General features: G+C 60.0%; 52 protein-coding genes and 7 tRNA genes (1 of these 59 running past the window's edge). 20 read left to right on the plus strand and 39 right to left on the minus strand.

The annotated features are described in order from the left end of the window. The first annotated feature begins 177 nt into the window (after positions 1-177). On the plus strand, positions 178-1,572 hold the full coding sequence (locus tag LVD12_RS14155; protein ID WP_237068380.1) for an adenylate/guanylate cyclase domain-containing protein: 1,395 nt from the start codon (positions 178-180) through the stop codon (positions 1,570-1,572). Between the two features lie 73 nt (positions 1,573-1,645). On the opposite strand, the gene queF is transcribed toward LVD12_RS14155, so the two are convergent. The 11 genes from queF to msrB all read right to left on the minus strand — a co-directional run bounded on the left by queF (position 1,646) and on the right by msrB (position 7,075). Continuing rightward, positions 1,646-2,476: an NADPH-dependent 7-cyano-7-deazaguanine reductase QueF gene (gene queF / locus LVD12_RS14160; RefSeq protein WP_237068381.1), complete on the minus strand. Its 831-nt coding sequence runs from the start codon at positions 2,474-2,476 to the stop codon at positions 1,646-1,648. Positions 2,477-2,488: 12 nt separating this feature from the next. Beyond that, a complete protein-coding gene (locus LVD12_RS14165) occupies positions 2,489-3,262 on the minus strand; it encodes an ABC transporter permease (RefSeq protein ID WP_237068382.1) in 774 nt (257 codons plus the stop codon). After that, positions 3,259-4,197 (minus strand): ABC transporter ATP-binding protein, encoded by a 939-nt coding sequence (locus tag LVD12_RS14170; protein WP_237068383.1) that lies wholly within the window; start codon positions 4,195-4,197, stop codon positions 3,259-3,261. Before LVD12_RS14170 ends, LVD12_RS14165 begins: the two co-directional genes overlap by 4 nt. Positions 4,198-4,590: 393 nt before the next feature. Beyond that, positions 4,591-4,666, minus strand: a tRNA-Gly gene (locus LVD12_RS14175). A gap of 208 nt (positions 4,667-4,874) precedes the next feature. Further along, positions 4,875-4,950, minus strand: a tRNA-Glu gene (locus tag LVD12_RS14180). Between the two features lie 137 nt (positions 4,951-5,087). Continuing rightward, positions 5,088-5,163, minus strand: a tRNA-Gly gene (locus tag LVD12_RS14185). A 208-nt stretch (positions 5,164-5,371) separates the two neighbouring features. Beyond that, positions 5,372-5,447, minus strand: a tRNA-Glu gene (locus LVD12_RS14190). 116 nt (positions 5,448-5,563) lie between these two features. Further along, positions 5,564-5,639: transfer RNA gene (locus LVD12_RS14195), tRNA-Gly, on the minus strand. A 2-nt stretch (positions 5,640-5,641) separates the two neighbouring features. Next, positions 5,642-5,717: transfer RNA gene (locus tag LVD12_RS14200), tRNA-Glu, on the minus strand. A gap of 198 nt (positions 5,718-5,915) precedes the next feature. Then, positions 5,916-6,668, minus strand: a complete 753-nt coding sequence (locus LVD12_RS14205) for a DUF1499 domain-containing protein (RefSeq protein WP_237068384.1) — start codon at positions 6,666-6,668, stop codon at positions 5,916-5,918. Beyond that, positions 6,665-7,075 carry a peptide-methionine (R)-S-oxide reductase MsrB gene (msrB, locus tag LVD12_RS14210; RefSeq protein WP_237068385.1) on the minus strand — a complete coding sequence of 137 codons (411 nt, stop codon included), beginning with the start codon at positions 7,073-7,075 and terminating at the stop codon, positions 6,665-6,667. The genes LVD12_RS14205 and msrB overlap by 4 nt, the downstream gene beginning before the upstream one ends. 83 nt (positions 7,076-7,158) lie before the next feature. On the opposite strand from msrB, the gene LVD12_RS14215 reads away from it, so the two are divergent. The 4 genes from LVD12_RS14215 (at position 7,159) to LVD12_RS14230 (ending at position 11,644) form a co-directional block, all read left to right on the plus strand. After that, positions 7,159-8,373, plus strand: a complete 1,215-nt coding sequence (locus LVD12_RS14215; protein ID WP_237068386.1) for a pyridoxal phosphate-dependent aminotransferase — start codon at positions 7,159-7,161, stop codon at positions 8,371-8,373. A 14-nt stretch (positions 8,374-8,387) separates the two neighbouring features. Further along, positions 8,388-8,798, plus strand: coding sequence for a hypothetical protein (locus LVD12_RS14220; RefSeq protein WP_237068387.1), 411 nt, complete (start codon positions 8,388-8,390; stop codon positions 8,796-8,798). A 523-nt stretch (positions 8,799-9,321) separates the two neighbouring features. Then, positions 9,322-10,074: a hypothetical protein gene (locus tag LVD12_RS14225; protein WP_237068388.1), complete on the plus strand. Its 753-nt coding sequence runs from the start codon at positions 9,322-9,324 to the stop codon at positions 10,072-10,074. A gap of 55 nt (positions 10,075-10,129) precedes the next feature. Beyond that, on the plus strand, positions 10,130-11,644 hold the full coding sequence (locus LVD12_RS14230; protein WP_237068389.1) for a dipeptidase: 1,515 nt from the start codon (positions 10,130-10,132) through the stop codon (positions 11,642-11,644). 160 nt (positions 11,645-11,804) lie between these two features. Here the strand turns inward: LVD12_RS14230 and LVD12_RS14235 are convergent, their stop codons facing one another. Genes LVD12_RS14235 through LVD12_RS14255 form a run of 5 tightly spaced genes read right to left on the minus strand, consistent with a single transcriptional unit; the run spans position 11,805 to position 16,539 of the window. Continuing rightward, complete coding sequence (locus LVD12_RS14235) at positions 11,805-12,740, minus strand: class I SAM-dependent methyltransferase (protein ID WP_237068390.1); 936 nt, start codon at positions 12,738-12,740, stop codon at positions 11,805-11,807. Positions 12,741-12,762: 22 nt separating this feature from the next. After that, the gene (locus LVD12_RS14240; protein WP_237068391.1) at positions 12,763-13,899 is read right to left on the minus strand and encodes an ATP-NAD kinase family protein; all 1,137 of its coding nucleotides are present in this window, start codon (positions 13,897-13,899) and stop codon (positions 12,763-12,765) included. After that, positions 13,890-15,029: a 4-phosphoerythronate dehydrogenase gene (locus tag LVD12_RS14245; RefSeq protein WP_237068392.1), complete on the minus strand. Its 1,140-nt coding sequence runs from the start codon at positions 15,027-15,029 to the stop codon at positions 13,890-13,892. The genes LVD12_RS14240 and LVD12_RS14245 overlap by 10 nt, the downstream gene beginning before the upstream one ends. Then, positions 15,026-15,958 carry a 5'-3' exonuclease gene (locus tag LVD12_RS14250; RefSeq protein ID WP_237068393.1) on the minus strand — a complete coding sequence of 311 codons (933 nt, stop codon included), beginning with the start codon at positions 15,956-15,958 and terminating at the stop codon, positions 15,026-15,028. Before LVD12_RS14250 ends, LVD12_RS14245 begins: the two co-directional genes overlap by 4 nt. After that, entirely contained in the window at positions 15,955-16,539 is a 585-nt protein-coding gene (locus LVD12_RS14255) for an elongation factor P hydroxylase (RefSeq protein WP_439651348.1), read from the minus strand. The genes LVD12_RS14250 and LVD12_RS14255 overlap by 4 nt, the downstream gene beginning before the upstream one ends. A 291-nt stretch (positions 16,540-16,830) precedes the next feature. Here LVD12_RS14255 and LVD12_RS14260 point away from each other — a divergent pair, with 291 nt between their 5' ends. Then, a complete protein-coding gene (locus tag LVD12_RS14260; RefSeq protein ID WP_237068395.1) occupies positions 16,831-17,517 on the plus strand; it encodes a hypothetical protein in 687 nt (228 codons plus the stop codon). Positions 17,518-17,587: 70 nt separating this feature from the next. Here the strand turns inward: LVD12_RS14260 and tusA are convergent, their stop codons facing one another. Then, complete coding sequence (gene tusA / locus LVD12_RS14265) at positions 17,588-17,821, minus strand: sulfurtransferase TusA (protein WP_237068396.1); 234 nt, start codon at positions 17,819-17,821, stop codon at positions 17,588-17,590. A 110-nt stretch (positions 17,822-17,931) separates the two neighbouring features. Between tusA and LVD12_RS14270 the strand changes: the two genes are divergently transcribed. Beyond that, positions 17,932-18,240 (plus strand): antibiotic biosynthesis monooxygenase family protein, encoded by a 309-nt coding sequence (locus LVD12_RS14270; protein ID WP_237068397.1) that lies wholly within the window; start codon positions 17,932-17,934, stop codon positions 18,238-18,240. Here the strand turns inward: LVD12_RS14270 and LVD12_RS14275 are convergent. From LVD12_RS14275 to LVD12_RS14290, 4 genes are all read right to left on the minus strand, one after another. After that, positions 18,212-18,865, minus strand: coding sequence for an alpha/beta family hydrolase (locus tag LVD12_RS14275; RefSeq protein WP_237068398.1), 654 nt, complete (start codon positions 18,863-18,865; stop codon positions 18,212-18,214). The two genes, LVD12_RS14270 and LVD12_RS14275, sit on opposite strands and share 29 nt — an antisense overlap. Further along, a complete protein-coding gene (locus LVD12_RS14280) occupies positions 18,858-19,082 on the minus strand; it encodes a YheU family protein (RefSeq protein ID WP_237068399.1) in 225 nt (74 codons plus the stop codon). Before LVD12_RS14280 ends, LVD12_RS14275 begins: the two co-directional genes overlap by 8 nt. 74 nt (positions 19,083-19,156) lie before the next feature. Continuing rightward, a complete protein-coding gene (locus LVD12_RS14285; RefSeq protein WP_237068400.1) occupies positions 19,157-20,101 on the minus strand; it encodes a class I SAM-dependent methyltransferase in 945 nt (314 codons plus the stop codon). Positions 20,102-20,128: 27 nt separating this feature from the next. Continuing rightward, on the minus strand, positions 20,129-20,431 hold the full coding sequence (locus LVD12_RS14290; RefSeq protein ID WP_237068401.1) for an MTH1187 family thiamine-binding protein: 303 nt from the start codon (positions 20,429-20,431) through the stop codon (positions 20,129-20,131). A gap of 228 nt (positions 20,432-20,659) precedes the next feature. Between LVD12_RS14290 and LVD12_RS14295 the strand changes: the two genes are divergently transcribed. From LVD12_RS14295 to mnmC, 4 genes are all read left to right on the plus strand, one after another. Continuing rightward, positions 20,660-21,190 (plus strand): glycine cleavage system transcriptional repressor, encoded by a 531-nt coding sequence (locus tag LVD12_RS14295; RefSeq protein WP_237068402.1) that lies wholly within the window; start codon positions 20,660-20,662, stop codon positions 21,188-21,190. Positions 21,191-21,272: 82 nt separating this feature from the next. Continuing rightward, complete coding sequence (trmL, locus tag LVD12_RS14300) at positions 21,273-21,743, plus strand: tRNA (uridine(34)/cytosine(34)/5-carboxymethylaminomethyluridine(34)-2'-O)-methyltransferase TrmL (RefSeq protein ID WP_237068403.1); 471 nt, start codon at positions 21,273-21,275, stop codon at positions 21,741-21,743. Positions 21,744-21,772: 29 nt separating this feature from the next. Further along, positions 21,773-22,297 carry a flavodoxin FldB gene (fldB, locus tag LVD12_RS14305; RefSeq protein WP_237068404.1) on the plus strand — a complete coding sequence of 175 codons (525 nt, stop codon included), beginning with the start codon at positions 21,773-21,775 and terminating at the stop codon, positions 22,295-22,297. A 12-nt stretch (positions 22,298-22,309) separates the two neighbouring features. Beyond that, positions 22,310-24,301: a bifunctional tRNA (5-methylaminomethyl-2-thiouridine)(34)-methyltransferase MnmC2/FAD-dependent 5-carboxymethylaminomethyl-2-thiouridine(34) oxidoreductase MnmC1 gene (gene mnmC, locus LVD12_RS14310; RefSeq protein WP_237068405.1), complete on the plus strand. Its 1,992-nt coding sequence runs from the start codon at positions 22,310-22,312 to the stop codon at positions 24,299-24,301. A gap of 10 nt (positions 24,302-24,311) precedes the next feature. On the opposite strand, the gene LVD12_RS14315 is transcribed toward mnmC, so the two are convergent. Next, positions 24,312-24,944, minus strand: coding sequence for a DUF502 domain-containing protein (locus LVD12_RS14315; RefSeq protein ID WP_237068406.1), 633 nt, complete (start codon positions 24,942-24,944; stop codon positions 24,312-24,314). Between the two features lie 19 nt (positions 24,945-24,963). On the opposite strand from LVD12_RS14315, the gene LVD12_RS14320 reads away from it, so the two are divergent. Next, positions 24,964-25,767 carry a glutaminyl-peptide cyclotransferase gene (locus LVD12_RS14320; protein WP_237068407.1) on the plus strand — a complete coding sequence of 268 codons (804 nt, stop codon included), beginning with the start codon at positions 24,964-24,966 and terminating at the stop codon, positions 25,765-25,767. On the opposite strand, the gene LVD12_RS14325 is transcribed toward LVD12_RS14320, so the two are convergent. After that, positions 25,755-26,183, minus strand: coding sequence for a hypothetical protein (locus tag LVD12_RS14325; RefSeq protein WP_237068408.1), 429 nt, complete (start codon positions 26,181-26,183; stop codon positions 25,755-25,757). The two genes, LVD12_RS14320 and LVD12_RS14325, sit on opposite strands and share 13 nt — an antisense overlap. 162 nt (positions 26,184-26,345) lie before the next feature. On the opposite strand from LVD12_RS14325, the gene recQ reads away from it, so the two are divergent. Next, positions 26,346-28,151, plus strand: a complete 1,806-nt coding sequence (recQ, locus tag LVD12_RS14330) for a DNA helicase RecQ (RefSeq protein ID WP_237068409.1) — start codon at positions 26,346-26,348, stop codon at positions 28,149-28,151. Between the two features lie 316 nt (positions 28,152-28,467). Further along, positions 28,468-29,964, plus strand: a complete 1,497-nt coding sequence (locus LVD12_RS14335; RefSeq protein ID WP_237068410.1) for a CoA-acylating methylmalonate-semialdehyde dehydrogenase — start codon at positions 28,468-28,470, stop codon at positions 29,962-29,964. Between the two features lie 106 nt (positions 29,965-30,070). Here the strand turns inward: LVD12_RS14335 and LVD12_RS14340 are convergent, their stop codons facing one another. The 6 genes from LVD12_RS14340 to LVD12_RS14365 form a co-directional block, all read right to left on the minus strand. Next, the gene (locus LVD12_RS14340) at positions 30,071-30,895 is read right to left on the minus strand and encodes an OmpW/AlkL family protein (RefSeq protein WP_237068411.1); all 825 of its coding nucleotides are present in this window, start codon (positions 30,893-30,895) and stop codon (positions 30,071-30,073) included. 500 nt (positions 30,896-31,395) lie between these two features. Next, a complete protein-coding gene (locus tag LVD12_RS14345; protein ID WP_237068412.1) occupies positions 31,396-31,704 on the minus strand; it encodes a BolA family protein in 309 nt (102 codons plus the stop codon). 76 nt (positions 31,705-31,780) lie between these two features. Continuing rightward, on the minus strand, positions 31,781-32,563 hold the full coding sequence (djlA, locus tag LVD12_RS14350) for a co-chaperone DjlA (RefSeq protein ID WP_237068413.1): 783 nt from the start codon (positions 32,561-32,563) through the stop codon (positions 31,781-31,783). Positions 32,564-32,742: 179 nt separating this feature from the next. Next, positions 32,743-34,056: a sodium ion-translocating decarboxylase subunit beta gene (locus LVD12_RS14355; RefSeq protein ID WP_237068414.1), complete on the minus strand. Its 1,314-nt coding sequence runs from the start codon at positions 34,054-34,056 to the stop codon at positions 32,743-32,745. Positions 34,057-34,077: 21 nt separating this feature from the next. Continuing rightward, positions 34,078-35,859, minus strand: a complete 1,782-nt coding sequence (gene oadA / locus LVD12_RS14360) for a sodium-extruding oxaloacetate decarboxylase subunit alpha (RefSeq protein ID WP_237068415.1) — start codon at positions 35,857-35,859, stop codon at positions 34,078-34,080. 53 nt (positions 35,860-35,912) lie between these two features. Next, positions 35,913-36,146 carry an OadG family protein gene (locus LVD12_RS14365; protein WP_237068416.1) on the minus strand — a complete coding sequence of 78 codons (234 nt, stop codon included), beginning with the start codon at positions 36,144-36,146 and terminating at the stop codon, positions 35,913-35,915. Between the two features lie 228 nt (positions 36,147-36,374). Between LVD12_RS14365 and LVD12_RS14370 the strand changes: the two genes are divergently transcribed. From LVD12_RS14370 to LVD12_RS14380, 3 genes are all read left to right on the plus strand, one after another. Continuing rightward, on the plus strand, positions 36,375-37,376 hold the full coding sequence (locus tag LVD12_RS14370) for a tRNA dihydrouridine synthase (protein WP_237068417.1): 1,002 nt from the start codon (positions 36,375-36,377) through the stop codon (positions 37,374-37,376). Positions 37,377-37,490: 114 nt separating this feature from the next. Further along, positions 37,491-39,209: a DNA polymerase/3'-5' exonuclease PolX gene (gene polX, locus LVD12_RS14375; RefSeq protein ID WP_237068418.1), complete on the plus strand. Its 1,719-nt coding sequence runs from the start codon at positions 37,491-37,493 to the stop codon at positions 39,207-39,209. Between the two features lie 285 nt (positions 39,210-39,494). Further along, positions 39,495-39,571: transfer RNA gene (locus LVD12_RS14380), tRNA-Arg, on the plus strand. Between the two features lie 297 nt (positions 39,572-39,868). Here LVD12_RS14380 and LVD12_RS14385 read toward each other — a convergent pair. The 5 genes from LVD12_RS14385 to LVD12_RS14410 are packed head-to-tail and all read right to left on the minus strand — an operon-like array spanning position 39,869 to position 44,990. Further along, complete coding sequence (locus LVD12_RS14385) at positions 39,869-40,288, minus strand: type IV pilin protein (RefSeq protein WP_255771933.1); 420 nt, start codon at positions 40,286-40,288, stop codon at positions 39,869-39,871. A 47-nt stretch (positions 40,289-40,335) separates the two neighbouring features. Continuing rightward, entirely contained in the window at positions 40,336-42,342 is a 2,007-nt protein-coding gene (locus tag LVD12_RS14395; protein ID WP_237068419.1) for a type IV pilus modification PilV family protein, read from the minus strand. 32 nt (positions 42,343-42,374) lie between these two features. Next, complete coding sequence (locus LVD12_RS14400; RefSeq protein ID WP_237068420.1) at positions 42,375-43,565, minus strand: hypothetical protein; 1,191 nt, start codon at positions 43,563-43,565, stop codon at positions 42,375-42,377. Then, positions 43,565-44,362: a prepilin-type N-terminal cleavage/methylation domain-containing protein gene (locus tag LVD12_RS14405; protein ID WP_237068421.1), complete on the minus strand. Its 798-nt coding sequence runs from the start codon at positions 44,360-44,362 to the stop codon at positions 43,565-43,567. The genes LVD12_RS14400 and LVD12_RS14405 overlap by 1 nt, the downstream gene beginning before the upstream one ends. Beyond that, entirely contained in the window at positions 44,346-44,990 is a 645-nt protein-coding gene (locus LVD12_RS14410; protein ID WP_237068422.1) for a GspH/FimT family pseudopilin, read from the minus strand. Before LVD12_RS14410 ends, LVD12_RS14405 begins: the two co-directional genes overlap by 17 nt. 569 nt (positions 44,991-45,559) lie before the next feature. Here LVD12_RS14410 and LVD12_RS14415 point away from each other — a divergent pair. Then, on the plus strand, positions 45,560-46,231 hold the full coding sequence (locus tag LVD12_RS14415) for an SOS response-associated peptidase family protein (RefSeq protein WP_237068423.1): 672 nt from the start codon (positions 45,560-45,562) through the stop codon (positions 46,229-46,231). A gap of 53 nt (positions 46,232-46,284) precedes the next feature. Then, positions 46,285-47,127 carry a M90 family metallopeptidase gene (locus LVD12_RS14420; RefSeq protein ID WP_237068440.1) on the plus strand — a complete coding sequence of 281 codons (843 nt, stop codon included), beginning with the start codon at positions 46,285-46,287 and terminating at the stop codon, positions 47,125-47,127. On the opposite strand, the gene LVD12_RS14425 is transcribed toward LVD12_RS14420, so the two are convergent. The 5 genes from LVD12_RS14425 to LVD12_RS14445 form a co-directional block, all read right to left on the minus strand. After that, the gene (locus LVD12_RS14425) at positions 47,018-47,686 is read right to left on the minus strand and encodes a nucleotidyltransferase family protein (protein ID WP_237068424.1); all 669 of its coding nucleotides are present in this window, start codon (positions 47,684-47,686) and stop codon (positions 47,018-47,020) included. The genes LVD12_RS14420 and LVD12_RS14425 overlap by 110 nt on opposite strands. 54 nt (positions 47,687-47,740) lie before the next feature. Further along, positions 47,741-51,715 carry a translocation/assembly module TamB domain-containing protein gene (locus LVD12_RS14430; RefSeq protein WP_237068425.1) on the minus strand — a complete coding sequence of 1,325 codons (3,975 nt, stop codon included), beginning with the start codon at positions 51,713-51,715 and terminating at the stop codon, positions 47,741-47,743. 1 nt (position 51,716) lies between these two features. After that, positions 51,717-53,501 (minus strand): autotransporter assembly complex protein TamA, encoded by a 1,785-nt coding sequence (locus tag LVD12_RS14435; RefSeq protein WP_237068426.1) that lies wholly within the window; start codon positions 53,499-53,501, stop codon positions 51,717-51,719. Positions 53,502-53,637: 136 nt separating this feature from the next. Beyond that, entirely contained in the window at positions 53,638-54,009 is a 372-nt protein-coding gene (locus tag LVD12_RS14440; protein ID WP_237068427.1) for a hypothetical protein, read from the minus strand. Between the two features lie 169 nt (positions 54,010-54,178). Then, a complete protein-coding gene (locus tag LVD12_RS14445) occupies positions 54,179-56,152 on the minus strand; it encodes an acetoacetate--CoA ligase (protein WP_255771934.1) in 1,974 nt (657 codons plus the stop codon). Positions 56,153-56,307: 155 nt separating this feature from the next. Between LVD12_RS14445 and LVD12_RS14450 the strand changes: the two genes are divergently transcribed. Next, positions 56,308-56,817, plus strand: the 5' portion of a protein-coding gene (locus LVD12_RS14450) for a LysR family transcriptional regulator (RefSeq protein ID WP_237068428.1). 384 nt of this gene lie beyond the right edge of the window; 510 of the gene's 894 nt are visible here — the first part of the coding sequence; the start codon lies at positions 56,308-56,310; its stop codon lies beyond the right edge, outside the window.

A 56,817-nucleotide genomic window follows, 5' to 3' on the forward strand; every position in this document is an offset into this window, starting at 1 on the left:
ACATATCTGTCCGCTTTTGACCAAAGACGACACGCCTGTCGCATTATGATCTTGCCCGGAGTAAACTTGGGCCACCGTCTGACAGAGGCGGAAACACAAGAATAAATCCGGGGCTTGTCCCCATCGGCGGTGCCAGCCGTCGACCACCTTCTGCACATATCGGATAAAGACAACCCAATGCAGGACCGGCCAGAGGCAGTAACCGGGCGGAACATCGATGCCCGCTACCCGTTCTATTTCCGCAGTCTGATCTGTTTTGCCGCGGCGGGCACACTCGTAAATGCGGTGAACTGGTCCGCGCCGTGGGGCCTGGACAAAGCGCTCACGCTGGGCATGGCAGCCATACTGCTTCTCTATATCCCCCTCGCCTACCGGATCGCCAGCCGCGCACCTGTGGAGCGGAGCACCAATGTACAGCGCTGGCTGTCGTTTACCGATGCTGCGCTGATTGGTATCGCAATTGCCCTGACCAACTTCAGCCTGCTGCCGACCCTGCTCTTTATCACCATGGTGCAGTTCAACGCGTTGACGGCCGGGGGCGGACGACGCTGGTTCGAGCACAATACCGGCCTGCTGCTGGGTGTAGGGACCGGCTACCTGATCCACAAGCCGGCCATGGTGGTGAATGCCGACCTGACCATCAGTGCCGCGAGCCTGATCGGGGTATTCACTTACTTCTGCGCTTATGCTTTCTACACCCATAAGCAGATCGCAGCCCTGAAAAGGGAAAACCAGGCCCTGGCTGCGGATCAGCATGTCAGCAAGATGCGCACTTACAAGCTGTCCAAGTACCTGCCACAGCGCCTGTGGCGCGCAGTGACCAACGGCAAGGAGAGTGAACTGGTCACCGAGCGCAAGCTACTGACCATCTTTTTCTCGGACATCAAGGACTTCAGCCAGCTGACCGAGGAACTGGAAGCGGAAACCTTTACCGAGCTGCTCAACGGCTACCTGTCAGAAATGGCCCGTATTGCCGGGCAGTACGGCGGCACTATCGACAAGTTCATCGGCGATGCGGTGATGGTGGTGTTCGGGGATAACGAGAGCAAGGGCCCGAAGTCGGACGCCCTGCGCTGTGTCGCCATGGCGCTGGCGATGCGCAAGCGCGTGCGGGAAATGAAGCAGGAGTGGTACAACAAGGGCATCTCCCGCCCCCTACAGGTGCGCATGGGCATCAATACCGGCTACTGCACCGTGGGCATATTCGGCACGGCCAACCACCAGTCCTATACGGTCATGGGCACCCACGTGAACCTTGCTGCCCGCCTGGAGGGTGCGGCCCAGCCGGGTGAGATACTGATCAGTCACGAGACCTGGGCACTGATCAAGCAGTCGGTCATGTGCCGCGACCGCGGGCTGGTGGAAGTGAAAGGCTTCAGCACGCCGGTGAAGGTGTATCAGGTCACGGACCTGCGCAAGAACCTGGGCGGCCAGCAGAGCTACCTCGAGGAGCATGCGCCTGGCTTTTCCATGCACATGGATCTGGACAAGATCCGTAATTATGACCGGGAGAAGGTGCTGCGTTCACTGGAGAAGGCGGCCGACTCCATCAAGAAGAAAGTCATTCTCTGACCCCGGCAGACTGGCCTCCCGCCGGGACTAGCACCACCCTGCCCCAAGATCCGTCACCTGAACCCGCCTGCGTTTACTGGCGGGCGAAACGGGGAGGAAGGGCTTTGCCCGGGAGCGTGCTGCGCAGCGGATTGATGTCCAGCCCACCGCGACGGGTGTAGCGCGCGCACACGGTCAACTCTTCGAATGCCGCCAGGTTCTGCAGGTCACAGAAGATCCGCTCCACACAGTGTTCGTGGAAATCCTGGTGCTCACGGAAGGAAATGATGTAGGCCAGCAGCGCCTCCCGGTCCAGCGCCGGGCCGCGGTAGTCGATGCAGACAGTGGCCCAGTCTGGCTGTCCCGTGACCGGGCAGTTGCTGCGCAACAGGTGGCTGTAGAGGGTTTCACTCACGGCTCCGCGTCCCGCATCCAGCCTGAGCAGTGACGCCTCCGGCTGGTAGCGACGCGTCTCGATGTCGAGCTGATCGAGGCAGAAACCCTCCGGCTTCTCCACCGCCAGCGTGGCGTCCTCGACCCCAAAAAGTTCGACCGTCACGTCAGCGCCCGAAGCCGCGCCAAGGTCCCTGCTCAACGTATCGCGCACTTCCTCCCAGCTCGCAAACTCGCTCTGGTTGAGTGAATTCAGGTACAGCTTGAACGACTTGGATTCGATCATCGCCGCCGAGTCGTGGGGGAAAGTGAACCTGCTCACGGCAACCTGTGGCACTCCCTTGGGGTTGAGCCAGGACAGTTCGAAACCCCACCATTCATCGACGCCGGAAAATGGCAGCGTGTCGCCCCTGAGCCCCAGGTGCGCACGGGAAATCCCCCGGTCGATGGGGTGCAGCAGGCCCGGGTTGTAGCGGGATTCATATTGGGTCTCACGCCCCAATGGCAGGCCTTTCCAGTCTTCGCGTTCCATAGACATTCCCGCTCAGTGTCGCAGTCGCTTGCCGTGGCTCATCAGGTGCAGGCCCCAGCCAAACAGCAGGGCGATAAAGACAACGACGCCCACGAAAGCCCAGGCTACATTGATGTCGGAAACACCGAGCACACCGTAACGGAAGGCGTTCACCATGTAGAGCACAGGATTGAGCTTTGACAGCCCCTGCCAGAAGGGTGACAGCAGCCCGATGGAGTAAAACACCCCACCCAGATAGGTCAGCGGCGTCAGCACAAAGGTGGGAATGATGGAGATATCGTCGAAGCTGTTGGCAAAAATGGCGTTGATGAACCCGGCCAGTGAAAACAGCACCGCCGTGAGGAATACGATTGCCACCGTAATTCCCACGTGCTGCACGCTGAGGTCGGTGAAGAACAGGGCGATCAGAGTAACCACAAAACCCACGATCAGGCCGCGGGCCACGCCGCCCAGTACATAGCCCGCCATCACCACCCAGTTGGGCGTGGGAGAAACCAGCAGTTCTTCTACACTGCGCTGGAATTTGGCGCTGTAGAAAGACGACACCACGTTCGAGTAAGAGTTGGTGATCACCGCCATCATGATGAGGCCGGGCACCACGAATTCCATATAGGTGAAGCCACCCATCTCGCCGATGCGGCTGCCGATCAACGCGCCGAAGATGACGAAGTAGAGCGACATGGTGATGACCGGCGGCACCAGGGTCTGCGGCCAGATACGGGTAAAACGCCTGACTTCCCGCCGGAAAATGGTGACGAAAGAGATCCAGATAGCATTGCTGGTCACGACTTTTCCCCCTCGGTTTTTTGCCCTTCCGCCAGCAGGGAGACGAAAAGCTCTTCCAGCCGGTTGGCCCGGTTGCGCATACTGACCACGGCGACACCCTGCTCCCCGAGGCGGCTGAACAGTGCATTCAGCGATTGGCCCTTCTCGATGGTGACCTCGAGACTGTGCTCGTCCCGCAGGCGGCCGTCGAAGTCACCCAGGTCCGGGCAGTCACTCAACGGATCGCGCACATCGAGGATAAAGACCTCCTTGTTGAGGGTTTTCAGCAGCGACTTGATGGAGGTGTTCTCGACAATCTCGCCCTTATCGATGATGGCGATATTGCGACAGAGGCTTTCTGCCTCCTCCAGGTAATGGGTAGTCAGGATAATGGTGGTGCCCTGGCGGTTGATCTCCTCCAGGAAGGTCCACATGGAGCGGCGAAGCTCGATATCCACCCCGGCGGTGGGCTCGTCGAGAATCAGCAGTTTCGGTTCATGAATCAGGGCGCGGGCGATCATCAGGCGCCGTTTCATGCCCCCTGACAACATCCGCGCCTGCGTGCTGCGCTTGTCCCACAGCCCCAGCTGCTTGAGGTACTTCTCGGTGCGCTCTTCCGCCAGCGCGCGGGGCATACCGTAGAAGCCACCCTGAGTACAGACGATGTCGTACACCTTCTCGAACTGGCTGAAATTGAATTCCTGCGGCACCACACCCAGCATCTGCTTGGCGGCAGGGAAGTCCTTGTCGATATCGATGCCGAAAATCGAGACACTGCCACCGGTCTTGCGCACCAGCGAGCAGATGATGCCAATCGTGGTCGACTTGCCGGCGCCGTTGGGGCCCAGCAGGGCGAAGAAGTCCCCCGGCTGGACATCAAAACTGATGCCCTTCAGGGCCTGGAAGCCGTTGTCGTAGGTTTTCTGCAGATTGCTTATGGAGAGCGCAGCGGTCATCTCTTCCTCCCGGAGTTGAGGGCGCATATTCAACGCGCTTGCCCCGCATATTGCAACCAGACAGGTCGTGGGGACATCTCCGCCTGAGGGAGGCCGCTCTGAAGCCTCCCTACCCAAGCCGCCCGGCGGACGGGTAACAACAAGCCCCCAAAACCTCACCACTTGTGCGCCGGTAACCGCGCCCGGGGCACTCGGAAAAGAATAGATTTGAGGCGATTAAGTATAGGTTGGCACCGGGTGCTGCCGGTGAAGCCTGCAAATTGGCCCACACCATGAATGAACTGAGCCTGCAGCCCCCCCCGCAGCAGTCACAGCGGCGGGCTGAAGGAAAGCTTGAGTAGTAGTGAGAGCAGTAGAAACAGAAAAGCCGCTCGATTGAGCGGCTTTCTGATTTGGAGCGGGAAACCAGGTTCGAACTGGCGACCTCAACCTTGGCAAGGTTGCGCTCTACCAACTGAGCTATTCCCGCGAATTCCTTCTATCGGCCATCAGGAAAATCACTGTTTCCGATGCCCTGCCCGAGCGCCTCTTTACCTTGCGCTCTTCCGGTCGCCAATCACAGATTGGCGCCGTTCGGCTGCGAGCTTCGCTCAGCCACGAAGCAAACTCTTGCCTCACCCAACTGAGCTATTCCCGCGATCCTTTGTCGCGAAGCTGCCTCAGCAACCCCACTACATTGGCATCCCCAAGGGGAGTCGAACCCCTGTTACCGCCGTGAAAGGGCGGTGTCCTAGGCCTCTAGACGATGGGGACAGAAAACTTGCACTGACCTCTCGATCAGGTGCTGCCACACTGCCGTGGCATATTACCGGGATTACTCTCCGGCACTTAGTGTCGAGCCAACAGAGGGCTCGCACTAAAAAAGCCGCTCGATCGAGCGGCTTTCGATTTGGAGCGGGAAACCGGGTTCGAACCGGCGACCTCAACCTTGGCAAGGTTGCGCTCTACCAACTGAGCTATTCCCGCGAATTCTTTCTATCGGGCATCTGGAGAACCATTGTTTCCGATGCCCTGCCCGAGCGCCTCTCTACCTTGCGCTCTTCCGGTCCCCAATCACAGATTGGCGCCGTTCGGCTGCGAGCTTCGCTCAGCCGCGAAGCAAACTCTTGCCTCACCCAACTGAGCTATTCCCGCGATTCTGTGTCGCGGGGCTGCCGGAGCAACCCCGCTGCATTGGCATCCCCAAGGGGAGTCGAACCCCTGTTACCGCCGTGAAAGGGCGGTGTCCTAGGCCTCTAGACGATGGGGACAGAAAACTTGCACTGATCTCTCGATCAGGTGCTGCCACACTGCCGTGGCATTGCCTCGGGCTAACCCTTGGCGCTCGTATCGAACCGGAAGGCTGCCGGATCGTCACGAAGAAAACTGGAGCGGGAAACCGGGTTCGAACCGGCGACCTCAACCTTGGCAAGGTTGCGCTCTACCAACTGAGCTATTCCCGCAGTGGCGTCCCCTAGGGGAGTCGAACCCCTGTTACCGCCGTGAAAGGGCGGTGTCCTAGGCCTCTAGACGAAGGGGACCCAGACTAACTTCTTCGACATCGCATGGCGTCTTAAAGATCCGCTCTGCGTCAGAAGTGGGGCGCATTCTATGTAGCACCCGGGGTACTGTCAACACCTGCAACTCAACTTTTTAGTTATTTTTTTCTTTTATAGTCAGGCACTTACCCGATTCCCCACTATCGTCGCAAGCACTGCAGCAGCGCCAGCACCAGCCCTTTACCCCGCCTGCTTCGCCAGCGCCTCAAGGTCGGAAAGAAACTCGCGAATACGCTCGGCATTCTTGCCCAGGTCACTCTTGCCGACCCGGGAGCTGGAACGAACATCGACCCGCGAGCCACCCTCAGCCGCCGTGACCCGCACGACCACATCGTCACTGAATCCGAGCAGCAGCGTGCGGTCCACCGCCTCCAGGTGACCGGCCTTGTCGTTGCGGTCCACGATCCGCCAACCCAGCTCTTCGGCGGCCTGTGCAGCCAGAGCCGTGACCTGCTCTACCGGCAGCGCCACTAGCAAAGGCTGGATATCGGCGTAGATGTCCGCCTCCCGCTGCTGTTTCGCCACCTCCTCACCATCGTACTCGGCACTGTTGTCGCCCGGTTCCCTCAAGGAGAGCACCGCGCGGTACTCTGGTGGGTTGTTGAGGTCGGTCGAGATATCGTGGATCGGCGGCACATTGAAATTGTCCGGCCCTACAGTGAGCAGTGGCACGGCCACCGGTAACAACCCCAACAACGTGCCCCACATGGCCGCACGACGGGCATCGGCATGGCGCTTTACCAGCCCCCAGATAAAGACCAGGATACTGACCAGGGCCACGCCGATGGCTGCCAGGCCGGCATACTGGAAGATCTGGAAAACGGTACGGAAATGCAGGAGCTCGAGTCGCAGGGCCACCGCGGCCAGAAAGATGACCGTAAGCAGCAGCCACTGCACCCGGTAGAGCCAACGGCTCCAGTGCCTGTTTCTCATCCCTCTTCTCCCTTGCTCTTATCCTGATCCAGTTTCACTGACAGCGAATTGACGCAGTAGCGCAATCCGGTCACCGTGGGCCCATCCGGGAATACATGCCCAAGGTGGCAGCCGCACTTGGCACAGAGTATCTCGGTACGATGCATACCGAGACTGTCGTCCGGCCGCTCGGCGACGACACCCGGACTCGCCTCGGCGTCAAAACTCGGCCAGCCACAACCCGCGTCAAATTTGGCGTCGGAACTGAACAGCGGTTCGCCGCAGCAACGACAGCGGTAGGTACCGTCCTCGAAGCAGTCCCAGTATTCACCAGAAAACGGGCGCTCTGTGCCGGCCTCGCGGCATACATGAAATTCTTCCGGGCTCAGCTTGTCGCGCCAGTAGTTATCGTCTTTTTCTTTTGACATACTCCATCCTCCAAATCGCTAAGCTGTAGGAGCCACCTTCGGCCAACCCCGCAGTTCCAGTCCCCGAGGGTTATCGCCATACCATGAAGGACATTCACAAGTCGGAAAAGCTTCACGGTGTCTGCTACGAGATACGCGGCCCTGTCATGGAGCAGGCCTGCCGTATGGAAGAAGAAGGCCACCGTATCTTGAAGCTCAATATCGGTAATCCCGCCCCGTTTGGCTTCAATGCGCCGGACGAGATCATCCAGGACGTTATTCACAATCTGGCTGAGGCGCAGGGCTATGTCGAGTCCAAGGGCCTGTTTGCCGCACGTAAGGCCATTATGCAGGAATGCCAGATGCTGGGCATCGAAGGGGTGGATATCGACGATATCTACCTGGGCAACGGCGTTTCCGAGCTGATCACCATGGCCACCCAGGCGCTGCTGAACACCGGGGACGAACTGCTATTGCCCATGCCCAACTATCCGCTTTGGATGGCGGCCACCAACCTGACCGGCGCCAGGCCGGTACTCTACCGCTGCGACGAGCAGGCGGACTGGCTGCCCGACATCGACGACATCAAGTCGAAAATCACGCCACGCACCCGTGGCATCGTGATAATCAACCCCAACAATCCCACCGGCGCCGTCTACCCCCGGGAGTTGCTGGAGCAGATTGTAGAACTGGCCCGGCAAAACGACCTGGTGATCTTTGCCGACGAGATTTATAGCAAGATCCTCTACGACGACGCGGAATTCATCCCCATGGGTCGGTTGGCCAAGGACGTGCTCTGCCTGAGTTTCAACGGCCTGTCCAAGTCCTATCGCCTGGCGGGATTCCGCTCCGGGTGGATGGTGATCAGCGGAGCCAAACAGCGCGCAAAAGGCTTTATCGAGGGGATGGAGATCCTCGCCTCCATGCGCCTGTGCGGCAACGTGCCCGCCATGTTTGCGGTGCAGACCGCGCTCGGCGGCTACCAGAGCATCCGCGACCTGGTGCTGCCCGGTGGCCGCCTGCGCCAGCAGCGTGACCTGGCGCACCGTATGCTGAACGAAATTCCGGGAGTCAGCTGCGTCAAGCCGGAGGGGGCCATCTACCTGTTCCCGCGCCTGCACCTGGACCGGCACAAGATCAGCGACGACGAACAGCTGGTACTGGACTTCCTGCGCGAGGAGAAGATCCTGCTGGTACAGGGTACCGCCTTCCACTGGGACGCACCGGACCACCTGCGCATCGTCTTTCTTCCGCGGGCCGACGAACTGTCCCACTCCATCGAACGACTGGGCGCTTTTCTCGAGCGCTACTCCGCCTGAACCGACGGAACACCATGCTGGACGATTTACATATTCACGATTTTTACCGCGACGCCGGACGAATCCTGCTGGCCCTGTTCGGCAGTTTCCCGGCGCCGACCGCCGTGTACGTGGAGGATATCGCCGGGCCGGACACGCCGGACGAATTCGGCCTGCACTCCCCGCGTCACCTGGCCTGCCTGGGTGCCATGACCTGGTTACGGCAGGCCGGTTATATTCAGTTTTCACAACTGGTGCGCCAGGAGGCCGTTGAAGAAGCTGCCCTCACCCACCACAGCTTTCTGCTACTGGTGAGCCGGGACAGTGACGGCATCAGCAATGCCCGCCGCCTCAATGAGGCCGTCAGGAACGGTTCATCCCCGCAACTGGAAGCATTGATGGTCGAACTGATGAAACAGGCCAGCGTCGACCGGCAGCCTGCATAGGCAACTGACCAAGCGGCCGGATCTGCCCCCCCCTGAGTCCGAACTCACCGCGAGACGGGCCTGAGACGCGCACGCATTCGAAAATGCGTATCTGTCACCCCCTTCATATCATCAATGTCCCCTCTCACCGGGGTCGTGCGTGCGCCCTCAAATACTGGGCAGGCGAGCCAGACAAGAAGTATTGATGGGATAAGCATGCCGATTATTGAATGATAAATGTGCGGCCAGAAATCCTGGATGACAGCCAAAATGATCCAGCCCCTCAATAACGTAACAATCCTCAGAGGCACGATTGTGAATAGGTGGCGCCTCCATCCTCACGATCTCCACCACGAACCTACCAACAAAGCAAAACAAAGCTTTCTACGCCAATCGGTCTAATAGAATCGACAGCATTGAGAAAGAAGTATTCAATAAACTGACCCTACAGTTCTGGATGTGCATTGCACAGCAGAGCCTTACGAGAAGTTTCAAAAGCCGCCGGGGATAGCCGTTGCCCCCGGCAGCGATCCAGACCTGAAAAATGAGAAAAGATATGAACTTCTCAAAAATCCGCTCCTTGGCCATAGCAGCATCATGGCTGACATTTCTTCACGGCTGCGCGCAACCGACTTCCTTCGTGAGTATTCCCGAGCCGGAAAGCTCTCAGGTGGTTCAGGAGCTGTATGGTGTACCGACCCTTTTTTCGGAATCAGACAACCTGGTTGCCCTGGCCTCCGAGGGAACCACTTTTGACGCAGAGCAAGAGATTCTCTTTCTGCGCCTCTGGGTCTACAACGGCACTGGGGAGGCGTTGCTGATTTCTTCGGACGGGATTACCGCGGAACTCGAGGCGTCTCGCGGTCGCCAAGCCATCCCGACTCTCCAGCAAGCCGAAGTGGAGGCATGGCGACAGGAAAACATGAAGAGAGAGGTCGTCAGCCGATCGAGCCACTCCCGCTCCGGCCCTGGTGGTTCACCCAGCTATGTAGAAGTTTACCCGGATAATCCACGTAGCGATCCGGGTGTCCGTGCCGGAAAGATATCAAAGCTTGTTCGCGTAGGCCCACTCATCGGCTCAACCTGGACCAGACAGTCCATCTTTTACAAAAAAGAGCTTCCTCAATATCGTTCAGTAGCCTCTGAGCATACGCTGCTCCCGGGTGCCACTTATGCAGGCAGCGTCGCATTGGATATGCGCGGCATTGTTTTGTCCGACAGCGACACAATCCAGATAACCGTTGATCTCGCGGGCGAACGCCACCAGCTCAAAATGCGGCAGGCATCCCTGCTTTGACGTCCTGTTGAAGTGGAGAGAGATTCAAACTGACTGCCTTCGCGGGAGAGAGTCAATGAAACAAATATTACGAAATTTAATGCAAGTAATGCTGCTTGGCACCCTGCCGTTGATGGCCATTGCGGAGGTTTCCCGTGAGGCGCAGGACACAGCTGACTATGCGGTACGGGCTTATGAACAGTCCATGACAGATACGCTGGCGGAGCTGGTGGCTTACCGAACCGTAGTCGATCAGGAGCAGCCACTGGCCCAGAACCCCGAGTTCATCGGCTTCAAGCTCGCCCTAGAGAAAAGGGCGAAAAAACTCGGCCTCCAGTTCGAGGACCACGGCTCTTTGGTTATCGTAGCCATCGGCAATGGTCCGGAGAAAGTGGGGATTCTTACCCATGGCGACGTGATGCCAGCCAACCCGCTTAAATGGGAGAAAAGCCCGTTTGTGCTCGATACCGAAAGCGAACCGGGCAAGTTGATAGCCCGCGGGAGTGAGGACAACAAGGGGCCAATTGCCACCGCACTCTATGCGATGAAAGCGATTCAGGACCGTGAGGTTCCCCTGAAGCGTCGCGTTGAACTGCTGGTATATCTGGCAGAGGAATCCGACTGGGGCCCGCTGAGGGCGTTTCTGAAAACATACCCGGTTCCCCAGTACAACATCACCATTGATGCCATGTACCCGGTAGTGACAGCTGAAAAAGCCTGGGGTGAAGTGCAGGTGACGACTGTAGACGCCGAACCCGCCCCCGAAGGTATCCCCTACCTTGCCGAGTTTTACGGGGGCTATATTCGAGCCCAGGTACCAGACGAAGCACATGCCACTGTAGTCAATGCCGACTCAAAACTTCAGGCGGCGATTCGTGCCCGCGCCGCCACACAGACACAGGTGCAGTACGAATTCCGCCAGAAGGGAGAGCAGTGGCTTGTCACGGCACGCGGCAAGGCGGCACACAGCTCCCAACCCCAATATGGTATCAACGCGATTGCCTATCTGGCAGACGCACTGAGCGTACATCGATGGCCAGATAACGCCGCCGGGGCCACCGTGCACTATCTCAATAGCCTGGTAGGGACCGGTTTCAAAGCGGAAAAGTTTGGCCACATCGCCTACAGCCACGACTTCATGGGCCCCCTGACAGCTGTCGTGGCGATGGTCGAGCCCAGCGACAAAGGGCTCACGACCTACCTCAATCTCCGGCGGCCAGCTGGCAAGGCTACCCAACAGTTAGAAAGCGAGATCTATGCGGCACTTGAAAGCTGGCAGGAGCGCAGCGGCATTCGTCTGCACGCTACTTTCGTCGACCTGGAAGAGGAGCCGCACATCGTTGACACTGCCGCTCACGTAGAGCCACTGTTAAACGTGTTTCGACATTTTACCGGCATGACAAATGCTGAGCCGGTGGCCATTGGTGGCTCCAGCAACGCAAAACTGCTCCCGAACGCGATTAGTTTTGGTCCCTCGATGCCGGGGCAAGTCTACACCGGGCATACGGAGCATGAGTTCATCACCGCTGAACAGCTTCGCCTGAATCTGAAAATGTATACCGCGATGATGATAGAGATCGGCAACCTTTGATTCTTACAGAATGCTCAATCCCAGTAGCATTGCCTCTTCCCCTCGTGGGCACGCAGAGGCAAGCGGCAGACATGGTAAGTGTGGCTCAGCTAAAGGCTGAAACTGAGACCTGAAACGCTGGGCTCCCCGTGTTTCAATGGGTTTAAAACCAGCTTTCGGCTTACGTATCTTCTCCGAAGCGCACATGCAGCATTTTCAAAGCCGCATCCGGATCGCGATCCGGGAAATCAGGGCTCTGCGGTAAACGCTCAATCACCCGGTAGCGGCTATCCGCCTTTTCGATCACCGCGCGGAAATGCTCCTCGCTGTGACGCGGGGAGTTCAGCACCATCAACAGGTCAGCGCCAGGGGCCAGGCAGGTCGGTAACAGCTGCAGCAATTTCTCGTAATTTTCGCCAACGTCGAAACGTCCCTTCTGGCGTGTGGGTGGATCCACCACCACCAGCTGGAACGGGCCGCGGCGATCGAAGCGGTTGAATTCCCTCAGGGCATCCAGTTGCAAAAACTTGATACCCTTCAACGGCAGGTTGTTGGACAGGTGGTTTTCACGGCCACGGTTCAGTACGCCGCGGTTCACATCGATGTTCACCACCTCCAATTCACCGGCCGCCCGGGCCACGACAGAAAAGGCACAGGTGAACGCGAACAAGTTGAGCATCTTCAGCGGTTCATCCGAGCCCAAGCGGGCCTGCACCTGCTCCTCCAGCCAGCGACGACCGGGCTCGATGTCGAGGAAGAAGCCCACGTTCTGGCGGGCAAAGGTCAGAGGGAATTTCAATTCGCCACGGCGGGCAATGGGGGCGGGCACCGGTTTACCGGCCTCCCACTCCACCGGCGCGCCCTGCAGGTAGCGGCGCTGGACGGCTACCCCCGTGTAACCGGCGGGCTCGGCCATCGCCCAGAGTTGCTGACAGAGTTCGCCCTCACCCTCGTGGGGTTCGAACAAAGTCACCAGCATCGCCGGGAAAAAGCTGTCCACGCAGACCTGTTCCAGCCCCTCGTAGCAACGACCGCGACCGTGAAACAAACGACGACTGTCAGTGCTGCCCTCGGCGAGTTTCTTCTCAACCTGCTCAAGCAGGGCCTTCCAGTTCATGACATCTCCCAATACCAAACTGCTACAAATCGCCGTTGCTCAGCGGATAGAGGATCGCATCCCGGTAGCCGGTGATCACGGGGATAAAGCCGCTCCAGTCGCGATCCAGGTCGGGATCACCACTGTCCACCAGCAACGGCCTGCCCCCGAGCTCGGTAATTTTGGTCTTGGTCGCCACCACGATCAGGTTTTCACGTCCGACCGCATGCAGCACGGCCGGAGAGAACTGCTGGTTGCCACGACCGATCAGATGCCCCTGGCCGCCAATGGCGGTGAGGATGATTTTTGCCGGCCCATCGTGGTTCGCCAGCGCGGCCTCGATGTCGCGGGCACCGATATCCCGCGCAATGAGTTCGCCATCGAGGAGCAGGTCCACCCCCAGCAGGGTGCCCTCACAGCCCAGCTCGTCCAGCACCGCCAGCGTGGTGGAACCCGGCCCTACCACGTAGAGGGTCTCCGGCTCGATATCTTCCACCACCTCGGCAGCGATATCGGCCACTGCCAGCTCCTCCACCTCGCGTCCCGCATTTTTGACCGCCTGCACGAAGTGACCCTCTTCCGGCACCAGCAGCTCCCCGTAGTAGCGGGTACTCACCCGCCCTTCGCGGAAGGACTTCTCGTCGATGTCGCGCACCTCGTGCTCACGCAGGTCCACCAGCTCACCGGCCAACAGGCGCCGCAACACTTCCCCCGCCGCTTTGGGGGAAATGGCAAAACAGGCGGAGTGCATCTTCACCCCTGCGGGAATTCCGAGCACCGGAAACTCTGCGCCTAGGGCGTTGACCATATTGCGGGCGGTGCCATCACCACCGACGAAAACGATCAGGTCCGCTCCGGCGGTGCGGATCTCACGGGCGGCGCGCTCGCTGTCGGCGGGTGTCGAGGGATCACTCTCGGCCTCGCCGACAACGGTCACAGTAAAGCCACTGGAGCGGGCCAGATCCTCGCCCATATTGCCGGCGAAGCAGAGAATCTCCACCCGGTCCCTGAATTCGTGCAGGGCCTGCAGTGCAACATCCGCCCGCTGCTGTGCGCGGGGCTCAACGCCCGCCTCCAGCGCCTCGCGCACGGTGTCCTCACCATCACTGCCCTTCAGGCCCGCCGGCCCGCCGATACCGGCCCAGGGGTTGATGATCAGTCCGAGCTTCTTCAGTTCCATTTGAGCCCCAGTATTTCCAGTTGCCGGCGGGATTCCGCATCGAGTGCCGTTTCGCCGCCACGATAGTGGGAAAACTCCAGCCGCCGCGGGTAATCCTTCCGCAGACGGTCGAAGCCCTGTGCCAGCGGCAGCTCTGCGCTGGCGGCGTCCCGCAGGCGGCGATCATCGGTGCGGGGGTCGTACATCTGTAGCAGCAAACCCGCCATTGCCTGGAAGTCGCCGGCGCTGTTTCTGCTCCCCTCCGGCGCAGACAGACTGCGTACGGGATCGCGGTCCCCGGGGTCTGCCGGTACCGATGGCAACCCCAGCGCGCGGGACAGTGCCTCGCGCACCATGCGTGTGCCGGCAAGCTTGCCGTCGTGGCTATAGCCGGCAATATGCGGCGTGCCGATATCCACCCGGCCCAGCAGTGCCTGATCGATATCCGGCTCGTTCTCCCACACATCCAGCACCGTGGTGAGGGACTTGCCGCCCTCGAGCAGTGCCAGTAACGCCTGGTTATCCACTACTGCGCCGCGGCCGGCGCTGATCAGCACCGCGCCGTCTTTCATTGCCGCCAGACGACTGGCGTCGATCATATGCAGGCTCGGATGGAGGCCGCCCTTGACCAGCGGCGCATGCAGGCAGACCACATCCTGTGCCATGACTTCCTCCAGGGCAGCCGCATCCGGGTTGTCCGGGAGCCAGGGATCGTAAACCCGGCACTGAATACCGAGCCCGTGCAGGCGCCGCTGTAGCAGGCCACCCACGTTCCCGCAGCCGACGATTCCGAAGTTCAGCCCGCGCCAGTCGCGGCCGAGGGCGGCCAGGGCGCAGAACACGTACTCCACTACGGAATTGGCATTGCAGCCCGGCGCCGCACTCCAGGGGACCGTCTGTCGGTCCAGCCAGGCGGTATCCAGATGATCGGTGCCGATGGTACAGCTGCCAACAAAGGCCACCGGGGTGCCCTCCAGCAACTCGCGGTCCACCTGGGTCACGGACCGCACCAGCAGGACATCCGCATCCAGCAGCTGCTCCCGGGTCATGGTGCGCCCGGGCAGCCGCCGGATACTGCCCAGGTCACCAAAATACTGCTCGACTGCGGGAATATTCTCGTCGGCGACAATCCTGATCCTGCCTTCTCTCACGCTCCCTCCACCGGCCCTGCCGCGCCATGCGTCAATGTTCGTAGGATTTTAGGCTTCAGCCCGCCAATGCCGAACTCATCGGCGAGAGCCTGCGCCATCGCCGGCTCCGGCAACACCAGACGCAACGCTTCCGGGACCACTCCGAGAGGGACCGCCTCCTCGAGGCTGGCCAGTCGCTTGGCCAGCGCGATCTGGTCCGCAAAATCCTCGAGTTTGCGCGCAAGCCCCCTGGCGCCGCGGATGGCCAGGTCCGCGACCCCGGCCGGATTGGCGAGTAACGCCTCCACAGACTCGAAGTGCTGCAGCAGTGCGGCAGCGGTTTTTGGCCCGACACCAGGCACACCGGGAATGTCATCACTGCTGTCGCCCACCAGAGCCAGGAAGTCGGCGATCTGGCGGGGCGCCACACCAAAGCGGGCACGCACGCCGTCGCGATCCAGATGGCGGTCGGCAGCAAAATCCCACAGCGAGCCGGCGCCCCGGTCCAGAAGCTGCCCCAGATCCTTGTCACGGCTGATGATCACGGGCTGGTCTTCATTCAACAGCTTGGTCAGTGTTGCGAGAATATCGTCGGCCTCGAAGCGCTCGCTGGCAAAACTGGCGATACCCAGCGCTTCGGCCATGGACCGGCAGGCGGCGAGCTGGAAGGCCAGGGCCTCGTCGGGCAGGACGCGGCTGCACTTGTAGTCGGGGTAGAGTTCATTGCGGAAGCAGCTGCCGAGGGACTCATCAAAGGCGCAGGCAATGTGGGACGGGCGCCGCTGCAGCAGGTCGAGCAGGAAGTTGGTAAACCCGTAAACCGCCTCGGTCGGGTAGCCGCCGCGGCTCTCCCAGTTGGGAGGCAGGGCGAAGTAGTAGCGGAAGATATAGACCGACGCATCCACCAGGAATGGCGGTGCTGCCTGCCCTGCAGGCGCCGCGGAAGTCACGAAAGATCCGCCAGCTGATAGAGCCGCCCACAGAACGGCTGCGGCCGGCCGAATTCACTCGCCAGTGCCGTGGCGAACTGCCCGGCCCGATCTGGCAGGCCCCGGCGGCAGTAATCCCGTACCTGCTCGAAGATGGCAGTCCTGAAGGCGTCGCTCGGCCCCAACCCCTGCGCCAGGTTGTCGGCACTGACGCGGAATCTCAGTCCGCAGGCCCGGGAGAAGATCCACTCCAATGCCTGGGGCTTGACCTCGACCCGCTCGAACAGCCGCTGCTGCTCCGCCGTGCGACCATCCGGGGCGTACCAGTAGCCGTAATCCGGCTGCTGGCGGCGCGCTGCGCCAGCCACACACCAGTGGGCGGCCTCGTGCAGCGCGCTGGCGGGGTAATCGAGGGTGAATTCGACCCGGTGATAGGCACAGGCCTGCCCCGCCGGCCGGTAGAAGGGCTCCGGATGACCACCACAGAGGCGCGTGTTCAGCCCCTCCCGGGCGGAAAAGCACCGATCGAAGACGGAACAGATCCGCGCTGCGATCTCGCTCTCGGTTTCGGTTTCGGTCGCCAATTCAGCGGCACTGGACAGGCTGGACAAACGGGACTCCGGGGCTGCTAGCGGTTCTTACATTCGGGGAAGGCGCGAACTATAACAATGGCCTCCGGGAGTGCAACCAGGCGCCCGCCGAATTACTGAGCAACCGGCCACCAGGGGGCCAACGAGCCTCGAAATCCTTTGTTGTATTTCGAGGGGCCAACATATACCTTTAGTGGCAGGGACGCCGGAAAAGGGCCCCTGCCCTGCAACCGGGTTCCCCAGGGGGGAATAAGCAGTCCAATGCCCTCCTGCACCACAACCGGCCCTGCAAGGAGGTGCTCCATGACCGACCACCGCTACAGCAATGTGGTTGACCTCTTCACCGGCGAGCCGATCGAAACTTCAGCGAGCAGACGCTTCATTCGCCTGTCGCCGGAGCTAGATGGCTTGGAAATGCTCTACTCCAATAGCTCCAGCGGAAACGATCTCTACAGCCTCAAGGTGCTGTGCTGGGGCCTGCGTGCCAATGGCGAGGTTGTAGGACTCGTCCCGTGGCTCAACTCCATTGTCCCCTGCCCGGAAATCAAAGACCCTCTCGACGGGCGTTTCGAGGGCTATTACGACCCGGGTATCGAGGAGATATTCCAGGAACCCCCTATCCACAAGATCGTCGAGCTGGAGACTGCGGCGGAGTACTTCGAGTACGAGAGCAGCAAGGCCGAGGAAGTGCTGCAGGAGATTCCGGATACCATCGGCACCCACGCGGTGTTCATGGACGAAGGCCGGGAAAACCTGACCCTGACCGAGGTGGTGAGCTGGCGGTTGTATGCCAGCGGTGAGATCCACGGCATGCTGATCGATCACGACCATGTCGAGACCACGCCGGTGCTACCGGGTGACCTGTGCCTGTATGCGGCCCAGGAAGCGCAGGAGTTCCGCTACTTCTTCCAGCATCACATCGCCAACAAGATAAAGTCAGAGGATCCGGAAGCCCTCGCCGCGATCGCCGCGCTGGTTACCGCACCCTGACCTGCAGACCAGACCAATCGTTGCGGGCGGGGTTTCTCCGCCCGCGAACAGCCCGCCCGCCAACAGGCCGTCAGGAATCCGCCTTCCTGATCCAGTAGACAAACTTGCTGTCCTGTTCCCGGTGTTCCACCAGTTCGTAGCCGAGAAACTGACAGAATTTCGGCACGTCGCGCTGCGTCGAGGGATCCGTAGCCAGCATCTGCAGCACCTCCCCCGGTGCGACTTTGCGCACGGCGGCGTGTAACATCATGACGGGCTCCGGGCACAGCAGGCCGCGGGCATCGAGCGTGTGATCTGACTTCATGGCGCTATTTTCGGGTAATTGCCATCAATCGTCACCTGCAAATTTCCCTGACCGCACGGCCAATTCCCCCATCACCTGATGGAAACTACGCGCTAGAATCGGGTCATTGAATGACTGAAGAGCAGAAAATGATTTACGTTTTGATTGAACGGGAAATCGCTCCCGACATGCAGTCCAACTATGAGCAGGCGGCGCGCAAATTACTGAACCACGCCTACCGCACCGTGGGCTTCATCGAGGGGCAGACATACACCGCCAAAGAGAATCCGCTGCGCCGCTTTACCCTGTCCAAGTGGCAGTCGGACCTGCACTGGGAACACTGGTATACCAGCGAGGAACGCCGCGGTCAGATGGCCCTGCTGAAGCCCATGCTCAAGGAAGACGAGCGCATCACGATTCTCGAAGCTGCTCCCGAATAAAGCCGGCGACCCGCTCTGCGGCAGCCTGCCAGTGAGCTTCGCGGGTGAAACCGCTGACCTTGCGGGGCTTGAAGTCGTGATCCCCGTCTTCGAGCCACCCCAGGGCGATCTGCCCTGACAGGGAATAGCCGGCCACCTCCCCGGCACTCCCCAGGGGATCCCTGGTGCCCTGCACGATCAGTGTCGGGCACTGCAGCTCCTCCAGGTGTTCGGTGCGCAACCGCTCCGGCTTGCCCTGCGGGTGAAACGGGTAGCCGAGGCAGACCAGCCCCCGTATCTGGCCTTTGGCAAAACAGGCATCCGCCATCAGGCTGGCCACCCTTCCGCCCATGGATTTGCCACCGATAAAAAGCGGCAAACCATCCTCCTTCTCCAGCCAGTGATCGACCTGGGCCAGAAAAGCTTCCTGCAGCTGTGGCATGGGATTCGGCGGGCGGCGTTTGCCCGACTCGCGCCGTTCCACCATATAGGGGAACTCGAAACGAACCACTTCGATACCATGGCCACAGAGCGCGCCGCTGAGCGCATCCATGAAGTCACTGTCCATTGGCGCGCCGGCCCCGTGGGCAAAGAGGAAGCGCGCCAGTGGCTTCCCAGCGGGACGATCGACCAGCCAATCATTCATGGCCGCGCAAGTCCTCCGCCAATACCAGGTTGACGGACTCCTCCCCCGGCTCGAACCAGATCACCACCTCACCGGACTGCAGCTGGCGCCGCAGGCTGGCGACCTTGTCACTGAGATTCACCTCGCGCTCGCCGTAATCGGTTCCGTCGCGGGTGGCGTACTCTTCCAGCAGGTTCTGCAGGGTATCGGGATCGAGCTGTTGATGGGGGATGCGCATCGGGACTACTGCTCCGGCTGGCCTTGAGTCAGAAAACGCTATTCTAACCGCTGGCCAGCCGGGCCTCATCCCTGTCAGTCGGCGCTGCCTGCCTCGTCCGGCTTGCGGAAGCGCAGGGTCATGCGGTCGCTTTCGCCGATGGCGAGATACTTGTCCTTGTCCTCATCGCCGAGGCGGAGTGAGGGCGGCAGGGTCCAGACACCCTTGGGATGATCTGCGGTGTCCTTCGGGTTGGCATTGATCTCGCTGGCTTCCTCCAGCTCGAAGCCCGCCTGCTGGGCAACCTCGATCACATGATCCTGGGTCACATAGCCGCTGCTGATCATGTCCTCGCGGCTGGTTCCCGGCTTGGCGCGGTGCTCGACCACACCCAGGACACCACCGGGCTTCAGCGCCGCAAAGAAGCTGTCGAAAGCCTGCTTCTCGTTTTCGCCGCGCATCCAGTTGTGCACATTGCGGAAGGTGACCACCACATCCGCGCTGCCCGCCGGTGCGATTTCACTGCCGGCCGCGGGATCAAATTCCGTGAGGATGACCTTGCCGTAATTCTCCTGGTCCGCTGCCAGCTTTTCCTTGAACGCTTTCAGGGAGCGCTGGTAGTAGCTGGATTCACTGTTCTCGGGAAAATGGGCAGCATAAAAAGTCCCCCCCTGTTTCAGGTAAGGAGCGAGAATTTCGGTGTACCAGCCACCGCCCGGGGCGATCTCAACCACAGTCATGTCCGGCTCGATACCGATGAAGCGCAGCGTTTCCGCCGGGTGACGGAACTGGTCACGGGCAGCGTATTCCGGGGTGCGGTGGTCACCGGCAATCACGGTCGCGAGCGTGTCAGACCCGGCCTCAGCACTACCTTCGGCAACCTCAGCGGTTTCACTGCCGGTAGCATCAGCGCCATTTTGCATCTGGGCATCTTCAACCGCGGGCGCCTGCGCTCCGGCATCCTCTTTTTCAGCACAACCGGCCGCGGCCAGTACGAGCGCCACGGACGCCAGGCCAATGGTTACGTTTTTCAGCTTCATAGTACCCCCCCTCCTGAGAGTTTGTGGTTATTGATCCAGTTTCGATTCTACGCTGTCGATTTTATCCTGAAGAGACTGCGCACGATCTGTTCGAGTTCCCAACTTGAGCGTTGTAGTGATACGCGGCGCACCAAGTGCATGCACGCGCTCGTGACACTGTTTGATTGCCGCCATGACCTCGTCCCACTCGCCCTCGATATTGGTTCCGTAGGCATGCAACTGGTGCGAGAGCCCTGCTTCACGCAACACCCGCTGGCACTCCACTATATATTCACCCAACGACACCCCTACACCCAGGGGAATTACACACAGATCCACATGCACCTTCATGACTAATACCCTCCTCGCCAGCGTCTTAATGTCCGCAAAGCCTCACCGCCATCCTGCGTTCATGAAAGGTAACGTGCAGTGCAGCTCCGGCATTCCGAGGCCCAGGTACATACTTCTCACGCGCCCAGGCGGATCTTTCTGCGGGCCAGAATCAGCTGTTATCAGCAGCAGCGGCAATGGCTACAATGCAAGGCAGTGTAACCCTGTTCTGCAGCCAAGGAATATCACATGCAACAGCATCTCGTCATTTCACTGATCAGCGACGACAAACCCGGTGTGGTAGAGAAACTCTCCGCCGTGATCGCCGAAAACGGCGGCAACTGGGAGGACAGTCGCATGGCGCACTTTGCCGGCAAGTTTGCCGGGATCCTGCGCGTCAGTGTCGCCGGTGAGAGTGCCCAGGGCCTGAAAGACGGACTGGATGCGCTGCGCACCCAGGGCTACAAGCTGCAGGTCGAGGACGCCAGCGCAGTGGCCGCAGGCAAGCTGCAGACCGTCAAACTGAAATTGATCGGTAACGATCGCCCGGGCATCGTAAGGGAGATCTCCCGCGCACTGGCGGCGCGCCAGCTCAACCTGGAGCAACTCGACACCGGTTACGACAGTACCCCCTGGAGTGGCGAACCGCTGTTCACAGCCAACTGCACCATCAGTGTTGCCGAAAACATGGACCTGGAGGGGCTGCAGGAAGAGCTGGACGCCATTGCCGACGAACTCGGTGTGGAGATCGACTGCGAGGAAATCGCTTCCACCACCTGATTGTGGAATAATCCGCGCCGCATCCGGGGGCGCCACCGCGCCCCCCCCTTAGATGACCCGACCGGGCAACCCTGCGGACGGTATGTTCAAGATCGTACTCTACCAACCGGAAATCGCGCCCAATACCGGCAATATCATCCGGCTGTGTGCCAATACCGGTGCCGAACTGCACCTGATCGAGCCCCTCGGGTTTGCCATGGACGACAAGCGCCTGCGGCGAGCCGGGCTCGATTACGCGGAATACAGTCCGGTCAGACGCCACCGGGACTGGGCCGCCTTCGTCGAGGCCGAGCAACCCCAGCGGGTACTGGCACTATCCACCCGCGGCACGCGCAGCCATGCCGCCGTCACCTACCATCCGGGCGACGCCATTGTCTTCGGTCCGGAAACCCGCGGGCTGCCACAGGAATTTCTCGACCTGCTGGGCAAGGAACACACCCTGCGCATTCCCATGCGCCCGGACAGCCGCAGCATGAACCTCTCCAACGCCGTGGCAGTGGTCGTCTATGAAGCCTGGCGCCAGCTGGACTTTGCCGGTGCCAAACCCCAGTAACCCCGGACAATGATCTGTTATCTGAAGTTATGCTCGCACCCATCGGACTTTTTTACGGCTCCAGCACCTGCTACACCGAAATGGCAGCGGAAAAGATCCGCGATCGCATTGGCCATGAGTGGGTCGACCTCCACAATGTGGCGGACGATGATATTGCCCTCGCCCAGCAATACGACTTCCTGATTTTCGGCATTCCTACCTGGGACTATGGCGAGCTCCAGGAGGACTGGGAAAACATCTGGGACCAGCTCGCCGAGCTGGACCTGTCCGGCAAGACGGTGGCTCTCTATGGCCTCGGTGACCAGGAAGGCTACCCGCAGTGGTTCCAGGATGCCCTCGGCTACCTGCACGCCCAGCTCGTCGCCCTCGGTGCCCGCGCCGTCGGTTACTGGCCTGCCGAGGGCTACCAGTTTGAAGCCTCCAAGGGACTAACCGAAGATGGCAGCCAGTTTGTCGGCCTGGCCCTGGATGAAGAGAACGAGTTTGACCTCAGCGACCAGCGCCTCGACACCTGGTGCGAACAGGTGATGCGCGAATTCGGCCTGCGGGAGTAGCGGGCCGGGCGCATGGGTAACGAACACCCCCACGCGGATATCCACTGGCGCGACGACGGACAACCGCTGTCCCGTGCCTTCGACGACGTCTATTTCTCCCGCGAGTCCGGTCTCGAAGAAACCCGCTACGTCTTTCTCGAACAGAACCACCTGGCCCGGCGCTGGACGGCACTCGCCACCGGAGAACGCTTCACCATCGGCGAGACCGGCTTCGGCACCGGACTCAATTTCCTCGCCGCCTGGCACCTGTGGCTGCAGACAGCGCCGGCCGATGCGCACCTGCATTTCATCTCGGTGGAAAAGTACCCACTGCGCCGCGCCGACCTCCGCCGTGCCCTGGCACTCTGGCCGGAACTGGAGCCGCTGGCCAACCAGCTGCTGCTGGCCTACCCGCCCCTGCTCGCCGGCGGCGTGCATCGGTTGCAATTCGGACAGGTGGCACTGACCCTCGTGATCGGTGAAGCGAGCGAGGGTTTTGCCACACTCCGGCTCGGTGACGACACCATTGATCGCCAGGTCGACGCCTGGTTCCTGGACGGGTTCGCGCCCGCGAAGAACCCGGCCATGTGGAGCGAAGCACTGTTTCGGAACATCGCAGCGCTGAGCCGCAGTGAAGCCACTTTCGCCACTTTCACCTGTGCCGGGCTGGTCAAGCGCGGACTCAGGGAGGCCGGTTTTGCCCTAGAAAAGGTGCGAGGATTCGGGCGCAAGCGGGAGATGCTGCGCGGCCAACTCTTACAGGAAAAATCATCAGCGGTAGTAACCACGCCCTGGCACCTGCCCAGGCGCCCAAGCCGGCTGGCCCGGCGCTCCCAAATCGCCGTGATCGGCGCCGGTATCGCCGGAGCCACCACAGCCCGGGCACTGGCGGAGCGCGGGTATCGGGTATCCGTATTCGAAGCGGGCAGCGCACCGGGCAGTGGCGGCTCGGGCAATGCGCAGGGCATTCTCTACGCGAAGCTCTCCCACCGTCCGGGCCCCAACGGCGATTTCAATCTGCACGCGCTACTGTTTGCCCTGCGCTATTACCCGACGCTGTGCCCTGAACACTTCCACGCCTGCGGCCTGCTGCAACTGGCACAGGGAGAAAAAGAACGGGAATTACAGGCGCAGCTACGCCAGTGGTTGGCAGCCCGTGACGCCGCAGAACTGGCCCTGCCGGTGGATCCCGCACAGGCGTCTGAACTGGCCGGAACTTCCCTGCACCACGCAGGGATATTCTTCCCCCGGGCAGGCTGGCTGGAACCCGCCAGCGTCTGCGCGACACTGCTCCGCCACCCGAATATCCACCTCTACTGCGGGACCAGCGTCGACCACCTGAGCCAACAGGGCCCAAAGTGGCAACTGGGCACCGCCGCCGCACAGCACGAGGCCGATGCAGTGGTGATCTGCTGTGCCCACCGGACAGCGGGCTTTACACAGAGTGCGGAACTGCCGCTGCGGCCCATCCGCGGCCAGGTCTCCATCGCCCGGACCACGGAACACTCTGCCCGGTTGCGGGTGGCACTCTGCGGCGATGGCTACATAGCCCCGCCCTTCCAGAGCCAGCAAAGCTTTGGTGCCACCTTCAAGCTGAAGGAGACCGGAGCGGAGGTGCGGGAAGAGGAGCACCGGGAAAACCTGCAGACCCTGGCAGAAGTGATGCCGGACGCGGCGCAGGACTTTGCGGGCCAGTCACTGTCCGGCCGTGCCGCGGTCCGTGCCGCCTCACCGGACTACCTGCCCATGACCGGCCCCCTGCCGGACTGGGATTCCCTGCGCGGCACCTACGATTTCCTGCGTCGCAACCGTAAGGCGCTTATTGCGGAGCGCTGCCACTACCCACCCGGCCTGTATACCCTGGCAGGTCTCGGCTCCCGCGGGTTTACCTATGCACCGCTGGCCGCGGAAGTACTGGCCAGCTGGATCAGCGGCGAGCCCATGCCGGTTACCGGGGAACTGGCCCGGGCCCTGCATCCGGCGCGCTTCGCCATCCGTGACCTGGGCAAGAATCGCCAGCGCTGACGCCGGCGGGTCAGTTCACCGCAGGCTCTTGGGACGGCTCCGCCAGCAGCCGCCCACTGCCACTGCCGCAGGCGACGATGGATTTCATCGCCGCCTCCACGGTGACATGGGGCAGGATCTCCACACAGTCGGCAGTGACGTGGTACACGAAGCCGGAGGTGGGTACTGGTGCCGTGGGCACGTAAACGGTGAAATCCCCATTATCGTGTCGCGAGGTCACGATCGCCGTGACGGTGAGTGGGTTGTCTGTGCCGAGAATACGGACCCGGGCCACGGGCCCCGACAGCACACCCTCTCCGGCACCGCCGCCGATAAACTGCAGCACCAGTTCCTTGATGGTGTTGTAGCCCGGTGCCAGCCGGCCGAGCCAGTGATCCATATGGCGGTGCAGCCAGCCACCGACACTGGTCTTCACCAGCAGGCCGATCAGGAAGCAGCCGCCCAGGATCAGGGCTATCACCGCCAGGCGGGCAACGGTATTCTTGAACCCGGTATAGGCCTCGAACCAGTGTACGGCCGGCGCCACCAGCTCACTGACCTGGGCGAACAGCCACTGGAACAGCAGGATGAAAATGGCGATGGGCAACACCACCGCCAGCCCCCCGAGCAGGGTCAAGGTCACAAATGTTTTTACTCTGGTCATAAGGCCTGAAATGTCTGTTATGGAATTCTGTCGTCGCGCCCGCCTGGCTGTCGCCGCACTGCTGCTGGGGCTCCCCGCCCTGGTCATCGCTGGCCCTGTGCCCCCGATCGGTTTTGACCTGATCGAACAGCGGGACCGGCCCGGGGACCATTTCACCCAGGGACTCTTTTTCGACGGCGAGCGCTGGTGGGAGAGCAGCGGCCAGTATGGCCGCTCCTGGCTGGCCGAGTATACCGATCCGACCGCCCGCCCGGTAAGGCGCAAGTGGCTGGCGGAGGACCGGTTTGCCGAGGGAATGACGGTGCTGGGTGACCGAATCTACCTGCTGACCTACAAGGCGGGGGAGTTACAGCTGTACGGGCGAAAGGACATGAAACCGCTGGGCAAGCGTTTTTATGCGGGCGAGGGGTGGGGCCTGACCAGTGATGGCCGGCACCTGATCATGAGCAACGGCAGCGACACTCTAACCTTCCGCGATCCGGACACCTTCGCCATTCTGCGCGAGCTGCAGGTCCACGGTGACGGTGAACAGTGGTGGCTGCTGAATGAGCTGGAATACGCCCAGGGTCTGGTCTGGGCCAATATCTTTCAGGACACGCGCATCATCGCCATCGACCCGGAGAGCGGCGAGGTGCGCGGCGTGATGGATATCGAGGAGCTGGAGCCGGGATCCGATCACCCGGATGTGGTGGCCAATGGCATTGCCTGGGACCGCGAGCGCAACGGTCTCTGGGTTACCGGCAAGTTCTGGCCGCGCCTCTACCTGATCCGGCCCCGGGGGCTCGGCTTTGACGAGCCCGACAGCAGCGATCAGCCGCGGTAAAAGTCCACGACTGTCAGTAATCCGCCTACGCGGATCCGGTCCAGCGCCGCACCTTCGATGTGCAGGATGAAACCGCGCCGTCGCTCCTCGAGCCTCACGCCCGGCTCACCGGAACCACCCGAGAAGAGCATGGCCTTGTCGCCGTCATCCCCGCGCCACTGTACCCCCTCGACCCGCTGCATGCCGGGGAGCTCCAGACTCACCCTGTTGAGGTTGTCCGGCAACCGGTCGAGCACCAAGCGGGCAATACCGCTGGCGGTGGCGACCGAATAGGCCAACTGGTTTTCGGGGGCGGGCTGCCAGCCCAGGTGAGTATCGGCGCGGTCCGGCTGCAGCAGGTTTTGCGGCGTACCGGTCGCGCATCCCGCGAGACCAAACACCAGCAGCCACGACATTGTCCTTATCAGCGCACGCATAGCCTTATCCTTGTCTATGTTCGCGGTGGCTGGATTATAGACGCAAGGGCCGCCATCGGGGTTACCGCGATCGAAAACAGGCGCCCCAATTGTCCTGCCCGGTCACTCTTCCCTGCCGACCAGCGCCCACCTGAAAGGCCGCAGCAGGTATACTGCTGCGCCATGACTTCCCCACAATCGATTCTCGAACACACCTTCGGCTATACCCGGTTTCGCGGCCCTCAGCGAGAGGTCATCGATACCCTGATGGCCGGCGGAGACGCCCTGGTACTGATGCCCACCGGTGGCGGCAAGTCCCTCTGCTACCAGATTCCCGCCCTCGCCCGCGAGGGCTGCGGCGTGGTGATTTCCCCCTTGATCGCCCTGATGCAGGACCAGGTAGAGGCGCTTTGTGCCGCGGGTGTGCGGGCTGCCTTCCTCAACTCCTCACTGCCCCCGGAGCAGGCGCAGCAGATCAAGGCCGAGCTTGTGGCCGGCGAGCTGGACCTGCTGTACCTGGCTCCGGAGCGGCTGCTGCAGCCGCGTACCCTGGCCATGCTGCGCCGTGTGTCCCTTTCCCTGTTTGCCATCGACGAGGCCCACTGTGTGTCCCAGTGGGGGCACGATTTCCGCGCCGACTACCTGCAGCTGAACTGCCTGCACGAGCAGTTTCCCGCCGTGCCACGGATCGCGCTGACTGCCACCGCCGACCGGCGCACCCGGGCAGAGATCGCCGAACGCCTGGACCTGGCCGATGCACGCCATTTTGTCAGCAGTTTCGATCGCCCGAACATCCGCTACCGCATTGCCCAGAAAGACAATCCCCGCCGCCAGCTGCTGGACTTCCTCCGCAGTGAACAGGCCGGTCACTCCGGCATTGTCTACTGCCTGTCCCGCAGTAAGGTGGAGAGTACCGCCGACTGGCTGGTGCAACAGGGCTTTACCGCCCTGCCCTACCACGCCGGGCTGCCCGCCGCCTTGCGTGCAGAACACCAGCGGCGCTTTCTCCGCGAAGACGGCGTGATCGTGGTGGCGACCATCGCCTTCGGTATGGGTATCGACAAGCCGGATGTGCGCTTTGTCGCCCACCTGGACCTGCCGAAAAGCATCGAGGCTTATTACCAGGAAACCGGTCGCGCCGGCCGTGACGGCGAACCGGCCACCGCGCTGCTGCTCTACGGGCTGGAGGACGTGGTCAAGCTGGGACAGATGGCGGCCAATTCCGAGGGCAGCGAGGAGCACCGGCGCCAGGAGCGCAATCGCCTCAATGCCATGCTCGGCCTGTGCGAAATCACCAGTTGCCGCCGCCAGGCGCTGTTGCGTTACTTTGCCGAGGAACTGGAACAACCCTGCGGCAACTGCGATACCTGCCTCGAGCCGCCGCAGACCTGGGACGGTACGGAGGCTGCCACCAAGCTGCTGTCCTGTGTCTACCGCACCGGCCAGCGTTTCGGGGCCGCCCACGTAATCGATGTACTGCGGGGCAGCACCAGCGAAAAAGTGCTGAAGTTCGGCCACGATCAGGTCTCCACCTACGGCATCGGCACCGACCTGAGCAGCACAGAATGGCGCGGTGTGGTGCGCCAGCTGGTAGTGCGCGGCTATCTGGAGGTCAACGGGGAGGCTTTCGGAGCGCTGCAGCTCACCGAGGCCTGCCGTCCCTTGCTGCGGGGCGAGGAAAAAGTCCAGTTGCGCAAGCTGCCGGCCCGGGTTCGACGGCCAGAGAGCAGTGGGCGCCGCAGCGTGGAAGAGGTCGATCCCGCCGACCAGCCTCTCTGGGAGGCGCTGCGGAATTGCCGACGGGAGATCGCCGAGGCCAGGGGCGTCCCTCCCTATGTGGTGTTCCATGATGCCACCCTGCGCGAGATGCTAGCGACCAGGCCCCAGACACCGGAAGCCCTGCTGGCCATTTCCGGTGTGGGCGACAGCAAACTGCAGCGCTTCGGGGACGCCTTTCTCGCTGTCCTGCGCGACTTCCCACCACAATGACCGGTACGCGCGCCGTGGGGCCGGCACTGTGCGCAGACTGAACGCACCCTGGCCGGCCCTCCCTTGTCGATCAGCGCATCCTGAGGCTATCTCTCCAGGGATCTTCCGTAGACCGTCGGTCCCCTGCCGTGACGAACATCAACCGGGAGCCTACTATCTCAGTACTGTGTGACTGCGCTGACACAGAAATCATTTCAAGGGCCGACTCAAAGGCCTGAAAGCCGCTAGCGGGCCATTGTTCCTGCGGTTTTTGCGGTAACCCCGCAACGGAATAAAAAGGAAGGCCTGCGTCGCAGGCAACATGGAGGAGCCAACCATGCATACCATCGGGCACCTGATCAACGGTGAGATCGTCACCGAGGGGGCGCGATTCCGGGAGATCGCCAACCCGTCCACCAACGAGGTCGAGGCAAGGGTTGCCCTGGCCAACAAAGCCACGGTCGAAAAAGCCATTGCCGAAGCCGCAGCCGCCTATCCGGAGTGGCGCTCGGTGCCGCCGATCAAGCGCACCCGCATCATGTTCCGCCTCAAGGACCTGCTGGAGCAGAATGCCGACAAGATCTGCCAGCTACTCACCCGCGAGCACGGCAAGGTCTTGAATGACGCCATGGGAGAACTCCAGCGCGGCATCGAAAACGTGGAGTACGTGTGTGCCCTGCCGGAGCTGCTCAAGGGCGAGCACAGCCGGGATGTCGGCCCTGGAATCGACTCCTGGAGCGAATTCCAGCCTCTCGGGGTCTGTACCGGGATCACGCCTTTCAACTTCCCCGCCATGGTACCCCTGTGGATGTGGCCGATGGCCGTGGCCTGCGGCAATACGTTTGTGCTGAAACCGTCCGAGCGGGATCCCAGTGCTGCCCTGTACATCGCGCAACTGGGCCTGGAGGCCGGCATTCCGCCGGGAGTCCTGAACGTGGTCAACGGCGACAAGGAAGCCGTGGATACCCTGCTTACCGACAGGCGGGTCCAGGCCGTCAGTTTCGTCGGATCAACACCGGTGGCCGAGTATATCTACACCACCGGCACCGCATCCGGAAAGCGGGTGCAGGCCTTTGGCGGCGCCAAGAACCACGCTCTCGTCATGCCCGATGCCGACCTGGATAACGCCGCCAGCGCACTGATGGGCGCCGCCTACGGTTCCTGTGGCGAGCGCTGCATGGCCATTTCGGTGGTGGTTGCTGTTGGCGATACCACGGCCGATGCGCTGGTCGAAAAACTCAAGGCACAGATTGCAACGCTGAAAGTGGGCGACGGCCTCGACAACGCCAATGACATGGGCCCGCTGGTCACCCGTCCGCACCTGGAAAAAGTCACCGGCTATATCGCCAAAGGCGTGGAGGAAGGCGCGGAACTGGTGATTGATGGCCGCGGCCTTCAGGTGCAAGGTTTCGAGAACGGCAACTACCTGGGCGCCTGCCTGTTCGACAAGGTAAAGCCGGGCATGGTGATTCATTCCGAGGAAATTTTCGGCCCGGTACTGTGTGTCATGCGTGCTGACACTATGCAGGAAGCCATGCAGATTATCGATGAACATGAGTACGGTAACGGCACCTGTATTTTTACCCGCGACGGCGAGGCTGCCCGTTACTTTGCGGACAATATCAAGATTGGCATGGTCGGTATCAACGTGCCCCTGCCGGTTCCGGTGGCCTACCACAGCTTTGGCGGCTGGAAACATTCCCTGTTTGGGGACCTGCACGCCTACGGGCCGGACTCGGTGCGCTTCTACACCAAGCGCAAGACCATCACCCAGCGCTGGCCAGCAAGCGACCTCCGTGAGGGGGCGCAGTTTTCATTCCCCAGCAATCGATAGTGGCCGGACCTTTCGGAAGAATATGGGACAACGCCCAGAGGGTTTTCCGCAGGCACGAAAAAAGGCGCCGAAGCGCCTTTTTCCCCATCCTTGGTAGAGTGGGCTATCAGAATTTGTAGCCCACACCAACAGTCCATACCCACGGATCCGGATCAAATTCGGATCTGACCGAGTTCAGGAAGGTCCGGGTTTCCTGGGGATCGTCTTGGGTGAGACCTTCAACGGCATATGTCAAGGACGAATCCAGATCTACGTCGTCGTAGCGCACGGCGGCGTTCACCAGCCAATTGCTCTCACGGCCGAGGATGATGTCGACACCTACCTGACCGGTCCAGCCCCAGCTATCGCTGATGCTGTAGCGGGCAGGCCCGATGGCATCGGCATTGTCTGCCAGGAACTCATTGATGACCTCACTGGTATTCACACTGTCAAAATCCGTATAGACAGCGCCGAATCCAACATACGGTTGGATCCAGGACTCTTTGCATACCGGGAACCAGTTCAAGGTCAGCAACTGAGTCGTTCTATCGAGATCCTTGTTGTCGATCTTGCGACGAAGCACTTCTTCGCCAAACTGATTGAAGGTGATGTCATGGCTGTGACCGGACTCGCCGTCATACTGGTACTCGATACCGAAGTGATCGATCGGCATGACCATGGCACTGAATTGCCACGACCACTCAGAGTCGAGATCAACCGACAGCCCCTGGAATTCCGGAAAAATATCCGGATTCCGCAGGTTAACCGAGGTGTCATCCGGATCCACATAGGCACCACCCAAGCGGAACACAACAGTGCCTGCTTCATAGATGGGGGCCGGACCCGAGGGCATTGGCGGTGCATAACCCGAAGGTCCAGCAAGTGCCTGCTGCGCTCCAACCATGGCGGATACAGCAAGGGCCAGAGGTGTCAGAATGCGCGTCATTTTCATAGGTGATACTCCATTGATATTCGGCAAATTGAACAGCAATTAACCCAATCACTTTCAGCATAGACACGAAAAAAAACAGCTGTAGAAAAAACACCCAACTTCACTGCCCCATCGTGGAACTTTTGCGTAGCAATGGCACCCATTCATCTTTTTTGGCGCGCTATTTATTTTTTTGTCGCATTTTTTACTTATTAATTCAGCTGACAGACAGGAAAAAAAGGCACCTAATTCATTAAAAACCGAGGCTGAGCTGTCACCCCATTAGTGATTTGCCAGCAATATCTACCGCTTGCAGCGAAATTGCCCATGTCAGATCGATGCGCGCTCATCGCTACGAAATGAACTTTTGCGAAGGGACTTGCCAGAGCGAAGAGGAGAGAAGACACACTCTGCGGGAGACGACAGATAAGCCAATTTTGGCGTCAGACAGGAATTCGGTCAGGGCCGGTTTGCCGCGGGAAGATTGAGACTTCCCGCGACAAAGACAAAAAGGAAAAGAGTCAGGACTTCTTTTCACCACCCAGGCATTGCGGGCTTTCCGGCGCCTGCCCCTGCCACTCTTCCGGACTGAAGATATGCAAGGCCAGGGCGTGAATGGGGCCCGCCATTTCTTCGGCCAGCACGCCATACACTTTCTGATGGCGCTGTACTTTTCTCAATTGATCGAACTGCTCAGAAACCAGTACCACACGAAAATGCATTTCAGAGCCCGCCGGCACATTATGTAGATGGCTCTCACACTGCACATCGATATGCACAGGGGCAAACTCTGCCACGAGCTTTTCCTCAATCTGTTTTGCAAGGCTCATGCTGCTCTCTCACGCTACTTCTTTGGTCTGCGAATTTTGCCGGACAGCCTGCCCGGCTTCATTGGAAACTTGATCGTCAGGCGGTCTCGGAGGCCGCAGAGCGTTTGCGCGCGGCTACGATCGTCTCGTAGGCCACGGTCACGCTCTTCATCTGATCCTCTGCATGACGCAGGAACTCGTCCGGCAGCCCCTTGGAGGCGATCTTGTCCGGGTGGAACTCTGCGGCTTTGCGGCGGTAGGCGAGTTTCAGCTCCCGATCACTCACATCCGGTGAGCAGCCGAGTACCGCGTAGTGCTGCTCCAGACTGACCGCGGAACTGGCGCCGCGGTTTCCAAACTCGCCGGCCATCGCGGAAAAGATGGATTCATGCAGGCCCAGGTAGGTGGGAATCCGGCGCAGGATCTCCTCCTCCGCACGGTGAAGCTGCCCGTCTGCATGGGCAACGGCGAACAAGAGGCGGTATACAACCTCACGCATCGCCTGGTTGCGCACCAGCTGCCGGTATTGCTTGGCGTAATCGTAAATGCTGTAGGAGTCGGTTTTGGCGTTCTGGAAGATACGGATCGCTTCCGCACGCTCCTCCTCACCGAGGCGCAGATTGTTCTTGATGAAATCGTCGATCAGATCGACTTCGGCTTTCGACACCTGCCCGTCGGCCTTGGCCATCTTGGCCAGCATGGAGAACAGCGTGACAATAAACACCGCCTGCGCGCCATCTCGATTGAGCTTGGCAGTATCACCGACATTGCGCAGCCCCGAACCAAACGAACTACCGATCCAGGCGCCGAGCGCCGCGCCGATAGGGCCGCCGAACACCATGCCGATACCGGCGCCAATCCCCGCTCCCAACCAGGACATTACCTCTCCTCCGGGCAGCCGCTGGCGCCCCAGTGAACAAAAACGCGCCCATCATACCACGGCTACGTCAGTCCACTGATACCCGGTCGACCAGCAGGTCAGCGCCCGGCAACTGCTGCAGAACGCAGGCAACAAAAAAGCGGGCCAAAGCCCGCTCTTTACACATTCAGATTGCCGGATCAGCCTGTCATCGCCCGCACCATGGTGATCATCACGCCGGCGGCAACGGCAGAGCCGATCACCCCCGCCACATTGGGGCCCATGGCGTGCATCAACAGGAAGTTGTGTGGGTTGGCCTCGAGGCCCAGCTTATTGGAGACTCGCGCCGCCATCGGCACTGCCGATACACCAGCGGAGCCGATCAGCGGATTGACCTTGTGTTTGCTCACCAGGTTCAGGAGCTTAGCCATCAGCACGCCGGCGGCGGTACCGATCGCAAATGCCACGATTCCCAGCGCCAGGATGCCCAGGGTCTTCGGGTCCAGGAACTTGTCCGCCGCCAGCTTCGAGCCCACAGACAGCCCGAGGAAAATGGTGGTGATATTGATCAGCGCGTTCTGCGCTGTGTCTGACAGACGAGAGACCACGCCGCACTCACGCATCAGGTTACCGAAGCAGAACATACCGAGCAGCGGTGCGGCATCCGGCAGGAACAACGCCACCAGAATCAGTAGCAGTAGTGGAAAGGTGATTTTCTCGCGCTTGGTGACATGGCGCAGTTGCACCATTTCAATACGCCGCTCTTCCGGGGTGGTGAGAGCGCGCATAATCGGTGGCTGAATCAGCGGTACCAGTGCCATATAGGAGTACGCGGCAACGGCAATGGCACCGAGCAGATCCGGCGCCAGCAGGCTGGACACGTAAATCGCCGTGGGCCCATCCGCACCGCCGATGATACCGATCGCCGCCGCGTCGGCGATGGAGAAATCCATAATCCCCGCCGCAGAAAGCCCCACCGCCCCGAGGACCGTAGCAAAAATGCCGAACTGCGCGGCGGCGCCGAGAAACAGGGTACGCGGGTTGGCAAGCAGCGGACCGAAATCCGTCATGGCGCCGACCCCCATGAAAATCACCAGCGGTGCAACGCCGGAGGCAATAGCCACGCTATAGAAGTTATACAGCATGCCATTGTTGTAGCCGGCATCCTGCGCAAACACAGCAGCCTGCGCCTGCACCGAGGCCGGCGCATTGCCGAGGGCCTCTTTCATGGCCGTGGTGGAAGCCAGGTTTTCCAGCCCCAGCAACTGGGCCAGCTGCAGGAGCACACCACTATCCCCGGCCACAACGGCAGTCTCAGCCGCAGACAGCGCCAAGTGGGCGCCGGGAATATTGGCCAGGATACCGCCGAAGCCGATCGGCACCAGCAGCAGGGGTTCAAAGTTTTTGCGGATGGCCAGGAACAGCAGTCCCAGGCACACCAGAATCATGACGAACTGGCCCGACGCCATTTGATAGGCGCCGGAGGATAGCCAGAGGTTTAACAGATTATCCACGAGCGACTCCTTTCAAGGCCTTCACGCGATCGACAGCAGGTCATCGCCCACCGCCACGGAGTCGCCCTCTTTGACCGACACGGTAGTAACGCTTCCGGCACGGGGGGCGCTCACTGCGGTTTCCATTTTCATGGCCTCCAGCACGACGATCGTCTGCCCCTCGGTGACCTGATCACCGGGCTTAACCAGCACCTTGAAGATGTTTCCGGCAAGAGGGGCCGAGACCGGCTCACCGCCACTGCCGGGCGCCGGAGCAGCGCCTGCTGCCGGGGCAGCGGATGCCGGGGCCATATTGGTCACATCGCCGCCATCATTCACGGTCACGCTATAGGTCTTACCTTCAACGGTGACGGTATAAACTCCTTCACCCTTGTCATTGGTGACGGCGTGCTCGGCCGCGCCCGTGGGCACTGGCTCGAAAGCATCCGGGTTATCGCGATTTTTCAAGAACTTGAGACCAATCTGCGGGAAGAGTGCATAGGTGAGCACATCATCGATCTGGCGCTCACCCTCTTCCAGGGCAATATCATCGGCGCCAGCTTTTTCGCGCAGTTCTTCGCTGAGCTTGTCGAGTTCCGGGGACAGTAAATCGGCCGGGCGGCAGGTCACTGGTTCGGCACCCTCGAGGACCCGGGCCTGCAGCTCTTTATTCACGTCTGCAGGTGTAGCACCATACTCGCCCTTGAGTACCGCGGCGGTTTCCTTGGAGATCGACTTGTAGCGCTCGCCGGTAAGGACATTCAATACCGCCTGGGTACCGACGATCTGGGAGGTGGGAGTCACCAGCGGAATGAAGCCGAGGTCCTCGCGTACGCGTGGAATCTCCTCCAGTACCTCATCGAGACGATCCGCGGCGCCCTGCTCACGCAACTGGTTTTCCATATTGGTGAGCATGCCGCCGGGCACCTGCGCCACCAGGATGCGAGAGTCGACTCCACGCAGCGAGCCCTCGAACTTCGCATACTTCTTGCGCACCTCGCGGAAATACGCCGCGATTTCCTCCAGCAGATGAATATCCAGTCCGGTGTCGCGGTCGGTACCCTCGAGAATGGCCACCAGGGTCTCGGTCGGACTGTGACCGTAGGTCATGGACATGGAGGAGATGGCAGTATCCACGTTGTCGATACCCGCCTCAATGCATTTGAGCGCTGTCGCAGTGGAGAGGCCGGTGGTGGCATGGCACTGCATGTGAATGGGAATATCCACAGCCGCCTTCAGGCGCTTGACCAGCTCATAGCCCTCGTAGGGTCGCAGCAGACCGGCCATGTCCTTGATCGCAATGGAGTCCGCGCCCATGTCCTCGAGCTGCCGCCCCAGGTCCACCCACAGGTCCATGGTATGTACCGGGCTTACGGTGTAGGAAATGGTGCCCTGAGCATGTTTGCCCTGCTTTTTCACCGCCTGCAACGCTGTCTGCAGGTTGCGCATATCGTTCATGGCGTCGAATACGCGGAAAACATCTACGCCGTTCTCCGCTGCGCGCTCGACAAATTTTTCCACCACGTCATCGGCGTAGTGGCGGTAACCGAGAATATTCTGGCCGCGGAACAGCATCTGCTGCGGCGTATTCGGCATGGCCTTTTTCAGCTCGCGAATACGTTCCCAGGGATCTTCCCCCAGATAGCGGATACAGGCATCAAAGGTGGCGCCGCCCCAGGACTCGAGGGACCAGAATCCCACCTGGTCGAGCTTTTCTGCGATTGGCAGCATATCGTCCAGTCGCATGCGGGTGGCCAGAAGTGACTGATGCGCGTCGCGCAGGACCACATCGGTAATCCCCAAGGGTTGTTTTACCTCAGTCATGGGTTATCTCTCTCGGTAATTATTCTGAAAGGCTGCGTCTTTTCCGATGCTTACTACTTGCGCTTGCGGTGTTGCTCGATTGCCGCTTTGGCGATGGCACGCAGCCGCGCCTCGTCACCCAGTCCACTGGGACGTGTTGAGGGAATGGATTCAGGCTCGGGAAAATTTCGAACAATGATGCGGGACATGATGCCGGTACCGATGACCAGCAGAAGCAGAAAGGAGAAGACAACTCCCATACCGAAGAGTGTGATGTCCAATCCCTGTTGTAGTAGCGTCTCTTGCACTATTTTCCCCTATATCCGCAAAGGCGGCCGCTATTATCAATACAACAACCTTTTGAAATCAAACACTTATTAGTTTCAGCCGCAACGATAAAAAGCTTTTATCGATAGCGTCATAACCATCGAAACCAGATCCCGATTCGGCAATGAAGCATATTACGACCGGGCCGCCTTCAGTGTTAAAATAATCGCCCTAATGCCCCTACCCCGCAATGGCCATCCCGTTAAATTATGACCCGCGAGACACAGAACCTGATTCCCCGCATTTACCAGGCACCCATGGAAGGAGTCATCGACCACCATGTGCGCGCCCTGCTGTCCGCGATCGGCGGTATCGACATCTGCGTCACCGAGTTCGTGCGGGTCACCCATACACGCCTGCCGCGCCGGGTCTTCCAGCGACTGTGCCCCGAGCTGGACGCAGGGGCGGAGACACCCGCCGGAGTACCCGTGCGCCTGCAGCTCCTCGGCGGCAATCCCGAGGCCATGGCCGTCAATGCCGCGCGAGCGGTGGCCGCTGGGGCGAAAGCGATCGACCTCAACTTCGGCTGCCCCGCCAAGTCCGTCAATAACAGCGATGGCGGCGCCTGCCTGCTGCAGAGTCCCCATCGGGTGGAGGCCATTGTGGGTGCCGTGCGCAGCGCCGTACCCGCTGAAATCCCGGTCACTGCCAAGATCCGCCTCGGCTACCAGGACCGATCCAGCTATATGGACAATGCCCGCGCCGCTGAAAATGGCGGAGCCAGTGAATTGGCCGTGCACGCGCGCTCCAAGGTAGATGGCTACCGCCCCCCCGCCTACTGGGAGTACATCGGCGAGATCCGCGAGGCACTGGCCATTCCCGTGGTAGCCAATGGCGACATCTGGACCGTGGAGGAATTCCGGCGCTGTCGCGCCGTCACCGGCTGTGACGCCTTCATGTTCGGCCGCAGCCTGCTCGCCCGACCCGACCTGCCCCTGCAGATCCGGGCCTTCTGTGCAGGAGAGGCCTATGAGCCCATGACGTGGCAGCAGGTGGCCGCAGTGCTGTGGGATTACTACTGCACCACCCGCGAGGAGTACCCGGCGAAATACCTGGGCAACCGGATCAAGCAGTGGCTGGCCTACCTGAAGCTCGGCTATCCGGAGGCACAGCGCTTTTTCGAGGAGATCAAACGCCACCGGGAAGCAGCCCCCATCGAGGCCGCTTTTGCGCGCCAGCTGTCGGGAACCTCTGACACGATCGCTGCCTGAACCATCCCTCACAACCGGCAAACCGGGCCTGGACCTGACACCGGCCTCGGGCCACCCCTTCTTCCTATACTGCACCGGCTACCTCGCGCCTTTACACGGAGAGAGCCTGTCGCCATGCCGGTACACAACAGCGAAATTGCCGATCGGTTCGATCGTCTCGCCGACCTGCTGGAAATCGAGGGCGCCAACCCTTTCCGGGTTCGCGCCTATCGCAATGCCGCCCGCACCGTGCGCGGATATCCCCGCAGCATGGCAGACCTGCTTGCCGAAGATGTCGACCTCACCGAGCTGCCGGATATTGGCGACGACCTAGCCGAAAAGATCCGGGTCCTGGTCGCCAGTGGGGAACTGCCGCTGCTGGATGAAGTCGAGGAGCGGACTCCCCCGGCCCTCAGTGAACTGATGAAAATCCAGGGGCTCGGCGCAAAGCGCGTGAAGGCCCTGCATGAGGCACTGGGCATCGACAGCCTTGAAGAACTGCAGGAAGCCGTTGACAGCGGCAAGGTGCAGGAGGTGGAGGGTTTCGGCGAAAAAAGCGAGGAAAAGATCCGCCGGCGGTTGAAAAAATTCTCGGGCTCGGAACATCGCACCAAGCTCGTTGTAGCCGAGCAGATCGCCACGCCGCTGGTGAAATACCTGCATAAAGCCAGAGGAGTGAAAGACATCGTCATCGCCGGCAGCTACCGGCGACGCAAGGAAACCGTCGGTGACCTCGATATTCTGGTCACCGCAGGGAGCGACAATGACGTTATGGCACACTTTACGAAATATGACGAGGTGGAAGAGATCGCCTCGCAGGGCGAGACCCGTTCCACCGTGTATTTGCGCTCCGGTATGCAGGTCGACTTGCGGGTAGTACCGCAGGTCAGTTTCGGCTCAGCTCAGCATTACTTCACCGGCTCCAGGGACCACAATATTGCCGTGCGCAAACTTGGCCAGAAGATGGGCTACAAGATCAACGAGTACGGTGTATTCGACGGCGACAAGCGCATTGCCGGCAAAACGGAAAACTCCGTGTACAAGGCCGTTGGCCTTCCACTCATCCCGCCCGAGCTGCGGGAGAACCACGGCGAGCTGGAGGCAGCCCGGGACGGTCGCCTCCCCGACCTTGTGACACTGAAGGACCTGCGGGGCAACCTGCACACCCATACGGATGCCACCGATGGTCACGACAACCTCCGCGCCATGGCCAAGGCGGCTCAGGAGGCGGGACTCCAGTACCTCGCCATCACCGACCATTCTAAGCACCTGAGGGTGGCCAACGGCCTGGATGAAAAGCGCCTGCGCAAGCAGTTGACCGCCATTGACCAGCTGAATGACCAGCTCAGCGGGCTGAGGTTGCTGAAATCCATTGAGGTGGAGATCCGCGAGGACGGCAAACTCGACCTGCCCGACAGCGTGCTGGAAGAACTCGACTTCACCCTCTGCGCCGTACACCACAAGTTCGACCTGTCCCGCAAAAAGCAGACGGAGCGGATCCTGCGCGCCATGGACAGCCCCCACTGCCATATCCTCGCCCACCCCAGCGGAAGGCTCATCAATCGCCGTGAAGCCTATGACATCGACCTGGAGAGAATTCTGCAGGCAGCCGCAGAGCGCGGCTGCGCAGTGGAGCTCAACGCACAACCGGAACGACTGGATCTCACCGACGAGGGCTGCCGCATGGCCCGCGACCTGGGCGTCAAAGTCTCCATCGCTGCGGACGCCCACAGCACCCGCGGCTTCGACAACCTGCGCTTCGGCATAGACCAGGCCCGCCGTGGCTGGCTGGAGACCGATGATGTCCTCAATACCCGGTCACTCAGAGCGCTACTGCACTTCTTTAACCGCTGAAAGCCACTGGAGAAGGGGCTTGAGCGCTCGGCAGAGCCGGCCAGAGGTCCTCTCTGGTCGCCGTAAAAGCCATGAGCCAGAGAGTCCGTAAGTTTTTGAAATTAGGGCTTGCAAAGCCCGCAAACCCGAGGCAGAATGCGCGCCCTATCGAGGTCGAAGGCCCTCCCCGAGGGAGGCACTGAAACCCGGTAACTTGCGGATTTTTAAGGACTTTTTTCGCCAAAAGACTTAAAAAAAGAGTTGACTACACCAAGACAACTCACTATAGTTCGCAACCACAACGACGCGCTCGTAGCTCAGCTGGATAGAGTACCTGGCTACGAACCAGGCGGTCGGAGGTTCGAATCCTCCCGAGCGCGCCATACAAAGAAAGGCCCCTTCCGAAAGGATGGGGCCTTTTTTGTATGGCAAGTTCGGGCGGTGGACGCACCTCCCCTGGTTCGATCAACTCGCGCAGCGAGTTGAGACCGAGCGGCGCAGCCGCGCGCCCGCAGGGGCCAAAAACGCCATAGCGTTTTTGGAGTCCATCCTCCCCCGTACCAAACCCCACCGGCCACAACCAGCATTTTTGTTTGGCCCGGGCTGTGGACTAACCTCCCCAGACCCGATCAACTCGCGCCAGCGAGTTGAGACCGAGCGGCCCCGCCCCCAGACCAGATTCAGTCCCAGCACTCCACCGGCGTCTTGGTACCGGCCGGATGGACATACTGGATAGGGTTACAATCCGTATCGGCCACCTGGCTGCCTGTGGGGACAGCCGTGAGGGTATATCCATTCCCGCTAGCCGCCGTCACCGAAATATCGTAAAAGCCATTCTCACTGACACCGCTGAAGCTCAAACTGCTGCTTGCGGCATCAGTGCCACAGCTGGCCGCGCTATCCAACGATCCCGCGTAAAACCGGCAATTAGCACGAAACTTTTCCTGTTCCAGCTGCAACTTCAACAGTGCCGAAATCGCATCTGAGCGACGCGACTTCCTGACCGAATCCTGATAAGACGGAATCGCAACCGCGGCCAATATCGCCACGATCGCGACTGTGATCAGAACCTCAATCAGGGTAAAGCCTCTTGACTTCATTGTGTAACCCGCAGCGGTAATCGATTCGAATCCGGAGCCTCAGGGGTTCAACCCGGACACTGGTTGAGCCTGTTTTGAATTTGAATATCCAGCTGGTTGTAGCCGGTGATTTTCACGGCCACCGCCTCCGCACTGCCGGAACCACTGGACAGCGTCAGGCTTCCGTCATTACCAGTGCCCGCTGTCGCGCAAATGGCACCACCGCTCAGCTCAAAAGTCAGGGTGCCATCCCAGCCACTATCGTAAGCTGCTGTCACACACTCATAAGACAGACCGGACTTGCTTACAGTACAGCTGCCATCCGCAATGGAGACAGTAGAAAGAACCTTGTTCTGGTCGACGGTGCTCACCCTGCCGGAAATCAAGGCGTAACTATCCACGGCACAATCTATATCCTGGCCATCGCTGTCACCAGACACAGTCGTCAGTGACATGGGACTTGGTGAACAGGTGAGTTTTGTTTCATTGCCGGCTGCGGCAGTATAAATGGCCCCATTCCAGCCCGAGCCCCAGTCGTATACATCACAGGCAAAGACCGCCTTATATGAAGAACCCTCCGGACCAAAGGGTTCCAACTGGCAGTTGCCGGGTCCATCGGAAGTATCGACAGTAATCGATGCGAGGATATCGTCGGAAAAGATCGTATCATCCCGGACAGCAACTGAGACCTGCCCGCTGATCACGTGGCGCTCTACCGGTGGATTGGTCGGATCATAGGGACAGGTGGTCTCATGACCATATTTAGTGTCGTCGTAAAGATCTAGCATGCCATCATTCAGGCAGACAAAGTCATCCGGATTGCCCGCGAAGAGATCACCCGGCACACCATTGACCGCGGCATCGGCGCGCACCATCACAGCCTGCGAAATACAGTTGGCCCCATCGGTGCTGCCGGCCGACATCGCAGAAATCACGAAATCGTGTGTGTGATCCTTTGAATCCGGATCCGGCAAAATGATGCCGTCGGCGATACCGTAGGAGGTATAGACGTAATCACCGCTGGCCGTGGTCATTGGCGCTCCGGTGCTGTCCTTTCCATAGATCATGCCACGGTATGCTCGACGAACCGCAATTACCGGTGACGCCCACTCATTCCTGGAAACCGGGTCTCCCAAACAGATTTTATCTTTCTGCTTGATGCCGCCGGCAAGCAAGACTCCGATGTTGCCGTGCCAACCCCCTCCGAGGTAACAGGTGTAATGGAAAAAGCGGTAATCCCCGGTCTGCGTCAACAGGTCACTGCTACTGGCACTATCGATCGTCTGAGCTTCACCGCTGGAGTCAACATAGTAACGGGTGCAGAAAGCTGCATCTGACGCCTGCAGATGGATATCCTGGGGAGAGAGCGATTTCTGCGTGGCATTATCGATATAAACCTTACCCTTGATCTGGACGAAGTTCTCGCAGGCCCCTTCCGCACTAACACAGGCATCCTCCAGGGTAAGGACGATTTTATCTCCCGACACCAGGTTTCGATCCCCATCGGCGAGATACATCTTTGTGCCATCGTTATTTGGTGTTGTCTCCGCCCCCTCCGGCAAAGTGCCACGCCCCAGCCTTGCCCTGCCGGTGGGTGAAGGCACGAGGGGCCCTTCTGGCACAACCGAGAGAACAGCCGGGGCCCCCGGTGCAATGAATGCAAGTTCAGTGTCCAGCAGAACACTCTGGGTTTCCCCCCGGGCATCCTGCCATTCAACATTGACCGTAACAGTGCGAAGGTCTCCCTTTGCAGCAATCGATTCGGTTCTGCGGAAGCTCGCATTCACACCGTCAATAAGCTGGCCATTGGCATCAACACCAACAGGATAAAGCGCATTGAATTCTGCCAGCGTGTTGGCGGCATGCATATAGTTCCTCATGTCCTCCAGGCGACCCTGTGCGATAGCCAATGCTTCGGCCCTGGCTTTATTGGTGGCACTGATACCGAGGAAATCACCATGCACTCTCCCGAGAGCTAGCACACCCACCGCCAGCACAAACATGGCGATCAACACTTCGATCAGGCCAATGCCCCTTGCCTTCTGCGGGGGAGACAGTGGCAGCTTCCTATCCATCATTTGACCCCTGATTCTTAGACACTCGGTCATTAGAAGTCCTTCCAGGTCCCAGCCACGCCGAACCGATTTCCAGCATTAACAAGATCCGCCAGCACAGCAGAGTTGTAAAATACATCCATACTACCGCCGGCATCGCTGGAGAGTTCCCCGGCGATGATGATCGACCCCACCACTGTCATGTTACCGGTGATGCTGGCATTACCGGTGACAAAGACCATACCGTGGAAGTTGGGTGTACCCTCAAATGATGCATTACCGTCAATAATCAGTATCGACGGTTCAGTCTCCGCAGCACTGCAGAGATTATTCCCCTGCATAGCCACCGAACATCCGACAGAAGTGTTATTGGTGAATGACACATCTCCATCCACCCAGATCACCTGGTGGGTCGCCAGTTGCACGTCGGCATTGGCATCAGCCGGCGTGGTCTCCATGGTTACCAGGCCAGAGTTACGATAATTCTCGGGTGTCATGCCGAAGAAATTCTGGAAAAGCTCAGAGGGAGTGAGATTACCGATACTGGTATCGCTCTCGATCACATCCAGGCCAATACTCAGTTTATTGGATGAAGACACCGTACTGCAGGTCATTGGCGTATCCATACATAGCGGGTAGCCGGAGTCCCCCATATCTGGCACTTCCGTCGCCGTCGCGTTATTGGACCCAAGGTCAACCTCCCCGCCACTCCAGATCGTGCTGTGGCCCTCCTGGTTGTGTACGGTTGCCGAGCCGTTGATCTCCACTTTTCCCTTGGCAATCATCGGGTTCGACGGGTCGTTGGGCAACGGATCGGTCACGGAAAGGCGCTGGCTGACAACATGGGTTGCAGACCGATCATCACTGAAACCGATAGCGGTTACCGCAATCTGCCCACCAGCTTCAGCCGTGGCCACTTCTACAGTGGCCGTACCGACAGCAGCGCGATTACTATCCCCGACACCATCGCTGTCGGTGTCGAATACCGGATCGATAACATCGTCATTATCGCGGTCCGCCCCCTGGCCAAGATATGCGAGCGCTTCTGCCAGGCCCGCTTCAGCCGCTTCAAATGCCTGGCGCGCGCGCCCGTCATTATTAGAGAGAACTTGCTCCTGGCGGACAAAGTCGAATGTGGTCAGGCTCACGATCGCCGTAAGGGCTAAGACAAGCACTGCGAAGATCAGCGTAGAAACCCCTCGTTGATGGCACGGGGAACAGATCGGGGTACGGATAGCGCGCATTATCTTTTCCTCACCAGGTCATTCCTCACCCTGACCCGCTGATTGAGGGAAACCCTCACCGCACTATCATTAACCAACTCACCTTCGATACTGATCAATATTTGACGCGTTTCTACTGTGATATTTCCAGTGTCAGCCGCAGTGTCGTAGCAGTCATATTCCCTATCATCATCGACTCCACTACCTCCACCATTGTCCAGTCCGTCGGGCTCACGCGTATTCAGGCAGGTGGAGGGTGCAGTAGAGTCCTGTGTATCAAAGGTAAGATTGGTGACCCTCACCAAATTCGGGTCTGTCACCGGCTGCCAGTCGTCTCCGACATTGCTGCAGTAGTCATGGCGAACGTTGGTATTCAGGCCGCCCAGTCGCATTTCCACAACCCCATTATTGAGGCGGAATCCAAACAGGTTTTCACTATCGAGGCTGCCACTGTCATTGGAGTCATAGGCGTAGAGCACACACTGGCCAGACGATCCCACGCCAGTGGGATCGGCAACGGATGGCCTCACCGCGAGGGCCGTGACATCCGCGGTGTTGAAGGGATTCTGTATCGGGTTTGATGCCGCATCACGCCAGTAGCCAGCGCGGCGGATATCCTGCACCATGACACTCATCAGTGTCCCCAGCTCCTGGTTGAGACGGCTGGCAGAAATCGATGCGCCACTATTGACGACAGTAGTCACATAAACGGAGGCGGCTGCGCCGAGGATGATCAGGCCAATGGTGAGGGATATCAGCAGTTCAATCAGAGTGAAGCCCCGCTGTGACCTCAGCCTATCTTCAGCACGCCGCATCATCGCCCGGTACTCCATCAACGTAACCTGTAACGCTGCCGTCCGGTGAACAGATCCTAACCTGCCCCAGCAGTCCGACCCTGATCATCAACTGATGCCCACTCCTGGACTCAAACAGGATTTCACCGAAACTGGGGATACCAGTGGCTTCTCTGGCTGTGCCCCGAAGCGGCTCGAAGACGATCCGGGTACCGTTCTCGAAATTACGGAGTGTCACCGCGACATCCTCGTGCTCGGCACTGGTAAAAGTCATGAGCACCCTGTCATTCCAATCGGATGCCCCGTCGATACCGTCGACTATGCCGTCACCATCGTCGATGGCCAGAGTACAGGCAGTATCCAGTGAGATATCTGTTTCGGCGGTATCACAGGTGCCGCTATTTTTGTCACTGAGGCCATAGGACCAGATTTCACTGCCATCGGCGCTGAAGTTGACTCCGACTTCCACCTTGCGGGTAATCGCCTCGGAGCGTGCACGCTGAATACGGGAGTAGACCTGTTCGGCGGCACCCTTCAAATTCTGTCTCTCAAAGAAATCCCTGAAACTGGGGACACCAATGGTTAGCAAAATGGAGGCAATCGCAATCGCGATCATCAACTCCAGAAGGGTGAACCCCCGGATATTTTTCATTTCAGTCTTAAACCCCACCGCAAGACGTTCCCTCGATTGGTGTTGACAGGTATCGGAGTGAGAAGACGAATCGACAGATGACAGAGAGTCCCTTTAGATCATCGCAGACATTAATAACTTCTTTTTCGCGAGAAGGCGTGTCAGACAACAAAGACACACGGACACAGGCCTGAAATACTGGTTATATTTCACTCAAAATGCTTTTACGTTTTCCGCTGCCCTGAACTCCATGAGTTTGACCCGAAAACTCTCCTGGAAAACAAACGCGGAAAAGTACTCATACCCCGCCCTAATCTAGACCAAATACGCCGTCCCACAAGTCCGGTGGCGCCTTCCCCACCCTCATTTTTATGGTGGATATTCACTGACAGGATGTTTGCAATAATCGGCTGCCGGGTACTGACAGTAGCGACTGGACTCATGGGCGGAACAGCTTTACCGTTACCCACAGGAAAATTAGCTACAACCGGGAAGGAAGTCATAGCAGAACCTGCCAGGTCAGCTTTCTTCCTCATCCTGCGGCGCAGAAAAATATTCTGGATTCACCAATCAAAGACTGAACTCGCTTTATGTGCAGCCTTTTCGACACGGACGACCACGCTGGCATCGAGCGATTTCTCGAACAGGTGGGAGTGCGACACCGGGAGCGGATGCGATATGGGCAACGTCACCGCCCCACCTCCCGCGTCAGCATCGTCACTAACCGCCATGGCGAGGCCGAAGTGGAGGATGCTATCTGGCACCTTTACCTGCAGAGAGACGGCGACAACTATCGTCCCCACAAGAAGTACTGGTCGATCAACAGCAACTGGCGTAAGTTACCCCAACGCCCGGAATATCGGCACAGCCGTTGCCTGATTCCTGCCACTGCCTGGGTGGAGAGTCAGCATGGCGAGCGACCGGTCGAGTTCAACTTTGGACTGCCATTATTTTTCTGCGGGCTCTATAAAACCTGGGATGATGGACGGCTGCTCAGCTGCTCCATCATTACCCTGTCCGCCCATGAGCGTACAGCCCGCTATCACGAAAAGAGCTTTCCCATGATCGCGCCGGCGAGCCGGGATTTCTGCCACCACTGGCTCAGCAACGACCCGGACACCACGGTGTTCGCCCCCTATCTCACACCGCGGATACAATACGCGGGAAGGACGCTGACCGTGGCACCATTGAAGCAGGCGACAGCTACCGAGACTCTCGGTGCTCCACAAACGGTCGGCGAAGAAGCGGAGCCGGGCCAATGAAACCGACCCGGGTCGCCAACTAACACATTGCCGGAGGGGAAGCCCGCTTGAAGATGTTTCTCGCCATCGTGGCGGTAGCCTTGCTGGTCTGGGTCGTGCCCTATCTCTGGGGAAGATGGCGCTTGCGTTACCTGCGCTCGCGCCCGCTCAGTAGTCTGCAGAAGCGTCTGCTCACACATGCTCTGCCGCTCTACCGGCACCTCTCCCGCCAACAGCAATCCGAGCTGGAGAGCAATGTCAGCCTGTTTCTTCACGACAAGGAGTTTGTCGGTTGCGAAGGGCTGACCATTACCGAGGAGATACGCGTGACCATCAGCGCGTTTGCCGGGCTATTGCTGCTCCAGCGTGAGCACCGAGGCTACCCCGATCTGCGCACGGTGCTGGTGTATCCCGGCACCTATGTTGCCCGGGAAACCCATGTAGAGGGCTACATCGAGACCACCAGTGACAGCGCCCGCGAGGGGGAAGCCCACTATCTGGGTCCTGTGGTGATTTCCTGGTCCGATCTACAGGAGGATATGGGACATCCGGAGCACGGCCGCAATGTGGCATTGCATGAGTTTGCCCACAAACTGGACGAGGAAGATGGGGCCTTCGACGGCCGGCCAGTTTTCTCTGGTGCCGGCGAAGGCCGTAACTGGGCGGCCGTACTGGGCAGGGAGTATCAGCGACTACAGGCCATCAGTGCCGGCCTTTCCGACGACGAGGAAACACCCGGTGTGCTGGACCTGTATGGCGCCGTATCACCGGCGGAGTTTTTTGCCGTCGCCACTGAAGCGTTCTTCGTCACTCCCCATGCGCTGCGACACTATCATGCGGCTCTGTATGGTGAATTGCGGGGCTTCTATCGGCTGGACCCAGCTGAATTGCTGCCTGAAAATCTGCAGGTGAGTTGATCGAACGGATGATCGAAGTATCGCTCACAGTCTGGTAACGAACCGCCCCGGCATGGCGCCGCAGCAGCTTTTTCAGGCCGTGACGGACCGACAGGGTTGGCAGCAGTGAAAAGAAATCTGCCCCGATAGCCACCAGCTCACCCGGCTCACCGAGACAGGCCGGCACCGTAAGCCTGTCACGCCAACACTGCTGCAGCAGTTCGCGCAGGGTCTCCGGTCGCAGCTGGGGCAGATCTGCAGGCACCACAGCGATCACATCCAGTGCCGGCTCACCCTCGAGTAGCGCAGCAGCTCCCGCCGCGATGCTCGCACCAATCCCGATCGGCCAGCCAGGTGCATGCACTACAGCCACTCCGCGCTGTGCAAGAAGGTGCTCAACCAGTGGATCCCGGGCACGAATCACGACCTTGAGGGTAGTGCCGGGGAACTCTTCCAGGGCGTCCTGCACAACGTCCAGCGTTGCCAGTAACATCGGCTTACCGTTTATGCTGGCCAGTCGCTTGTCGCTGCGAAAGCGCCGGGAAAAGCCCCCGGCCAGCAAGAGAAGACCATAGTTCATCGGTTTTGGGTTCCTGCCCCTGAAACAGTCAGGCTCCTGATCTGGTTTCAGAGTTTAATAGTCCCTCTTCCATTGCAACTCCACACTGCCGGCGCCGCTTTCACTTTCATCAGCCGATTTGAACTGCAGGTTCAGGCTGCGACGCAATTCGATCTGCATCTTTGCCTCCCATGGATTGAGAGGGTCGGTACTCCGCTGAAGTTCGATGTAAATGCGATTGGTAATGTATTTGCCGAGACTGAGCGCATACTGGTCGCCCTCGTCGGTTTCCTCCGTCTGCACGTCAAGGGTATCCACCCCCAGCAGTTCGCGGGTCTTGGCCACCGGGTCAAAAGCCGCCGCCCCGCCACCCTGCAGTGTCCGCACGACGCTGACCAGTCGCACGGCCTGCAGCGGGGAGATATCAGCCAGCTGCTTTCCGAACAGCAGCTGCGCAAAAATTTCATCCTGCGCTGCTGGTGGCGTCGAGGTGAACGAGATATCAATATCATCACCACTGCCGGAAATCTCAGCGATGATTTCACCATCGGCATACTGGTGCCGCCCCTTCACAAAGACAGCAGCGACATTGTTTTCAAACTGGATCTGCCCCTCCTGCAGTTCAAAGCGCTTGCCCAGCAGGTCGAAGTTGCCGCGGACGATACGCAGCGCCCCAGCGGCCCGGGGTTTGGCGGCAGTGCCCTCCACGTCCACAGTGCCAACCAGCTCGGAATCAAGGCCGAGGCCGCGGACGTAGGACTGCTGATCCAGCACGATCTGCACCGCCAGCTGGATGCTGTCCAGGAACGGCCGCGATCGCTCCACCGGTGGGCCATCCACCTCCACTTCCACCACATCGATCTCCGGCACACTGCTGCCGATCAGCTGCTCGAACTGCACAGTGAGGGGGCGCAGTTTCAATGACCCTTCCAAAAGGGAAGCTTCGGTTGTACCGGTCAGTGAGAGATTGCCGGATACGGCACCGCGCACAGCCGGCGTATTGAGCAGCTGCGCGCGCTCGGCGCGCAGGCGGAAATCCAGCTCCGGTGTGCTTTCACCAGCGAAACGAACTTCACCACCGAGATTGATACTGCCGCTCTCCCCGTCTTCAGCCCGGGCCCGCTCGATCACCCAACGCTGCGGGGTAAAGCGGGCGAGGAAGTCGATCTTGCGCAGGCGGGTGTTGGTCGGCCGGTGCTCGTAGGAGCCCCCCTGCAGCTCGACACGCCCATCCAGGCTCGGGTCGGCAAAGCTGCCACTGGCGTCGAGGGCAAAGTTGAGTTGCCCCTTGAGGGCGTGAATGTCCGGATCGATAAAAGCCGCCACTACAGACAGATCCGCACTGCCATTGCTCTGCAGGTTCAGTGGCAATGGCGGGGCCGCTTCACCCTCTTCCCGCGGCGTAGTCATCTGCCGCAGCAGGGGAGTCACTTCGAGCACTGCGGCAGCCTGCACAGCCTGTCGGTCGCCATGACTGGCGCCAAGGGAAAGCTCCAGATTGTCAGCGCGCGTCTGCCACTGCAGCACCAGGCCCAGAGGTTGCCCACCGCCGCGTACCGCCGGGGCCCGCTGGCTGTCGACGCGGACTTCGCCGGCCAGCTCCGGCTTCTCAGGGCTGCCCGACGCGGTCGCCCACAGTTCCACGCTGCCGTTTTCACGGATATCGGCCGGCAGGTCCAGCGGCAGGTCAGCGAGCCGGCCACGCCCGCGCAGGTCGAGCTGAAGGGTCTTGCTGTCGATGCTCCCCGCCGCCGAAAGCTGATTCTCGTCTGCCCACACCAGTTCGACGGCGGAAAGCTGCAAGGCCCCCGACGAATAGCCGATATTGCCCTGCAGATGCCAGGCTTCCCCCCGGAAAAGACCGACAGCCAGTATATTCACAGTGCCCACAGGCCGGGCAAATGGCCCATGGAGCTCCCCGTCAAGGCTGACTTCCCCCTCCAGTGAGGGCGGCAACTCGACACCGGCAAGCTGGGCCAGCGACACGGGTATATTACGGCCCGAGATGGCGAGATCCGCCCGGGCCTTGCGCGGCTCGATGACACCGTCCACTTCCAGCCAGGCTGAACCGGAGCGCCCGAGCCGCTCCGATTCGGCTGCCAGTCCCGCCACGATGTCCGGGGGATAGCCACCTTTCACCGGCTCGTTATCGCGCAGGATCAGGGACTGGGGACCGCGCAGGCTCAATGGCTCGGTCTCGGTGGACGCATCAGTGAACAGCTCGAGACGCATCTTATCCAGTTCGACCCGGTCCAGATTGCCGGCAGCGGCACCTTCCAGCCGGTAACGATACTGCTGATAACGCCCGGAGGAATCCAGGTTGCTGGCGATACGCAGCTTTTTCCACGGGCCACTGACGACAGCGGAAGCATCGAGATTCAGTACCAGGCCCTCTGTGGCGGCAATGCCCAGGGTCTCCGCCGGACGGAACTGATCGGCTGCCACCTGCACCTTGAGGTCCAGGGACTGGGTGTCGATGCCGACTTTGCCGGCGCCCTGAATCGAAATGCCCTCTCCCACCAGGTTCAATCTGGAGATGGTCACCGACTTCAAATCCCCCTCGGCAACCGCATTCAGGCTGGCGGTAAAGGATTCATAGGCTGGCTGCGCCCGGAGCTCCGCAGTGAAGCGAGGATTTTTCCAGGGGCCGGCGGCGGTGACCCTGAGTTGTTCGATATCGCCATAAAGCGCCGGGGGCAGTGGCGCCGAATCGGTAAACGCACTCACCAGCTCATTCAGCTCGGCTACTGTCAGCCCCTCTAACAGGCCCTCCAGATCGATGGTCTCACGTCCGATGTCCACCTGACCGCTGGCATCAAGGCTGGCATCGGCGTAGTCGATGGTCGCCGAGTGCAGAGTGACGACTTTCTCTTCAGTTTCCAGCCGCCCCTGCAGACGCAAAGGTCGCTGGCGGAAATGTGAATTCAGGTCAATCACACCCGAGACTTCCGGTAGAGACAGAGGACCACGCAGAGTCAGGTCCGCCGACAACCACCCTCCCTGCAGAACATCCTGCCAGGGCCGCGAAACCGAAAGCGGGAACCGGTTCAGCTGCAGTTCGGCATCGACGCCCTCTTCCCCGACACTGCCGGAAAGTCCATGCCGGGTTTCATCCACACTGAGGGCGAGGCCACTGGTCACCACCTGCCAGGGAGAGAGAGCCAGCTCCACTTCTCCGGCCAGTGCGAAACGGTGCTCTACCAGTGGCAAGCTGAATGTATCGATGTCCACCCGCCACACGCCCTCATCGGCCTCCGCCAGATTGAAACGCGCCTCCGCATCAAGGGCCTGGTCCTCGGGTAGCATGAGCAGTCGTCCCAGGAATCCCCGGGCATCTTCCGACACGGCCAGTTGCACGGCTATAACACCGGACTCACCTTCGCTGGCGGATAGATCCAGGTGCAGCTGACTGCCATTGAGTTCGCGGGCGCTCAGGTCCAGGCCCGCCGGAACGTCGGGCCACTGGAGTGAACCAGTGGCATCGACCTGCAAGACAGGCAGCCCCTGCAGGCGCTCATCGAGCACTTCGAGTCGCCCGATACTGAGCTCGCCCAACCGCACAGAAGGCAGGGAAAAAGGTTCAGCCACCGGCGGCGGCTCGGCTTCCTCCCCCAGGGCTTCCAGCAGCTCTGACAGGGTGTCGTTGTCGAGGCGCAGGCTATCCGCCCGGACATGGTCGATGTCGATTCGCCCGCGAAGCAGTGCCTGCACGTCAACCGCCAGGGAGAGGTTCTCCGCCTGTGCCAGGTTGCCGTCTTCGTAATCCACTCGCAGGCGCTGAAAGCCCCAGCTTCCCAGTGCAGGACTGGACAGCGTCCCGGTTTCAATCTCAAGCCCCGACACGACTTCCTCGGCGGTCATCAACGCCATGCGGGTCAGGGCAATGCGGCCGGGCTCGGTCCCGAGCAGGAAAAGCACAGCCAGCAGCAGCACGAAGAACAGGCTGAACAGCAGGGAGCCACGGCCACTGATGCCCTGCCAGAGGCTGCGTAAAAACACCCCCAGTGCACGCAGGTAGCCGGAGATCAGGGATCGGAGCGACTGCCACATCTCAGAATGCCTGCCCCAGGCTCACGTACACCTGAAAGTCGTCATCGAGGTCGTCGCGCTTGTCCAGGGGAAAGGCCACATCGAACCTCAATGGCGCAAAGGAGGTGATGTAGCGAACGCCAATGCCTGCCCCCCAATACAGATCGGAAAAGTTGGGATCCGGGTTCGCGTAGGCATTGCCACCATCCACAAAAAGCACGCCACCCCAGGTTTCCGAGAAACGCAGGCGCCCTTCGAGGGATATTTCACTCAGCGCCCGGCCCCCGATGGGATCACCCAGTTTAAAGGTGCCATCCGGCTCTTCGACCAGTGGTCGCGGACCCAGAGACTGATAGGCATAACCGCGGACTGAGCCACCGCCACCGGCATAGAAACGCTCGTCCGCCGGCAGCTCGAAATTATTCAGCCCGGAAATGACCCCCGCCTTTATCCTCACGGACAGCGTGGGGTCAAATCGCATCGCTTCCGCCGTCCTGTAGCCGGTCAGCACCAGGGTTGTTTTCAGAAACCTCGTGTCAGTGTCACCCATGTCCACGTATGGCTTGAGCTCCAGCGCAGCCGTGGCGCCTCGGCGAGCATCCAGGATGTTGTCCGTGGTATCCAGCTTGAGGCCAAGGGGAAAAGACAACAGTTGGTAATTCTCACTGCCCGTCTGCTCTTCTTCCTCCACCTGGCTGAACTTGAGTTCACTGCCCAGGCTGGCGGTGCGGTGCTTGCTCAGAGTGCGGAAGACAGTTGCCCCGACAGTGAGGGATTCGGCGGTGTAAGAGTCACGCTCTTCATTGGACAGTTCAGCTTTGCCCGCCAGGTTCTGATCCTCTCGCAGGAACTGCGGCACGGTAAGCTGGGCCTTGAGGGTCTGCTGTACCGGATTGACTTTGCTTTCAATCTCGATTTTCTCACCGCGCCTGAAAATATTGCGATGCTCCCAGCCAGCCGATACACCGGCCCCCTCACTGGAGTAGTATCCCAAGCCGAGACGCAAAGTACGATGACGTCGCTCCTTGACCACGAAGGTGACATTCACCTGGCCGGCATAAGGCTCGGAAACGCGAGTGTTAATACTGCTGATGAGGTTCGTGCGCAGCAGTTTCAATCGCGCTGCGTCCAACTTCTGCCTGCTGAAACAGTCGCCGGGGACGATCTGCAGTTTGTCGCGCAGGAATTCTTCATCGACGGTGCTGAGTCCCTCGATGCTGACCTGACCCACTGCCACCTCCGGACTTGCTGCAACACGGTAGGTCAGCTTTGCACGCGCTTCACTGCGGATGATCGTGGCACGATAACTTACGTCCACATTGAGCAGACAGGCATTCTGTTGCAGGTATGTCTCGATTGCTTTGACACCACCGAGGACGCTTTCGGCCTCCAGTGGATCCCCTTCTGACAGCGGCAGGCCGCTGAAGCCCTGTCGCAGGCGACCTGGCATATCGATGGAAATACTCTTGATCAGGTACTGCGGCCCGGGATTGACCCGATAGGTAATCTTGTCGTTGGCGACAGAGTGGCGGACGATGGCATCGTAATAACCACGGGAGCGCAGCAGCTTCTGCAAGTTGCCCTGCTCGTAACGGGCTACATCGCGGGGATCTTCGTAGGTCTTGAGGACGCTGCTTCCCTTGCGCAATTTCTCCAGCTCATCCTGCAGCCAGTCCTGCAACTCCCGGTCCCCTTCGACGCGGACCTTGAAATCCGGCAGCTGGTCAAAAAAGGGGATGGCCTCCAGGCGCTGCGAGGGCAAGGCGAAGCACAGGGTGATCAAGAAAAGAGCGAAAATACGTCGCAAGGGATCCTTCCGCAGGAGTTGCTCTGATGCTCGGCATCCAGGCCATTTAACATTATTTGTTCAATCGCGGGGCACCCGGCCCCTCGAGAGAAAAGCTCTGTACTCGTTCAGACTTCGATTGCGGGGAAAAGTGCCTCTAAGGGGCAGTGGTACCGCCCTTCAGGGGGTTGCAATTGCGGATAAGCACACGGCCCTCCAGCAAATTACCCTTTGAGTATTCGGAAAAAATACAGGTATTGGTCTTGGGGTCATAATTCTGGATCCAGAGGTTGTCCTCTTTCCAGGTGGCACCGATGTGCTGCTGACCATCCGGCACGGTAATACGCATGACGCCACCAAAGCGCTTCACGAAAACTTGCTCGTAATGGAAGAAATAGGCCAGCCAGCCAATCAGGAAAATGATACCCGCCACAATGGCGCCTTTGCCCAGGCTGCCAAGGCGGCTTCCGACAAAAAGCGCAAGTATGACCAGGGCGATCACTGCCGCCCAGTAGAGGTAGGTGACCATGGGTGTATTCCCTTACTGTTATTGATGCTTTGTGTGGCAAGGGTAGCGCAGATTGGCGGGTAACTGAATGACGCCCGCTATCAGGAAGGGAGAGAGATGAATGGCCCGCGACAGCCAGCTGGCAGAGCCGCGGGCCACCGGCGGGTTTGACCCGCCGGTGGGTTACGGCTTAATCCTGCGCCAGTTCCGGCAGGTTTTCGAACAACTTCAGCGCCTGCGGGTTGGCCAGGGCCTCCTGGTTCTTGACCGGTTTTCCGTGCACCACATTGCGCACCGCCAGCTCGACGATTTTGCCGCTGATGGTCCGCGGGATATCCGCCACCTGAATGACTTTAGCCGGCACATGGCGGGGCGTGGTATTGGCGCGAATGGTGGTGCGGATCTTCTGGACCAGCGCATCGTCAAGCTCGATTCCCTCGCGCAGGACAACAAAGAGCACCACGCGGACATCATCGTTCCATTCCTGACCGATACAGATACTGTCCAGCACCTCCTCCACTTTTTCCACCTGACGGTAGATTTCCGCCGTGCCGATACGGACACCACCCGGGTTGAGCACCGCATCAGAGCGCCCGTAGATCACGACACCGCCGTGCTCGGTGATCTCCGCATAGTCGCCGTGGGCCCAGACACCGGGCCAGTTCTCGAAATACGCGCCGCGATACTTGGAGCCATCCTCATCGTTCCAGAATCCGATGGGCATACAGGGGAAGGACCGGGTACAGACCAGTTCCCCTTTTTCCTGCACCACCGGCGCGCCATTGTCGTTCCACACTTCCACCGCCATACCCAGGCCACGGCACTGGAGCTCTCCGGCGTACACCGGCAGCACCGGGTTGCCGAGGGCAAAACAGGAGATGATATCGGTGCCGCCAGAAATAGATGAAAGGCACACATCTTCCTTGATATCCCGGTAGACGTAGCGGAACCCTTCGTGCGCCAGCGGTGAACCAGTCGACAATACCGCCCGCAGTCGCTCCAGTTTGTGGCTCTCACGCGGTTTGCAGCCCGCTTTTTCCAGTGCGGCAATGTATTTGGCACTGGTACCAAACACACTGACACTTTCTTCATCCGCCATGTCCCACAGGGTTTCGGCAGCCGGATAGAAAGGGGAGCCATCGTACAGTACCAGGGTGGCACCACAGGCGAGACCACTCGCCAGCCAGTTCCACATCATCCAACCACAGGTGGTGAAGTAGAACAGGGCATCATCCCGGCCCAGGTCGCAGTGCAGGCGGTGCTCCTTCAGGTGCTGCAACAAGGTTCCGCCGACACCATGTACGATGCACTTGGGCACTCCGGTGGTGCCTGAGGAGTACATGATATAGAGCGGATGATCGAACGCGGTCTGTTCAAAGCTGAGCGGATCCTGCGGGGCGGCATCGACAAAGTCCGACAGGCAGATACTTCTGTCCATGTCTGCCACCGCCGAGCGCGTCTCCTCTTCGGTCCGGGCTACCGGCACAACCACCAGCTTCTGGACGGACTCGATGCGGGCGAGGATTTCCTGCAGGCGCGGCAGAGAATCGATGGTCTTGCCGTTATAGAAATAGCCCTCGCAGGCCACCAGTACCTTCGGCGCCACCTGGCCAAAGCGATCCAGAACGCCATTGATACCGAAATCCGGTGAGCAGGACGTCCAGATGGCGCCGATGCTGGTGGTGGCGAGCATGGCCACAACGGTATCAATGATGTTGGGCATGAAGCCGGCGACACGGTCGCCCTTTACCACACCCTCCTGCCGCAGGGCAGCGGCAAACCGCTCCACACGTTCAAACAGCTCGGCATAGCTGAGGCTGCGGCGACGCCCATTCTCCAACCGCTCAACGAGGGCGGTCTTGTCGTCCCGGTAGCGCAGCAGGTTTTCTGCGAAATTGAGCCGCGCGTCCGGAAACCACTCCGCCCCCGGCATGGTGTCCTTACCGAGCACCCGCTCGCCCCGGGATTCGGCGATGACCTCGCCGAAATCCCATAGCGTGTTCCAGAAGTCCTGCCGCTCGGTCACAGACCACTGGTAGAGGGCGTCATAATCGGCCAGTTCCAGGCCGAAACGTTCATTGACCTGGCGGCGGAATTGATCCATCTGGGTGGCGGCGATGGCCTCGGGCGTCGGCGCCCAGAGGGGGGTGCTGTTGTTGCTCATCTCGACTGACCTCATCGGTTCCTTATTGTGGAATGCGCCCAGCGTAGGCCGCATTGGCAAGGGCGACAATCATGCCTTGGTCTAACACTTAAATATAATTTAAACTTTTAAACATCTATTAATATTATTTAAACATTAAACGATCAGACTGCCCGATGAATGCCACGATCAAACAACTGCGGGCCTTTGTCGCCGTTGCCAAGACCCGCAGCCTCGCCAGTGCGAGCGCCCAGCTGCATGTTTCCCAACCGGCGCTGTCCATTGCCATCCGCAACCTGGAAACCAGTGCCGGCGGACCGCTGTTCAGCCGTGACAGCCGCCAGTTGGCGCTGACGCCGGAAGGAGTGGAATTCCTCGGGCGGGCAGAGCAATTGCTGCGCAGCTGGGACCAGTCGTTTGATGCCCTGCAGCAGCGTTTCCAGCTGCAGCGCGGCCAATTGGCCCTGGCGGTGATCCCGGCATTTGCCCTCAACCGCTTGCCGCCCCTGTTGGCGGCATTCCACCGCGAGCACCCGCAGATCAACCTCGTGCTGGAGGACGTAGTCATGGAGCGGGTGGTACAGTCCCTGCAGGAAGGTCGCGCCGAGCTGGGGATCACTTTCCGCCCGGAGGCCCTGAGTGGCCTCGAATTCATCCCATTCTCCCGGGACCGGTTCGTGGCCGTG

The organism is Microbulbifer guangxiensis (assembly GCF_021729075.1).
GTDB lineage: Bacteria > Pseudomonadota > Gammaproteobacteria > Pseudomonadales > Cellvibrionaceae > Microbulbifer > Microbulbifer guangxiensis.

Coding starts and splice junctions, on each gene's coding strand:
- LVD12_RS14220 (WP_237068387.1), top strand. CDS start 8,388: ATGCTGGACGATTTACATATTCACGATTTTTACCGCGACGCCGGACGA.
- LVD12_RS14440 (WP_237068427.1), bottom strand. CDS start 54,009: ATGGTCACCTACCTCTACTGGGCGGCAGTGATCGCCCTGGTCATACTT.
- LVD12_RS14405 (WP_237068421.1), bottom strand. CDS start 44,362: ATGATGCGGCGTGCTGAAGATAGGCTGAGGTCACAGCGGGGCTTCACT.
- oadA (WP_237068415.1), bottom strand. CDS start 35,859: ATGACTGAGGTAAAACAACCCTTGGGGATTACCGATGTGGTCCTGCGC.
- polX (WP_237068418.1), top strand. CDS start 37,491: ATGCCGGTACACAACAGCGAAATTGCCGATCGGTTCGATCGTCTCGCC.
- LVD12_RS14225 (WP_237068388.1), top strand. CDS start 9,322: ATGAGAAAAGATATGAACTTCTCAAAAATCCGCTCCTTGGCCATAGCA.
- LVD12_RS14430 (WP_237068425.1), bottom strand. CDS start 51,715: ATGTGGCAGTCGCTCCGATCCCTGATCTCCGGCTACCTGCGTGCACTG.
- LVD12_RS14445 (WP_255771934.1), bottom strand. CDS start 56,152: ATGAGCAACAACAGCACCCCCCTCTGGGCGCCGACGCCCGAGGCCATC.
- LVD12_RS14285 (WP_237068400.1), bottom strand. CDS start 20,101: ATGAAGCTGAAAAACGTAACCATTGGCCTGGCGTCCGTGGCGCTCGTA.
- mnmC (WP_237068405.1), top strand. CDS start 22,310: ATGGGTAACGAACACCCCCACGCGGATATCCACTGGCGCGACGACGGA.
- LVD12_RS14170 (WP_237068383.1), bottom strand. CDS start 4,197: ATGACCGCTGCGCTCTCCATAAGCAATCTGCAGAAAACCTACGACAAC.
- LVD12_RS14260 (WP_237068395.1), top strand. CDS start 16,831: ATGACCGACCACCGCTACAGCAATGTGGTTGACCTCTTCACCGGCGAG.
- LVD12_RS14205 (WP_237068384.1), bottom strand. CDS start 6,668: ATGAGAAACAGGCACTGGAGCCGTTGGCTCTACCGGGTGCAGTGGCTG.
- LVD12_RS14325 (WP_237068408.1), bottom strand. CDS start 26,183: ATGCGTGCGCTGATAAGGACAATGTCGTGGCTGCTGGTGTTTGGTCTC.
- LVD12_RS14320 (WP_237068407.1), top strand. CDS start 24,964: ATGGAATTCTGTCGTCGCGCCCGCCTGGCTGTCGCCGCACTGCTGCTG.
- recQ (WP_237068409.1), top strand. CDS start 26,346: ATGACTTCCCCACAATCGATTCTCGAACACACCTTCGGCTATACCCGG.
- trmL (WP_237068403.1), top strand. CDS start 21,273: ATGTTCAAGATCGTACTCTACCAACCGGAAATCGCGCCCAATACCGGC.
- LVD12_RS14315 (WP_237068406.1), bottom strand. CDS start 24,944: ATGACCAGAGTAAAAACATTTGTGACCTTGACCCTGCTCGGGGGGCTG.
- LVD12_RS14395 (WP_237068419.1), bottom strand. CDS start 42,342: ATGGATAGGAAGCTGCCACTGTCTCCCCCGCAGAAGGCAAGGGGCATT.
- LVD12_RS14290 (WP_237068401.1), bottom strand. CDS start 20,431: ATGAAGGTGCATGTGGATCTGTGTGTAATTCCCCTGGGTGTAGGGGTG.
- queF (WP_237068381.1), bottom strand. CDS start 2,476: ATGGAACGCGAAGACTGGAAAGGCCTGCCATTGGGGCGTGAGACCCAA.
- LVD12_RS14270 (WP_237068397.1), top strand. CDS start 17,932: ATGACTGAAGAGCAGAAAATGATTTACGTTTTGATTGAACGGGAAATC.
- LVD12_RS14400 (WP_237068420.1), bottom strand. CDS start 43,565: ATGCGCGCTATCCGTACCCCGATCTGTTCCCCGTGCCATCAACGAGGG.
- LVD12_RS14345 (WP_237068412.1), bottom strand. CDS start 31,704: ATGAGCCTTGCAAAACAGATTGAGGAAAAGCTCGTGGCAGAGTTTGCC.
- LVD12_RS14155 (WP_237068380.1), top strand. CDS start 178: ATGCAGGACCGGCCAGAGGCAGTAACCGGGCGGAACATCGATGCCCGC.
- LVD12_RS14235 (WP_237068390.1), bottom strand. CDS start 12,740: ATGAACTGGAAGGCCCTGCTTGAGCAGGTTGAGAAGAAACTCGCCGAG.
- tusA (WP_237068396.1), bottom strand. CDS start 17,821: ATGAAGTCAGATCACACGCTCGATGCCCGCGGCCTGCTGTGCCCGGAG.
- LVD12_RS14340 (WP_237068411.1), bottom strand. CDS start 30,895: ATGAAAATGACGCGCATTCTGACACCTCTGGCCCTTGCTGTATCCGCC.
- LVD12_RS14420 (WP_237068440.1), top strand. CDS start 46,285: ATGTTTCTCGCCATCGTGGCGGTAGCCTTGCTGGTCTGGGTCGTGCCC.
- LVD12_RS14240 (WP_237068391.1), bottom strand. CDS start 13,899: ATGGAACTGAAGAAGCTCGGACTGATCATCAACCCCTGGGCCGGTATC.
- djlA (WP_237068413.1), bottom strand. CDS start 32,563: ATGTCCTGGTTGGGAGCGGGGATTGGCGCCGGTATCGGCATGGTGTTC.
- LVD12_RS14230 (WP_237068389.1), top strand. CDS start 10,130: ATGAAACAAATATTACGAAATTTAATGCAAGTAATGCTGCTTGGCACC.
- LVD12_RS14215 (WP_237068386.1), top strand. CDS start 7,159: ATGAAGGACATTCACAAGTCGGAAAAGCTTCACGGTGTCTGCTACGAG.
- fldB (WP_237068404.1), top strand. CDS start 21,773: ATGCTCGCACCCATCGGACTTTTTTACGGCTCCAGCACCTGCTACACC.
- LVD12_RS14275 (WP_237068398.1), bottom strand. CDS start 18,865: ATGAATGATTGGCTGGTCGATCGTCCCGCTGGGAAGCCACTGGCGCGC.
- LVD12_RS14385 (WP_255771933.1), bottom strand. CDS start 40,288: ATGAAGTCAAGAGGCTTTACCCTGATTGAGGTTCTGATCACAGTCGCG.
- LVD12_RS14425 (WP_237068424.1), bottom strand. CDS start 47,686: ATGAACTATGGTCTTCTCTTGCTGGCCGGGGGCTTTTCCCGGCGCTTT.
- LVD12_RS14335 (WP_237068410.1), top strand. CDS start 28,468: ATGCATACCATCGGGCACCTGATCAACGGTGAGATCGTCACCGAGGGG.
- LVD12_RS14295 (WP_237068402.1), top strand. CDS start 20,660: ATGCAACAGCATCTCGTCATTTCACTGATCAGCGACGACAAACCCGGT.
- LVD12_RS14370 (WP_237068417.1), top strand. CDS start 36,375: ATGACCCGCGAGACACAGAACCTGATTCCCCGCATTTACCAGGCACCC.
- LVD12_RS14410 (WP_237068422.1), bottom strand. CDS start 44,990: ATGAAAAATATCCGGGGGTTCACCCTTCTGGAGTTGATGATCGCGATT.
- LVD12_RS14415 (WP_237068423.1), top strand. CDS start 45,560: ATGTGCAGCCTTTTCGACACGGACGACCACGCTGGCATCGAGCGATTT.
- LVD12_RS14280 (WP_237068399.1), bottom strand. CDS start 19,082: ATGCGCATCCCCCATCAACAGCTCGATCCCGATACCCTGCAGAACCTG.
- msrB (WP_237068385.1), bottom strand. CDS start 7,075: ATGTCAAAAGAAAAAGACGATAACTACTGGCGCGACAAGCTGAGCCCG.